The sequence below is a fragment of the Vibrio sp. 5S239 genome (assembly GCF_041439575.1).
GTDB lineage: Bacteria > Pseudomonadota > Gammaproteobacteria > Enterobacterales > Vibrionaceae > Vibrio > Vibrio kanaloae.
Genome location: NZ_JBGOOM010000006.1, coordinates 57,672 through 115,342 on the forward strand (window position 1 = coordinate 57,672; position 57,671 = coordinate 115,342).

Genomic DNA, 57,671 nt, shown 5'->3' on the forward strand with positions numbered 1-57,671 from the left:
TGTTTTCAAGCTGACGAACATTACCAGGCCAATTCAGCTGATTCAGTTTTAAAACCGTCTCAGGATGCAGCGTCTTCACTTCCACCCCGAGCTCTTCTGCGGCTGAAGCTAGGAAGTGATGAGTAAGCTTCTCTATGTCTTGCTTACGTTCGCGCAGTGCAGGGATATGAATTCGAATAACATTGAGTCGGTGGAAAAGGTCTTCACGGAAGCCACCTTCATGCACTAATCGTTCAAGATCTTGGTGGGTTGCCGCCACGATACGAACGTCGACCTTAACCGCAGAGTGGCCACCCACGCGATAAAACTGACCATCAGAAAGCACACGCAGTAAGCGAGTTTGAATGTCGAGTGGCATATCACCAATTTCATCAAGAAATAGCGTGCCACCGTTAGCCTGTTCAAAACGTCCTTGGCGAACACTATTTGCGCCAGTAAAGGCACCTTTCTCATGACCAAATAGCTCCGACTCGATGAGATCTTTGGGGATTGCGGCCATGTTAAGAGCGATAAAGGGGTTCTTTGCTCTAGGGCTGTGGCGGTGTAAGGCATGTGCGACCAGTTCTTTACCGGTACCCGATTCACCATTGATGAGAACAGAAATAGATGAACGCGATAGTCGCCCTATGGCACGGAAAACTTCCTGCATCGCCGGTGCTTCACCGATGATTTCGGGTGCGTTAGTCTCTTCGACCACCTCGCTGGCTTGTTCTCGCTTCTGTTCTTGGCTGTGTGCGATGGCTCGCTCTACCAAAGTAAGCGTTTCATCGATATCAAACGGCTTAGGCAGATACTCAAAAGCGCCTTTCTGATAAGCGTTTACCGCAGCATCAAGGTCGGAGTGTGCGGTCATGATGATCACTGGCAGGTCGGGGGAGCGCTGATGAACTTGATGTAACAGCTCAATCCCGTCAATGCCGGGCATTCGAATATCAGACACCAGAACGTCTGGTGTTTCGCGCTCAAGAGCGAGCAATACGCTCTCTGCATCAGCAAATGTTTCACACTTAATATCCGCAGATGACAGTGTTTTCTCTACGACCCAGCGTATAGAACTGTCGTCATCGACGACCCAAACGTATCCCTTACTCATAATTCAATTCCTTTGCAGCCAAATCTATTGTGATAATCATTGTTGTTTTTATTGTTCGGTATTTGTTGTTGCCGATGAAACGTTGTTTCCAGTGGGAAACAAGATTTCGCCTATATCGGCAAATAAATCGTGAATGTGGTATTACCCGGCCAACTCTCAACATCAATTTTCCCATTGTGCTGATCGATGAGGTTTTGAGATATCGATAACCCAAGCCCTGTGCCACCCTCTCGTCCGCTGACCATGGGGTAAAACAGGGTGTCTTTTAACTCGTCGGGAATGCCTGGGCCGTTATCGCTGATCTCAATGCGAGCAGCGAGCTTATGTCGCTGCCCATGAATGTTTGCTTGATGCACTGTTCTGGTGCGAATGGTGATTTTCCCTGATTCCTGGGCTTTTAAAATCTGTGCGGCATTACTCACGATATTGAGCATAGCTTGCTCAACTTGCGCAGAGTCCATCAAAATATCAGGTAGGCTTGGATCGTAGTCTCGTTCGATAGCGAGCGTTGAACCCGATTCGAGCTCTACCAACTGTCGGACTTTTTCTAGAATCTGGTGAAGGTTCTCTTCTGACTTAGTTCCCGGCTTTTGCGGGCCAAGAAGCCTATCCACTAGGGCTCTCAGGCGGTCTGCTTGCTCAATAATGATCTGCGTATACTCATTCAGAGATTGATCAGGGAGCATCTTTCCAAGCAGCTGCGCGGCTCCTCGCAAACCACCTAAAGGGTTCTTAATTTCATGCGCTAACCCGCGCACCAGTAACTTCGCCGCTTGTTGTTGCGCGTGTTGGTTGAGCTCTTGGCTGAGTCGTCTTTGTTGGTCTATCTTACGCATCTCAACCAATAACAACGTCTCACGCTGCCAAGAAATTGGGCTAACCGTTACCTCAAGCATTAATGGGCGGTTGTCTACGACAAAGGTAACGTCACTGTCGGTAATACTCTGGCCGCTTTGTAGTGGTTGAGTGAGCAGTGCTAAGTCGAGAGAGGCGTGCTGGATAAGTTGGCTCAATGGATGATCAACGATGCGTCGTGCGCTCTGTGAAAAGAGCTGTTCAGCCGCCGGGTTGGCGTATCGGACATACAGTTGCTCATCGAGCATCAATGTCGAGGTCACCATATTGTCGAGAATGGCGCTGGAAAGATGATCTGTATCTATACTGTCGCTTTTGGCTGATCGATTCACTGTTTCGTCCTTGAACTGGTGTTTTATCGCTGCACCAAGTTGGTGCGAAGCTAAGTTCAAGTATGGCGCATATCAATCAGAAGCTAAAGGTAATTCATTAGGGTCGCTGAAAGCTGCTTCGATTCGGTGAAAAGTAGAGGTAATCTCGTCTCTTTTTGCACATTGGCCTACTTGATCGTCGCTCGATGTAAATACACGGTGACTGGACTAGTAGATGCAATAAGCTTGCCGCTTCTATGTGCTTGAATGGCAATGGTGTGTGTGCCTCGTTCTATGTCTTTGAGTTGCCAATTCGCTTGAGTCTGCGGGGCGCCATAGCGGCGTCCATCGAGCATCAATTGCAGCTGCTCTCCAATACCGAGTTTGCGGTTAAGATCTATCTGAACAGGGATTAAGCCTAGGTTGCTACGGATGGTTTGATCATGAACTGGATTTAGCATGGTGAGTGTTAATTGAGTTGGTGCCTCGCGTTCTGTAGTTTTTGGTTGAGTTTGAGCTGGCGTTGCCGTTTTAGTTGCAGATGAAGCTGCAGCGTCAACGGGTGTCGAGTTTTCAAATTTAGGCGCGGGCGCAGAAGCTTGTACGTCAGGTAAGTGAAGGGACTTGGCACTTTGACTGGTAGGAGTATCACTAAAGTGGAGCACACCATCTTCATCTACCCAAGTATATACCGTTTGAGCAGTGCATGAGAGTGCGACGGTTAACCCGATTAAGAACAGTATATTTTTCATATGTTTAGGCTCTTTCCACCGCAGGTGGTTTGATGTTTGGCGTTGATTGTATTGTGTTTGGTAGAAGGCATGTTACGAAGAAGAAGAGGGGGGGAGAATAGAAAAAAGGCCCACCTGCGAGGCGAGCCTAATATTTTTTAGTAGTTCTTACATGTTGCAGTGGATTTCACTGTTAGGGTAAGGGCTGCAGCACTTCCAACTGAGGATTAAACTGAGTAGTACAATTCAAATTCAAGTGGGTGTGTCGCCATGTTCACGCGTTGTACATCGTCAGATTTCAGAGTGATGTATGAATCGATGAAGTCATCAGAGAATACGCCACCAGCGGTTAGGAATTCACGGTCTTCGTTAAGCGCAGCTAGAGCTTCTTGTAGTGATTCTGCAACTGTTGGGATTTCAGCCGCTTCTTCTGCAGGAAGGTCGTATAGATCTTTATCCATCGCTTCGCCTGGGTGAATCTTGTTCTTAATACCGTCAAGGCCAGCCATCAGCATTGCTGAGTAACATAGGTATGGGTTAGCAGCTGGGTCACCAAAACGTAGCTCGATACGGCGAGCTTTAGGGCTTGGTACTACTGGGATACGGATAGAAGCAGAACGGTTACGTGCTGAGTAAGCAAGCATTACCGGAGCTTCAAAACCAGGTACAAGACGCTTGTACGAGTTCGTTGATGGGTTAGCAAATGCGTTGATTGCACGAGCGTGTTTGATTACACCACCGATGTAGTAAAGCGCCATTTCAGATAGGCCGCCGTACTTATCACCCGCAAACAGGTTAACGCCGTCTTTTGCTAGAGATTGGTGAACGTGCATACCAGAACCGTTATCACCAACGAGTGGCTTAGGCATGAATGTCGCTGTTTTACCAAATGCGTGAGCAACGTTGTGCACAACGTACTTGTAGATTTGAGTCTCATCGGCTTTTGTTGTTAGCGTGTTGAAGCGAGTTGCGATTTCGTTTTGGCCCGCAGTTGCTACTTCGTGGTGGTGAGCTTCAACGACTAGGCCCATCTCTTCCATTACTAGACACATTGCTGAACGGATGTCTTGAGATGAATCGACAGGAGCGACTGGGAAGTAACCGCCTTTAACGCCAGGACGGTGACCTTTGTTACCGCCTTCGATGTCAGAACCTGTGTTCCAAGCTGCTTCTACGTCATCAATCTTGAAGAAAGAACCCGACATATCGTTTGAGAACTTAACGTCGTCAAATAGGAAGAATTCTGGCTCTGGACCAACTAGAACTGTGTCTGCGATACCTGTAGAACGTAGGTACTCTTCAGAACGTTTAGCGATAGAGCGTGGGTCACGGTCGTAGCCTTGCATTGTTGCAGGCTCAAGAATGTCACAACGGATGTTTAGTGTTGCGTCTTCTGTGAATGGGTCCAGTACAGCAGAGGCTGCGTCTGGCATCATTACCATGTCAGATTCGTTAATGCCTTTCCAACCAGCTACTGAAGAGCCGTCAAACATTTTGCCTTCTTCGAAGAAGTCTGCATCAACTTGGTGAGAAGGAATAGAGATGTGCTGCTCTTTACCTTTTGTATCAGTAAAACGTAAGTCGATAAATTTAACTTCGTTCTCTTGGATCAGGGATAGTACATTTTCTACTGACATCTTGGATAACCTCCAGTGTTATTAATTCGGTATTAGCTCGATTCGGTTGAAACTAGCATTGATTAATGTCTATAAGTGCATTAATCGATGCTGATTTATCTAAAGCCAAAAACGTGCCAAAAAAATTATTCCATTAATTTCAACGGTTTACTTGTTTATCTGTGTTGTTCATTTTAGTTTTTGCACCAAAATGATCTCTCATTGCACTTTGTTGGTGCAGTTGTTTGCCTGTGCACCAATATATGACATATGAGAGCACCATTCAGCAATGAATTGCTTAAGTTGTCAATCCACTTTTATGGTTTTGCCAGAGATTTAGCTCGCAGCTCACGTGCGATGTTTTTTGAGAGCTCTGCGAATTTAGCTGTGCAGCACCGTACTGGCTCAAAGTTAGCGGATATGAATCGCTAACTAAGAAAAAAGCTTTGGTTCAGATCACATATTTCTAGGTTTTTGTCTAGAATCTGGTATATTATTGACCGTTTTTTAAATCAAGCTAGCGGTTATTATCCAAACTTTTGAGATAACTGACGGCTACTTTTATGAGTGAATCGAGAATCCATGTCTACTCCACAGATTGATAAGTTAAGAAATATCGCGATCATCGCGCACGTTGACCACGGTAAAACGACTTTGGTTGATAAACTGCTACAACAGTCAGGCACTCTTGAGTCTCGTGGTGAAGCTGAAGAGCGTGTCATGGATTCGAATGACATCGAAAAAGAGCGTGGCATTACCATTCTTGCTAAGAACACAGCAATCAACTGGAATGATTACCGCATCAACATCGTAGATACTCCGGGACACGCGGACTTCGGTGGTGAAGTTGAGCGTATCATGTCTATGGTTGACTCTGTTCTGCTTATCGTTGACGCAGTTGATGGCCCAATGCCTCAAACTCGTTTCGTAACGCAAAAAGCATTCGCACACGGTCTTAAGCCAATCGTTGTAATCAACAAGATTGACCGCCCAGGCGCTCGTCCTGATTGGGTTATGGATCAAGTATTCGACCTTTTCGACAACCTAGGTGCTTCTGATGAGCAACTAGACTTCACAGTTGTTTACGCTTCAGCTCTAAACGGTTGGGCAACAATGACTGAAGGCGAAACTGGTACAGACATGGAACCATTGTTCCAAGCTGTTGTTGACACAGTAGACGCGCCTGCAGTTGACCTTGACGGTCCTCTACAAATGCAAATTTCACAACTTGATTACAGCTCTTACGTAGGTGTTATCGGTGTTGCTCGTGTTACACGTGGTTCTGTTAAACCAAATCAACAAGTAACTATCGTTGGTTCTGACGGTAAGAAGCGTAATGGTAAAGTCGGTACAGTTCTTGGTTACCTAGGTCTTGACCGCCACGAAGTTGAACAAGCGAATGCTGGTGACATCATTGCGATTACTGGTCTTGGTGAACTGAAAATTTCAGATACTATCTGTGACCAAAACAATGTTGAAGCAATGACTCCGCTTTCTGTTGATGAACCAACAGTAACAATGACGTTCCAAGTAAACACTTCTCCGTTCGCGGGTAAAGAAGGTAAGTTCGTTACTTCACGTAACATCCTTGAGCGTCTAGAGAAAGAACTAGTACACAACGTTGCACTACGTGTTGAAGAAACTGATAACCCAGATCGCTTCCGTGTTTCAGGTCGTGGTGAGCTTCACCTATCTATCCTGATCGAAAACATGCGTCGTGAAGGCTTCGAGCTAGCTGTATCTCGTCCAGAAGTTATCATCAAGAAAGACGAAGATGGCAACCTAACTGAACCGTTTGAAACTGTGACTATCGACGTGCTTGAAGAGCACCAAGGTGGCATCATGGAAAACATCGGTCTACGTAAAGGTGAGCTAACGGATATGTCTCCAGATGGCAAAGGCCGTGTTCGCATGGATTTCATGATGCCTTCTCGTGGTCTTATCGGTTTCCAAACTGAGTTCCTAACTCTAACGTCTGGTTCTGGTCTTCTTTACCACTCATTTGATCACTACGGTCCTCACAAAGGCGGCGTAATCGGTCAACGTAACAACGGTGTTCTAATCTCGAACGCGACTGGTAAAGCTCTGACTTACGCACTATTCAACTTACAAGAACGTGGTCGTCTATTTGCTGAGCACGCGGATGAAGTATACGAAGGTCAAATCATCGGTATTCACAACCGTTCAAACGACCTAACAGTAAACTGTCTGAAAGGTAAGCAGCTAACGAACGTTCGTGCATCTGGTACTGATGAAGCACAGGTTCTTTCGCCACCTATCCGTCACACTCTAGAGCAAGCTCTTGAGTTCATCGACGAAGACGAACTAGTAGAAGTAACGCCAGTAAGCATTCGTATCCGTAAGAAGCTTCTTACTGAAAACGAACGTAAGCGTGCAGCACGTCCAGCTAAGGCTTAATTGCCAGCTGACTAGCTTCTAGCTAACAAGCAATACGTTTTAGAATAAGTAAGAAAGCCCCGAGTAGCATAGCTGCTCGGGGCTTTTGTTTTTTAGTTTGTTTAGATTCGAGATACGAAGAGCGTGTTCAACATTTACTCATTGAATCATAATTACAGAATCGAGGGGCGAGATATCTGGAATCTAGTTTTTGATTCCTAGGTGACTTTCAACGAACTGCACTCGTTCAGCGACCGACATAAACGGCACTTCAACAACCTCATAACCAAGTTCTTGGTAGACTCTTTCTAACGCGTGGTGAATCTCTAGCGCCTCCTCAAACGGATAAGGTCTCACATCATCTTGCACATAAATTGAAGCTTCAGGGCGACAGAACAAGGCTTGTGAGTGATAGCCTTGGCTTGCTTCTCGGTAGGTCGCATCTATCTCTAGACTAGCCTGAGTTAAGTAACCGCAGATATCTGGAATGGCGCGATCGAGAAAGGCGACTGGATGCTGACTGGCTTGGTCTTTTTGTTCTCTCATGACGGTTAAACATAGGCGAGCAAACCCCGGAAGGTCTAACCAAGGTAATATACCGTTCTCAAGTTGGCTCTGCTGTTCGATTAACTGGCGAGAGGACTCAGCGAAGGTAGGATAACCCGCATCGCCCAAGGCATTGATCAATGTGGTTTTTCCGGCGCCAGGGCCGCCAGTAATAATGATTGGGTTCATACGAGCTTATCTTTATTTGTGCCTACGGGCGTTATTTCTGGTTTAGTTGAGCAAGGAATTTATCCGATTCTGCGATCGCAGCATTCATCTGTTGGATCGCGTAGGCGATGTCTTTTTCTAAGCTCATAAACTCGCCCTGCAGTGAACCGACAGCGCTCGCATTGAGGTTATGTTTTAAGTAAAGCGTGTTGTCGCGAAGGGTATTGAGTACTGGGTCCATTTTCTTCTCAGCGCGTTTCATTGCTGACAGCATCGTTTGGTAAGACGATTTAGTGTCTCGCAGTTTTTGTTCACTTGAGCTGCGCAGTGAGTCGCTGGTGTAGAGGTCTAGTTCGCTCTGCCACTCGGCGAACAGCGCATCGGATACGTCTTCAATGGCAGCGATGCGGTCACTGACATTTTGCGCGGCTTTCTCGCTGTCTTGGTATTTATCGTTGATTTGGTTGTACATATCTTCAAGGTCGCCACCACTGAAGTTAGTCAGGCTGCTGAGTGCCTCTAGCGCGCTGCTAAACTCTTCCTGAGCGTCCTGTTGTGACTCTTTCGCGTCTTCTACTCTATCAACCATAATATCGCGCTTGTGGTAGCCCACTTGCTCCATAGCGGAGTAATAAGCGGATTGGCACCCAGTAAGCGTGAAAATAGAGAGGACTATAACGATTAAATAAGGCATCCTAGTTTCCTATAGTTAAATGACGGAATATTAATTAGGACTATGAACGAGTTACAAGAGGGTTACAAGTTGAAGATAAAAAACGCAATCACTGGAAGCATCCAGTTTTACCGCTATCTTCTCACGCGGATGGCACACGATAGAGTGAACGTAAATGCGGGCTATTTGGCTTACATTACTTTACTCTCGATCGTGCCGATGCTGACGGTTTTGCTCTCTACCTTGTCTTCGTTTTCAGTTTTTTCCGATGTCGGTCTGGTGATTCAAAACTTCATTATTACCAACTTTGTGCCTGCGTCAGGTGATGCGGTGAACAGTGCCTTGCTTGAGTTTGTCGCCAATACGGGCAAGATGACGGCGGTGGGCAGTGTGTTTTTGTTTATCGCAGCCTTGATGCTGATTTCCAATATAGATAAGAACCTGAACTACATTTGGCGTGTGACCGAAAAGCGACGTGCGGTGTTGTCTTTTTCTATGTATTGGATGGTATTAACGCTTGGACCTATTTTGGTAGGAGCGAGCATTGCAGTCACTTCTTATGTCACTTCCTTAAGTTTGTTGCAACATGACATCGTGTCTGACGCATTTAACACTGTCATTCGAAAGCTTCCTTTGATCATTTCCTTCTTAGCTTTCTTCGGTTTGTATCTGCTAGTGCCAAATAAAAAGGTACATTTTTCTCATGCGGCAGTTGGTTCTCTCGTGGCGGCTCTGTTGTTCGAACTCAGCAAGAAAGGCTTTGCGGCTTACATTACTCAGTTTCCGTCTTACCAGTTGATTTACGGTGCGCTAGCGGCGATTCCGATTCTCTTTGTTTGGATTTATTTGTGTTGGCTTATTGTGTTAGTCGGGGCTGAAGTGACCGCTGCGCTCGGTGAGCACGAACAGTGGAGTGGTTCGCAAGAAGTGGTACACTCGTCAGATAAAGACAAAATCACAGAGCAAGGAAACAACAGTGATAGCACTGATCCAGAGAGTAAGTGAAGCTGCCGTCCGTGTTGATGGCGAAGTCGTTGGGGAGATTGAGCAAGGCTTATTGGTGCTGTTAGGCGTAGAAAAAGGTGATGACGAAGCCAAAGCCAAACGTTTGATGGAACGAGTAACGACTTATCGTGTCTTTGGAGATGAAGACGATAAAATGAATCTAAACGTGAAGCAGGTAGAAGGTAAGGTATTGGTGGTGTCTCAATTCACTTTGCCAGCCGATACCAAGAAAGGGACACGAGCGGGTTTCTCTCGTGGTGCTCACCCAGAAGATGCTGAGCGTCTTTACAACTATTTCTCAGACCAATGTGAATCAGTGTTGCCAACGGAACGTGGCCGATTCGCAGCCGACATGAAAGTGTCGTTGGTTAATGATGGTCCAGTGACATTCTGGCTACAGGTTTAAGCTTAAAGGAATAAGCATGTTTAAACTCATAACTCCAACCACCGAAAATCAACTGAATAAGTATTACCATTTTCGATGGCAGATGCTGCGTGAGCCTTGGCGTATGCCCGTTGGCTCAGAGCGTGATGAATACGATCCTATGAGTCATCATCGTGTGATTGTGGATGGTCGAGGTCGTCCAATGGCGATTGGTCGCCTGTATATTACATCAGATTTAGAAGGTCAAATCCGCTATATGGCGGTGAAGAAATCTCGCCAAAGTAAAGGCATGGGCTCACTTATCTTGGTTGCGTTAGAGTCACTGGCTCGTCAAGAAGGGGCCAAGCGTTTGGTGTGTAATGCACGTGAAGATGCGATCTCATTCTATGAGAAGAATGAATTTGAATGTCGCGGTGAGATTAGTGACCAACGTGGCCCCGTTCGTCATCAACAGATGGTTAAGCACCTTGACCCTATGGCTGATGTGCTTCGCAAACCAGAATGGTGTAATGAACTGCAACAGCGTTGGGAGCATCAAATCCCAATCAGTGACAAAATGGGCATCAAGATCAACCAGTATACTGGCTATCAGTTTGAGTGTAGTGCTCAGTTGAACCCCAACCTCAATCCTCACAACACTATGTTTGCAGGTTCGGCCTTTACCTTAGCGACCTTAACGGGCTGGGGAATGACTTGGTTACTGATGAAAGAGCGAGGCCTTAGTGGTGATATTGTGCTGGCAGACAGTAATATTCGCTACCGTCACCCAGTCGAGCAAAATCCGGTTGCGGCGACATCTCTAGATGGGATAAGTGGTGACTTGGATCGCCTCGCTTCAGGCAGGAAGGCTCGTATTATTATTCATGTGACGATTCGCAGTGGCGATGTGGAAGCGGTGGAGTTTACGGGAACCTATATGCTGATCCCTGATTACAAAAAGATACTATCAACAGACACTAACGTGAGCGAGTAGCCCACACTTCGTACTCTGTTGATTTACCAATATATTGATTTAGTCAGATATTGATTGAAAGCGCTACTTCTGCGGAGTGGCGCTTTTTTGTTGGCAGTCATTTATCTCTGAGTATTCGGCTTGGTCGAGCTTTCCTGAGATTTGATGGCATTGGTCAGACAGAGTAATGGATAGCGTATGTCGCTCAGTTTTAAGCAAGTCGAGCTCTCCCTTTACCTCACCATTTAACGTTTGAACCCTTTGCGTACCTTTCTCGGCTGCGGATGCACCAATGATGTGCAATGGTTCGAGTGTGAAACGTCCACGGTCAAAATTCGCATTGAATTCTGGGATTTCAAACACGTTATCAGTCGATGCCTCTGAAAGCGTATCGTTAAAGGTCATCACCCCTTGGCGAACGCTACCGGTGAGTTGGCCAGTGGTTGAGTAGCCAAGCATTAACGAATCACCATATAAACCCGCAGCTTGAAGTTCGAACTCCCCGTAGCCTGTTGCATCGAGTGGTAACTCCAATGGTTGTAACATTAATGATATTGGTAATCCATCAGCCGAGATATCGACACTCCACGGCTTGCTGATTTGACTGAAGTCTAAGGTGGCGTTCGCTTCAATATAACCATGTTTCAATGGCATAAACAGGCGTGTTAACGTCCACTTTCCTTGTTTGCTATTCATCTCAATCACAGGCTGAGCACTGAGAATGTTTTGATAGCTCGCATCGTTGGCGCTTGCCAATAACTCTCCTTGCCACAAGCCTAGCTTTCTATCTTGTAACAGTTGGATTTGATGCCCTTCTACGTGCAGCCCTGATACCTGCCAGTAAGGTTTTTCTGCGAGCTGGATGAGCTGGCTGCGTTCTATGTTAAGCCGGTTAATTTCGACGTTCTGGAGTTGTGTCAGCCAAGGTATTAGGCGTGCGGCTGGTAGGTGGTTATCTTGGCTTTCGGTAAGCCACTTGATGCCTTGCAGGTCGAGCTGTGCTAAGTCAATGGTATCAGGCGTCACCTTGCCATTGAGCTGAACACTGCCTTGAAGGAACTGAGTATAGAAGTCTTCAATCTGAATCCGGTTGGGCTCTAGGTTGAGTTTAAGGCTTGGCTCGATGAATTGGTCATTGTCTAAGGTGACGCCTTCAGCTTGTAGAGAAAAAATGGCGTTCTGTTGTTGCCACAATTCAAAAGGCAGCTGTATGTTTTCTAATGAGGCGTCAAAGGATGCTAGATGTCCGTCTGCCCATTCTAGGTCACTACGCAAAATATCTAAGCTGTTGATGTGATTGATCTGGATACCTGTCATATCCCATTGTTTGTTCAATAGGCTTTGGGTCTGTTTTTGGTTGAGTCGTAAACCATCGATCGTCACATTCACCAAAGACCAGTCATGTTGATATTGTTCTGCTTGACCGGAAACCTTAGCGCCACGCCAGTCAAATGAAGCGCCATAAAGAGTGCTGTCACTCGGCTTTAGTTCGAGGTCAATCAACAGGTTATCGAATGCTTCGCCTTGCCAATACAGTTGCGTGGTTGAGAGTTGGGTTTTGCCATAAGGTAATAATGAGTTGTGCCCGTCCCATATGGGATCGGAGATCTGAAGATCAATGCCTCGCGCATTAAAGTCTGGGGTCGAGAAATCTAGATTATTGATGGCCAACTGGTGAAGCTTGAGGTTTGGCTGCGTAAGTACCGATGTGAGGTTTTTTAAATCATCAACTTCTAACTGCAGACCGCTGATCAACACTGAATCCAAGATCAGTTTGGCTTGAACTATAGAGCTAGGGCTAAACCACATACTGACTTTGTCGATGTACAAAGGCGACTTTTTTTTAGGTCGGTTTTGGGTAATACCCATCAAAGTGATGTGATAAGGCGCCTGATACTCAACATCCTCAATGAGTAGAGGTTGTTCAAGCGTATGTTTTATAAAAAAATTAGCAACATCAGCACGGTATTGAGTCTGCAGGCTTAATAACAACGCAGCGATAACCGCAACGGCGATAGCCAGCACAATACCGAATACCATGAATACCTTTTTCATTCCCTGAAAGCCTTAAATTTCAATAGTCTCAAACAGAGTGGAACAAAAAGGGATAAGCATCAACAAAAAAGCCCCTCAAAAGAGGGGCTTGCTACAAAATATCATTGTAAATGGGCGTTCGTTTTGGACTTAGCCCGAGCAGATAGGTGGGTTAGTCTAATTGTGGACCAGCCGCAACCAGTGACTGACCTTCAGCGTTGTCTGTGTATTTATCAAAGTTGTTGATGAATCGTGTTGCTAGATCCTTCGCTTTGCTCTCCCACTGTAGCGGGTCAGTGTACGTATCACGTGGGTCAAGAATGGTCGAGTCTACATCATGCAAGGCGAGTGGCACTTCTAGGTTAAACATAGGGATAACCTTAGTATCTGCATTGTCGATTGAACCATCTAGGATAGCGTCGATGATGCCGCGAGTATCTTTGATAGAGATACGCTTACCACTGCCATTCCAACCTGTGTTAACTAGATAAGCTTCTGCACCAGCCGCTTCCATGCGCTTCACAAGCACTTCAGCGTACTGAGTTGGGTGGAGCGTTAGGAATGCAGCGCCAAATGCCGCAGAGAACGTTGGCGTTGGCTCTGTAATACCGCGTTCTGTACCCGCGAGCTTCGCTGTAAATCCAGATAGGAAGTGGTATTTAGTCTGTTCAGGAGTCAGTTTCGATACTGGTGGTAGCACACCAAATGCATCCGCAGTCAGGAAGATAACTTTTTTAGCGTGACCTGCTTTTGATACTGGCTTAACAATGTTTTCGATGTGGTGAATCGGGTAAGAAACACGAGTATTTTCTGTTTTTGAACCGTCATCAAAATCGATAGAACCATCACCACGGACCGTTACGTTTTCTAGTAGAGCATCACGACGGATTGCGTTGTAGATTTCAGGTTCCGCTTCTTTCGATAGGCGAATCGTCTTCGCGTAACAACCGCCTTCAAAGTTGAAGATACCGTCGTCATCCCAACCATGCTCATCATCACCGATCAGCTCACGTTTAGGATCCGTCGATAGTGTTGTTTTCCCCGTACCTGATAGGCCGAAGAATACGGCTACATCGCCTTTCTCGCCTACGTTTGCACTACAGTGCATTGAAGCAATGCCTTGCAGAGGAAGCAGGTAGTTCATCATTGCGAACATACCTTTTTTCATCTCACCGCCGTACCAGGTACCACCAATGATTTGAACGCGCTCTGTCAGGTTGAACGCAACGAAGTTTTCAGAGTTTAGGCCCTGCTTCTCCCAGTTCGGGTTGGTTGTTTTAGCACCGTTCATTACCACAAAATCAGGTTCAAACGTTGCAAGCTCTTCGTCAGTTGGACGAATGAACATGTTCTTAACGAAGTGCGCTTGCCACGCTACTTCAGTGATAATACGAACACTTAAGCGCGTATCTGGGTTTGCACCACAGTAACCATCAATCACAAACAGGCGCTTGCCAGATAGCTGAGTTGTCACAAGCTCTTTCAGCTCATTCCATAATTCAGGTGTAATCGGTTTGTTGTCATTTTTGCCTTGATCTGACCACCACATGGTATCGCGGGTCGTGTCATCTTTAACAATGTATTTATCTTTTGGTGAGCGGCCAGTAAAGATACCAGTGTCAACCGCAACAGAGCCTAGTTCCGTTACTACGCCTTTTTCGTAGCCCTCTAAACCTGGCAATGTTTCTTCAACGAATAGCTGCTCGTAGCTAGGGTTACGAAGAACTTCAGTAACGCCTGTCAGTCCGTGCTTAGTTAGATCAATTTGTGCAGCCTTTGTATGTTCCATAACGGTCATAGGTGCTCCTTGTAGGATATTTTGTAGGGATTTTGTATTAATTTTTATGGTTATCTGCTCACCATGCTAGCAACGAGACTCGGGGGAAACAGGGATACAGCTCAAAAAGTATCCATATTAACATTGAGGTTTTAAGTGCCTCGTCACATATTGGCCCAACTAGTCTATCCTGTACGCAAACCTTTGCGCTAGGGGCAGGAACATTATTAATTGATGAAAATTAAGCGGTGATTTTATTACGAGATGTAACGGGCTTTGCGCTATTTTGATCACAAAAAAGGCCAGCTTGCAGCTGACCTTTTTGGGTAAATTACGTGTTTTGGGTACGTTATAAATTAATGAACGGTATTGCTGCCTTTATCGGCTGCTTCAGCGTACAGAGCATCAACGTCGTTCTTGTCGAATGAATAATTTGTGCCACAGTAATCACAATGCAGAGCAACACTACCTTCGGTACTTAGGATGTCGTACATCTCTTCTTGAGCAACCGTAATGATAGCCGCCGCGCTCCGCTCACGTGAACAACCACAGTAGAACTCAATCGGTTGTGGGGTGAACAGCTGTACTTTCTCTTGGTTGTACAAACGGTAAAGCAGTTCGTTCGCTTCTAGGGAGAACAGTTCTTCGTTTTTAACTGTGTCAGTTAGCTGCTCTAGGTGTTCGAAGTCGTCTGGCGTACCTGTGCCGTCTGGCATAACCTGCAGTAACATACCAGCAGCGTGTGCTTTACCTTCATGATCGCCAGTGCGTAACCATAGACGAGTCTTAAGCTGTTCTGAGTTAGCGAAGTAACCTTCAAGCACCTCGGCGAGAGTGTCACCTTCAAGGCCAACGATACCTTGGTAACGCTCACCTTGCTTAGGGTCGATAGTGATCACTAGATGGCCTTTACCCATAAGGTCGTGTAGGCCTGCGTTGTCAGCAATATCCCCGTCAAAGCGAGCAACACCGCGGATCTTCTGGTTGTTATCACCATTGATCACAGCGAGAGACACTGGGCCATCACCTTGAAGCTGCATAGTGATAGAACCTTCAAACTTTAAGGTCGCCGTTAGTAGCGTCGTTGAGACCAATAGCTCGCCCAGCAGTTTCTGTACTGGCGCTGGGTATTCCTTGCTAGAAATAATCTGTTGGTACGCTTCATCCATTTGTACCAATTCACCACGTACTGATAGGTCTTCAAATAGGTAGCGATTTAAAACATTACTTGTAGACATTGGGTCTGCCATTTGGCTATTCCTTCTAGCTTATTGAGTCTTGAACTTGATGATGTCACGACGTTGCTTCTTATCCGGACGACGATCTGGAGCTGGGTTATGAGCATTCAGTTTGCGTTGTTTCGCAAACTCTTCTCTTTTTGCCAAGCTATCGGTGGTTTCTTCATAGAGTGTTTGAGCGATCGGAGCCCCGCCACGATGCGCCGAAATTTTCTCGATAGTCACCGTTTTTTCTTCATTCCCTTGACGCAGTGTAATCACCGCCCCAAGTTCGACAATTTTACTTGGTTTGCTGCGTTGACCATTATAGTGGACTTTGCCACCATCGACCATGTTGCGAGCAATAGAGCGGGTTTTGTAAAAACGAGCTGCCCACAACCATTTATCGAGTCTGACAGCTTCATCAACAGTTTTCATATAGGGTTGTGCCTTTTCAGTGAAAAATGAATGTGGTTTAACTGTAATTAACAGAGCGCAACATGTTCTTGATGATGCTTATCACATTAAGTAGAAGCTTAAAGTGGAGGCGGTTGGCATTTTTTTCAAGTCATATTACAAAATAGCCATCTAATGCCGATTTATGAATTGGCTATGATATAATTCATGATCTTATGCTTAAATGCGCTTGGTATCGAACGAATGAATGAAAAAGTTGGAAGCTTAATGATTTTCAGCGTTTGTCGTCTTGAAAAGGGGCAAGGGAAGTGAACTTTTTAGAGCTCAAAAATCGCATAGGACACTCACCTGTGTTGAGCCGCTTATTAGAGAATAAATTTGTATTTCAGCAGAAACTAAGCCTAGCGACTTGTTGTTTGTTGATTGCTGCTTCAGCATGGATTTTAGGACAGCTTGCATGGTTTCTTGTACCTGCCGAGCAAACGGTTGTGCCTTGGAAAGCGTCTGTTTCATCTTCTTCTTCAGCACTTCAACCGACCCTTGATATCTCTTCTTTGCAACAGAGTAACCTTTTTGGCGTCTATAACCCAACCACGCCCGCTGTCGTTGAACAGCAAGTTATCCAAGATGCGCCAAAGACACGGTTGAACCTGATTTTAGTGGGGGCGGTCGCCAGTTCTAACCCCAAATTAAGCTTAGCTGTGATTGCTAATCGTGGCACACAAGCAACCTACGGAATTAATGAAGTAATAGAAGGCACTCGAGCCAAGCTCAAAGCTGTGTTAGTGGATCGTGTCATTATTGATAACTCAGGGCGAGATGAAACCCTGATGCTTGAAGGTATTGAATACAAACGTTTAGCCGTATCTGAACCTGCGCCACCTCGCGCTTCTTCTTCTTCGGTTCGTGGCAATAACCCAGCTTCTGCAGAAGAGAAGCTTGATGAAATAAAAGCGAAGATAATGGAGGATCCACAACAAATTTTCCAATATGTTCGTTTATCTCAGGTAAAGCGTGACGATCAAGTGATCGGTTATCGTGTGAGCCCTGGCAAAGATTCAGAACTTTTTAACTCTGTTGGGCTCCAAAACGGGGATATTGCTACTCAGTTAAATGGACAAGATCTGACTGACCCTGCCGCTATGGGCAACATATTCCGATCAATCTCAGAGCTAACTGAGCTAAATCTCGTCGTTGAGCGAGATGGTCAACAACATGAAGTATTTATTGAATTTTAGAACTTTGCGTCTAACCAAGGACGAAAGTGTAGGAGAAGTACGTGAAGCATTGGTTTAAGAAAAGTGCGTGGTTATTGGCAGGAAGCTTAATCTGCGCCCCCGCAGCCATCGCTAGTGATTTTAGTGCCAGTTTTAAGGGCACTGACATTCAAGAGTTTATTAATATTGTTGGCCGTAATCTAGAGAAGACGATCATCGTTGACCCATCGGTGCGCGGTAAAATCGATGTCCGTAGCTATGATGTACTCAACGAAGAACAATATTACAGCTTCTTCTTAAACGTCTTAGAAGTGTACGGCTACGCGGTCGTTGAAATGGACTCGGGTGTTCTCAAGGTAATCAAAGCTAAAGACTCAAAAACATCGGCAATCCCCGTTGTCGGTGAGCGTGATTCGATTAAAGGTGACAGCGTGGTTACACGTGTTGTGACCGTTCGCAATGTCTCGGTTCGCGAACTTTCTCCTTTGCTTCGTCAACTGAATGACAATGCTGGCGCGGGTAACGTTGTGCACTACGACCCAGCCAATATCATCCTCATTACCGGCCGAGCGGCGGTCGTAAACCGTTTAGCTGAAATCATCAAACGTGTTGACCAAGCGGGTGATAAAGAGATTGAAGTCGTTGAGCTAAAGAATGCATCAGCGGCAGAGATGGTGCGCATTGTTGATGCTCTAAGCAAAACAACAGATGCAAAGAATACGCCTGCATTCCTTCAGCCTAAACTGGTTGCCGATGAGCGTACCAATGCGATTCTGATTTCAGGTGACCCTAAGGTTCGTAGCCGATTAAGAAAGCTTATCGAGCAGCTTGATGTCGAAATGGCGACCAAAGGTAACAACCAGGTAATCTACCTTAAATACGCAAAAGCCGAAGATCTTGTCGATGTGTTAAAGGGCGTGTCGGACAACCTACAGTCAGAGAAGCAATCATCGACTAAAGGCAGCTCGTCTCAACGCAACCAAGTGATGATCTCAGCGCACAGTGATACCAACTCTCTTGTTATTACCGCTCAGCCGGACATTATGAACGCATTGCAAGACGTGATCGCGCAACTGGATATTCGTCGTGCTCAAGTATTGATTGAGGCCCTGATTGTTGAAATGGCCGAAGGCGATGGCGTTAACCTTGGCGTGCAATGGGGTAACCTAGAAACGGGTGCCATGATTCAGTACAGCAATACTGGTGCATCGATTGGTGGTGTCATGGTCGGTCTAGAAGAAGCTAAAGATACTGAAACGACCACTGCGGTTTATGATGAGAACGGTAAGTTCGTACGAAACGAAACTACTACTGAACAAGGTGACTACTCAAGTTTGGCTTCTGCTCTTTCTGGTGTTAATGGCGCTGCGATGAGTGTGGTAATGGGCGACTGGACAGCATTGATCAGTGCGGTAGCCACCGATTCCAATTCAAACATCCTATCTTCCCCAAGCATCACAGTAATGGATAACGGCGAAGCGTCGTTCATTGTGGGTGAAGAGGTGCCGGTTTTAACCGGTTCGACGGCGGGTTCAAGTAACGACAACCCATTCCAGACGGTTGAGCGTAAAGAAGTGGGTATCAAGCTGAAAGTCGTGCCACAAATCAATGAAGGTGACTCGGTTCAGCTGCAAATCGAACAAGAAGTATCGAACGTATTGGGCGCAAATGGTGCGGTTGACGTGCGTTTTGCTAAGCGACAGCTAAATACGTCAGTGATTGTTCAAGATGGACAAATGCTGGTGTTGGGTGGTTTGATTGATGAACGCGCATTGGAAAGTGAATCTAAAGTGCCGTTCTTGGGTGATATTCCAGTACTTGGACATTTGTTCAAATCAACCAGTACTCAGGTCGAGAAAAAGAATCTAATGGTCTTCATTAAACCAACCATCATTCGTGATGGCATGACGGCAGATGGTATTACTCAGCGTAAATACAACTTCATCCGTGCTGAGCAGCTGTATAAGTCTGAGCAAGGTTTGAAACTAATGGATGACGACAATATCCCAGTATTACCCAAGTTTGGCGAAAGCATGAATCACCCGGCTGAAATCCAAGCGTTCATCGATCAAATGGAACAAGAATAATGGCTGAATTGGTAGGGGCGGCACGTACTTATCAGCGCTTGCCGTTTAGCTTTGCAAATCGCTATAAGATGGTGTTGGAATATCAGCATCCAGAGCGTGCGCCGATACTTTATTATGTTGAACCACTGAAATCAGCGGCGATCATTGAAGTCAGCCGTGTTGTGAAAAGTGGTTTCACACCACAAGCGATTACTGCAGACGAATTTGATAAAAAACTGACCGATGCTTATCAGCGTGACTCATCAGAAGCGCGTCAACTGATGGAAGATATTGGTGCTGACAACGATGATTTCTTCTCTCTGGCAGAAGAGCTTCCTCAAGATGAAGATTTACTCGAATCGGAGGACGATGCGCCTATCATCAAATTAATCAATGCGATGTTGGGTGAAGCGATCAAAGAAGGAGCTTCGGATATTCATATCGAAACCTTTGAAAAGTCACTCTGTATCCGTTTCCGGGTTGATGGTGTACTACGTGATGTTCTCGCGCCGAGTCGTAAACTGGCTCCGTTGTTGGTTTCACGTGTAAAGGTGATGGCTAAGCTGGATATTGCGGAAAAACGCGTGCCACAGGATGGTCGTATTTCTTTGCGTATCGGTGGCCGAGCGGTCGATGTTCGTGTATCAACCATGCCTTCTTCGCACGGCGAGCGTGTAGTAATGCGTCTGTTGGACAAAAACGCCACTCGTCTAGATTTGCACAGTTTAGGCATGACGGCAGAGAACCACGAAAACTTCCGCAAGCTGATTCAGCGCCCACACGGCATTATCTTGGTTACCGGTCCTACGGGGTCTGGTAAATCAACGACCTTGTACGCCGGCCTGCAAGAGCTCAATAGCAACGAGCGAAATATTCTAACCGTTGAAGATCCAATCGAATTTGATATTGATGGTATTGGCCAGACTCAAGTAAACCCTAAGGTTGATATGACCTTTGCGCGTGGTTTACGTGCCATTCTTCGTCAGGATCCCGATGTCGTCATGATTGGTGAGATCCGAGATCTGGAAACGGCAGAAATCGCGGTACAAGCCTCTTTGACAGGTCACTTAGTGATGTCGACCTTGCACACCAATACCGCCATTGGTGCGATTACCCGTCTGCGCGATATGGGGATTGAACCCTTCCTAATCTCTTCTTCACTACTTGGTGTTCTGGCTCAGCGTTTAGTTCGCACCTTGTGCCACCACTGTAAAGAACCTTATGAAGCCGATAAAGAACAGAAGAAACTGTTTGGGTTGAAGAAAAAAGAAAGCCTGACCCTTTATCATGCGAAAGGTTGTGAAGAGTGTGGTCACAAGGGCTACCGAGGCCGTACCGGTATCCATGAACTATTGATGATTGATGAATCGGTGCAAGAGTTGATTCACAGCGAAGCGGGCGAGCAAGCGATTGAGAAAGCAATTCGTGGCACAACACCAAGTATTCGAGAGGATGGCTTGAGCAAAGTTCTGAATGGGGTAACGTCCCTAGAAGAAGTGATGCGCGTGACCAAGGAAGTCTAGTATGGCGGCATTTGAATACAAAGCGCTGGATGCTAAAGGCAAGAGCAAAAAGGGTTCTATCGAAGCTGATAACGCTCGTCAGGCTCGCCAACGCTTGAAAGAACAAGGCTTGATGCCGGTTGAGATGACTGAAGCCAAGGCTAAAACTGCGAAAGGTGGTCAGCCCTCGACCAGCTTTAAGCGTGGCATTAGCACGCCTGATTTGGCTTTGATTACTCGCCAAATATCAACGCTAGTTCAATCGGGTATGCCACTCGAAGAGTGCTTAAAAGCGGTTGCCGAGCAATCGGAAAAGCCACGTATTCGAACTATGCTGTTGGCCGTTCGCTCTAAGGTAACTGAAGGCTACTCACTTGCTGACAGCCTGTCTGATTATCCCCATATTTTCGATGAACTATTCCGGGCTATGGTTGCGGCTGGTGAGAAATCGGGGCACTTAGATGCGGTATTGGAGCGATTAGCCGATTACGCTGAAAATCGCCAAAAGATGCGCTCTAAGCTGCTGCAAGCGATGATCTACCCTGTGGTGCTGGTGGTATTTGCAGTGACGATTGTTTCGTTCCTACTGGCAACCGTGGTCCCTAAGATCGTTGAGCCAATTATCCAAATGGGCCAAGAGCTGCCTCAATCGACACAATTTTTATTAGCATCGAGTGAATTTATTCAGAATTGGGGAATCCAATTACTGTTGTTGACCATTGGTGTGATTGTTTTGGTTAAGACCGCACTGAAAAAGCCAGCTGCTCGCATGAGTTGGGATCGCAAATTATTGAGCATTCCTCTGATCGGCAAAATAGCCAAAGGGATCAATACCTCTCGCTTTGCACGCACACTCTCTATCTGTACTTCGAGTGCGATTCCAATCCTTGAAGGAATGAAGGTCGCGGTTGACGTGATGTCGAATCACCATGTTAAACAACAAGTATTACAGGCATCGGATAGTGTTAGAGAAGGGGCTAGCCTACGTAAAGCGCTCGACCAAACTAAGCTATTCCCTCCTATGATGTTGCATATGATCGCCAGTGGTGAGCAGAGTGGCCAATTGGAACAGATGTTGACCAGAGCAGCAGACACCCAAGATCAAAACTTTGAGTCGACAGTCAATATCGCCTTAGGCATTTTTACCCCGGCTCTTATCGCTTTGATGGCAGGCTTAGTGCTGTTCATTGTGATGGCGACTCTGATGCCGATGCTTGAAATGAATAATTTAATGAGCGGTTAACAACAATCGACTCATAGTACAGAACGTTAGTTTTTGGATGATCGAGATGAAGGCGATCACTCCCTTCAACTCGCTGTCTTTAATTTGGAGAAAATAATGAAAACTAAAATGAAGAAACAGTCAGGCTTTACCTTATTAGAAGTGATGGTTGTTGTGGTTATCCTTGGTATTTTGGCGAGCTTTGTTGTCCCTAACTTACTGGGTAACAAAGAGAAGGCTGACCAACAGAAAGCCATCACGGACATTGTAGCGCTAGAAAACGCGCTGGATATGTACAAACTGGATAACAGCGTTTACCCAACAACGGATCAAGGGCTTGATGCACTGGTTTCTAAGCCAACAAGTAGCCCTGAGCCTCGTAATTACCGCGATGGTGGTTACATCAAACGTCTGCCGAACGACCCATGGGGTAACGAGTACCAATACCTAAGCCCAGGTGATAACGGCACTATCGATATCTTTACTCTAGGTGTTGATGGCCAAGAAGGTGGTGAAGGTATTGCTGCCGATGTTGGTAACTGGAACATACAAGACTTTCAATAAGCTTCGGCTTATTGTTGCTTGATAAGTTCCTGTTGGTTGATAAGTTATTGGGATTGATGCCGTTATTTGATGGTAGGACGCAAACAGATGGAGTCTAAAGGTGAAAACTAAGCAAACACAGCCAGGTTTCACCTTAATTGAGATTCTTTTGGTGTTGGTATTATTATCATTAACGGCGGTTGCGGTGATCGCGACCATTCCTACCAATAGTAAAGATGTCGCCAAAAAATACGCTCAAAGTTTTTATCAGCGAGTTCTATTGCTCAATGAAGAGGCTATCTTGAGTGGATTGGACTTTGGCGTTCGTGTTGATGAAAAGAAATCGACCTATGTACTGATGGCGCTAAAGTCAGAAGGGTGGCAGGAGGTCGAATTCGAAAAGCTCCCCTCTTCAACGGAATTGCCGGAAGAACTCGCATTGTCACTGACTCTAGGCGGTGGCGTATGGGAAGACGATGATCGGTTGTTCAATCCAGGAAGCTTGTTTGATGAAGATATGTTTGCTGATCTTGAAGAGGGAAAGAAACCGAAACCACCACAGATCTACATCTTGTCGAGTGCTGAAATGACGCCATTTGTGTTGTCGTTTTATCCAAATACCGGAGACACCATACAAGATGGTTGGCGTATTCGAGTATTGGACAACGGTGTCATTCGATTGCTAGAACCGGGGGAAGAAGATGAAGAGGAATAACCATTCTCCTTATCGTTCTCGAGGTATGACGCTGCTTGAGGTGTTGGTTGCGCTCGCTATCTTTGCGACCGCGGCGATCAGTGTGATTCGTGCTGTCACTCAGCACATCAATACCCTCAGTTACCTAGAAGAAAAAACCTTTGCTGCTATGGTCGTTGATAATCAAATGGCTTTGGTGATGTTGCACCCTGACAAGCTAAAAAAAGTGCAGGGTACACAAGAGTTGGCTGGAAGAGAGTGGTTCTGGAAAGTGACGCCAATTGATACCAGTGATGATTTATTAAAGGCGTTTGATGTGAGTGTGGCAACCAGTAAACAAGCTTCTCCAGTGGTCACGGTGCGCAGCTATGTGGTCAACTAGGGGCATGTGGTTAACTAGGAGCCTGTGGTTAACTAAAAGCATCGGGTTAACTAAAAGCATCGGGCTAATTAAAAGCGTGTCGTTAACTCACAACCGCTCATCAAGTAATAGCAGCTTGGCAAATAAACCTATGCCACGCCAACAAAGTTTATCTTCAAAAGGGAGAGGCTTTACCTTAATTGAAGTGTTGGTCTCGATCGCTATCTTTGCCACGTTGAGCATGGCGGCTTATCAGGTCGTGAATCAGGTGCAGCGAAGCAACGAACTCTCAATCGAACGCAGTGCTCGTTTGAATCAACTGCAACGTAGCTTAGTCATTTTAGATAATGATTTTCGTCAGATGGCGGTGCGAAAATTTCGTACCAATGGTGAAGAAGCATCATCTAAGCTGATATTAATGAAAGAGTATTTATTGGACTCCGACGGTGTTGGCATCATATTTACTCGCCTGGGTTGGCACAACCCACAGCAGCAGTTTCCTCGTGGAGAAGTCACGAAGGTTGGTTACCGCATCAAAGAAGAAACACTTGAGCGTGTCTGGTGGCGATACCCCGATACCCCAGCAGGCCAAGAGGGTGTGATTACTCCGCTGCTTGATGATGTCGAAGGCTTTGAAATCGAGTTTTATGATGGGAGTCGCTGGGGCAAAGAGTGGCAAACCGATAAATCCTTGCCGAAAGCGGTGAGACTCAAGCTGACGTTGAAAGACTACGATGAGATAGAGCGAGTTTACCTCACGCCAAGTGGTACTTTAGATCAGGTCAATGACGCGAGTGACTCTTCAAATAGTGAGGGGAACAATGGCTAATCGCACCCATGATCTTGCTAAGATACATTCTGCAATGGGACGAAAACAAAATGGTGTAGCACTGATCATCATTCTGATGCTTTTGGCTATCATGGCCACCATTGCGGGCAGCATGTCGGAGCGTTTGTTTACACAATTCAAACGTGTTGGTAATCAGTTAAATTACCAACAGGCCTATTGGTATAGCATTGGTGTGGAAGCACTAGTACAAGACGGGATTAGTCAAAGCTATAAAGACAGTGATACCGTGAATCTAAGTCAGCCATGGGCATTAGAAGAACAGGTATACCCATTGGATTATGGACAAGTATCGGGTCGCATTGTCGATGCCCAAGCGTGTTTTAACCTCAATGCTTTGGCTGGGGTAACGGCGACTTCAAGCAATCAAACACCCTATTTAGTGACGGTTTGGCAAACCTTGTTGGAAAACCAAGATATTGAACCTTATCAGGCTGAGGTGATCGCAAACTCAAGCTGGGAGTTTGTTGATGCAGATACCAGAACCACTTCTACGGTAGGCGTAGAGGACAGTACTTATGAGGCGATGAAGCCATCTTATTTGGCGGCTAATGGCTTAATGGCCGATGAATCCGAGTTACGAGCGGTTTATCAGGTTACTGGTGAGGTGATGAATAAGATTCGTCCCTTTGTTTGCGCTTTACCAACCGATGATTTCCGCTTGAATGTAAACACACTCACGGAAAAGCAAGCGCCTTTATTGGAAGCGATGTTTGCTCCTAGCTTAAGTGAGTCGGATGCAAAGCAACTGCTAGACAAACGTCCATTTGATGGCTGGAATACGGTGGATGCTTTTATGGCAGAGCCTGCCATTGTTGGTGTGAGTGCTGAAGTCAGCAAGAAAGCGAAAGGATATTTAACTGTAGATAGCGCCTATTTTGAGCTAGATGCAGAGGTATTAGTTGAGCAGTCACGTGTACGTATACGAACGCTTTTCTATAGTAGTAATCGAGAAACAGTGACGGTAGTACGCCGTCGTTTTGGAGGAATCAGTGAGCGAGTTTCTGACCGTTCGACTGAGTAGCGAACCACAAAGCCCTGTGCAGTGGTTAGTTTGGTCGACAAGCCAACAAGAAGTGATAGCAAGCGGTGAACTGTCTAGCTGGGAACAGCTTGATGAGTTAACGCCTTACGCTGAAAAGCGCAGCTGTATCGCTTTATTACCGGGAAGCGAATGCTTGATAAAGCGCGTTGAAATCCCGAAAGGTGCAGCTCGCCAGTTCGATTCTATGCTGCCGTTTTTGTTAGAAGACGAAGTGGCGCAAGATATCGAAGATTTACATTTAACCATTCTACATAAAGACGCCACCCATGCCACAGTATGCGGTGTCGAACGCAAATGGTTGAAACAAGCTTTAGATAAGTTTCGCGAAGCCGGTATTGTTTTTCGTAAAGTGCTGCCGGATGCGTTAGCGGTACCTTTGGAAGAGCAGGGCATCAGTGCGTTGCAGATTGATCAATATTGGCTTTTACGCCAAGGTAGCTATCAAGCGGTATCGATCAGCGAAGCCTGGCTCCCGATGTTCTTGCAGAGTGACTGGGTTGTCGTTGATGACGAAGAGCAGCCAGCGACTATCTTTAGTTACACCTCGATGCCGAGCGACGACGTTCAGCAACAAAGTGGTGTGAAGTGGCAAGCGAAGCCTGCGGAATTGGTAATGGCTCTATTGAGCCAACAAGCGATCATGAGCAGTGTGAATTTACTGACTGGCACCTTTAAAACCAAATCTTCCTTCAGTAAATATTGGCGCGTATGGCAAAAAGTAGCGATTGCTGCTTGTTTGCTGGTGGCCGTGATTGTGACTCAACAAGTGTTGAAGGTTCAGCAATACGAAGCGCAAGCACAAGCTTACCGCATGGAGAGTGAGCGTATCTTTAGATCCGTACTACCTGGCAAGCAACGCATTCCGACCGTGAGCTACCTTAAGCGTCAGATGAGCGACGAAGCTAAGAAATATGGTGGCTCAGGTACTAACGATTCCTTGTTAGGGTGGTTAGCTTTATTGCCAGAAACGCTAGGTCAAGTGAAGTCAATCGAAGTTGAAAGCGTTCGCTACGATGGTAACCGTTCTGAAATTCGACTACAGGCTAAAAGTTCGAACTTCCAACATTTTGAGACCGCTAGAATGAAGCTCGACGAGAAGTTTGCTGTGGAACAAGGGCCATTAAATCGTAATGGCGATGCCGTATTTGGCAGCTTTACTCTTAAACCACGACAGTAACCGCGCAAGGAGATCAGTGATGAGAAATATGATTGAACCACTCCAAGCGTGGTGGACCTCAATAAGTCAAAGAGAGCAACGGCTGGTCATTGGTTGTTCAATTTTATTGGTGGTGGGTGTCGTTTATTGGGGATTAATACAGCCACTTAGTCAGCGAGCTGAATTGGCGCAAAGTCGTATTCAAAGTGAGAAACAACTCTTAGCTTGGGTAACCAATAAAGCCAATGAAGTTGTTGAGTTACGAGGCAGTGCAGGCATTAGTGCTAGTCAGCCTTTGAACCAATCTGTGCCCGCTTCTATGCGTCGTTTTAAGATTGAGTTGATTCGAGTGCAACCGCGTGGCGAGATGCTGCAAGTGTGGGTAAAACCAGTGCCTTTTAATAAGTTCGTTGACTGGCTGACATACCTGAAAGAAAAACAGGGTGTTGAGGTTGAGTTTATGGATATTGATCGCTCTGATAACCCTGGGGTTATTGACGTCAACCGACTACAGTTTAAACGAGGTTAATGTGAAACGCGGTTTATCTCTTAAATATGGCCTGCTATTCAGTGGCACCTTTATTGTCTTTTTCTCTGTCAGCTTGTTGCTGCACTTACCGGCATCTTTTGCTCTTAAGCATGCACCTGCTGTACGCGGTCTGAGCATCGAAGGTGTTGAAGGTACAGTTTGGCAGGGTCGCGCCAACAATATTGTGTGGCAGCGAGTCAATTACGGAGCAGTTCAGTGGGATTTCCAGTTCTCTAAATTATTCCAAGCTAAAGCGGAGCTAGCCGTTCGTTTTGGCCGTAACAGCGACATGAACTTGTCAGGTAAAGGGCATATTGGGTATAGCATGAGTGGTGCATATGCGGAAAACTTAGTGGCTTCAATGCCTGCTATGAACGTGATGAAATATGCCCCAACCATCCCAGTGCCTGTTTCGATTGGTGGACAAGTTGAATTGACGATCAAGCACGCGGCTCATGCTCTGCCTTGGTGTCAATCGGGCGAAGGCACAGTAGCGTGGTCTGGTGCGGCAGTGGATTCCCCTGTTGGTTCGTTAGACCTAGGCCCTGTGATAGCGGATATTACCTGTCAAGATAGCGCTATTTCAGCCAAGGGACTACAGAGTAGCCCACAAGTGGACAGCGAGTTTTCAGCGAGCGTAACGCCGAATCAAAGCTACACCTCATCGGCATGGTTTAAACCGGGAGCTGAGTTCCCGCCTACGATGCAGAGCCAGCTTAAATGGTTAGGTAACCCTGATAACCAAGGGAAATACCAATTTACCTACCAAGGTCGTTTTTAGCCCGGTATCTACTTCTGAACTAGCATCCGTTGGTTATCAAACAATGAGATATAAAAAATGGGCACCTCACTGAGGTGCCCATTTTATTTGAATATCAGATGGTCATGACACGACGCGATTTAGTCTTTACCTTGTAAGATCTCGGGCCATGGTAAGTCTGCATCACCAAGCACGATGAAGTTCGGGTTCTCAAGTGTCTCTCTTTCATTGTAAGAAAGCGGCTCTAACTGTGTACTCAAAATACGACCGCCAGCCTCTTCAACAATGCATTGTGTCCCTGCGGTATCCCACTCGCCCGTTGGTCCAAGTCTGAGATAACAGTCCACCGCCCCTTCAGCGACTAAGCAGGCTTTAAGCGCGGCTGAACCTAGCGGAACCAAATCATAATTCCAAGCAGAGTTCATACGGCTAGTGATGCGATTGATATCTTGGCGGCGACTGATTGCCATTGCGATGGATTGGTTTGGCAGTTCATGACGATGTGTCTTGATTTTAACGCTGTCGTTAAGGTCTGGGATCTTCCAAGCCCCTTTGCCACTGTAAGCGTAATAACTCACACCGGAAACAGGAGCATATACGACCCCCATGACGGGTTTATTATGCTCAATTAGGGCGATGATTGTCGCGAAATCGCCACTTCTTGCGATGAATTCCTGAGTTCCATCTAGTGGATCAACCAACCAGTAGCGATCCCATTGAGAACGTTGCTCTAGGCTGATGTCTGCAGCTTCTTCAGATAACACGGGAATATCAGGGGTGAGTTCACTGAGTTTTTTCGAGATCAGTTTATGCGCTGCAAGGTCGGCACTGGTGACCGGTGTGTCATCGCTTTTGGTGAACTCTTCGTAATTTTTCTTCTCGTATATCTCTAAGATGAGCTGTCCAGCAGAACGAGCAATCTCAATGACAGAGGGAAGGAGGTGAGAAAAATCTTTTGTTATTGGCATAAATGTTCTCTTACTCTTCGATCGAGCTTGTTTGGTCTTCGAGTGCGATCGTTTGTTCTAATTGTTATTTAAGACTCGAAGGGCTAATAGTAGGGCAGTAATAGATCGAGCCTCGCAGAAGTCGAGGTGTGTTAGCAGCTCTTCGGCTTGCGAGAGCGGCCATCGCACGACATCTAGTGGCTCTGGTTCATCCCCTTCGAGTTTCTCTGGGTATAGTTCTTCTGCAATGAATAGTGTCATTTTGCTAGAGAAATAAGAGGGCGCGAGGATAACCTCTTTGAGTGGAGTGAGTCTGTTGGCACCATAGCCGATCTCTTCTTTCAGCTCTCGAACAGCAGCGTCAGCAGGTTGTTCACCAGCATCAATGAGTCCTTTAGGGAAGCCAAGTTCATAGCGTTCGGTCCCTGCTGCGTATTCACGCACTAACAGAATATCGCCGTGTTCAGTAATTGGAACCATCATTACTGCATTGCGGCCACTGGGCTTCATGCGTTCGTACGTACGCTCTTCACCGTTTGAAAAGCGTAAATCGAGCGACTCTATAGAGAACAGTTTTGACTGAGCGACAGTTTGCTGAGCCAATATTTCCGGCTTGGTCCTTTTTGTCATGCGCCCACTCCTTAACTCATTGGATTTTTCTTAGAAAGTCATTCTAATATAGGGGAAATGACGCTGAGTTCCTAGAGGCGAGTTTTCATATCCTAGAATTATTGAACAGGAACCGATTGCGATCACTGCTATTGTTTAAATCAAAGTGGAATCGGGCTTCTACGGCTCAGTGAGTTGATTGGAAAGTGGTATTTTGAATGGCAACAGACAGGCGTTCTCTACCTTTAAAAAACAAAAAAGGTTGATGCTAGTGCATCAACCTTTTTATTCGTTACTAACGCTAATCAGTGATTAGTAGTAAGAGTGCTCACCACGATCGTGTTCTGTTGCGTCACGAACCGCCGTTAGTTCACCTTCAAATTGTTGAAGAAGTTCTTTCTCGATGCCTTCTTTTAGGGTTACATCAACCATAGAACAACCGTTACAACCGCCACCGAATGCAACAATAGCCGCACCGTCTTCAGTGATTTCTACCAAGCTAACGTGACCACCGTGACCAGCCAGTTGCGGGTTAACTTGTGTTTGAATTGCGTATTCAACACGCTCGGTAAGAGACGCATCATCTGATACTTTACGCATTTTCGCGTTTGGCGCTTTAAGCGTTAGTTGAGAGCCCATTTTGTCTGTTACGAAGTCAATCTCAGCTTCGTCTAGGAATGGTAGGCTTAGCTCATCTACGTACGCAGAGAAAGCGTCGAAAGACAGTTTAGTGTCAGACGCTTCGATAGCATCTGTTGGGCAGTAAGAAACACCACACTCAGCGTTTTGTGTGCCTGGGTTTACCACGAACACACGAATGTTTGTACCTTCAGGCTGCTGTGACAGCAGATTGGCAAAGTGAGTTTGAGCTGTTTCTGTAATAGTAATATTTGACACGACGAATACCTGAGTAGATTTGTAGGTTATTAGCGCCATTCTACCCCTGTCAGATTTGTAATTCAGCCCTTTTTTGTTGGATTGCTGTACAAGTAGCGATCCACAGCTTTTATCCAGAGGGCTCAGGAGTGCGGCAGATGCAGTAAATATCAATCCTTTTAACGCCCACTTCAAGTAGTAATTGGCATAATTGATACACAGTACTGCCTGTGGTTACAACATCATCAATTATCGCGATGTGAGAATAATTGTTCGTTGAAAAATTCATATTGCGCAGCGTGAAAGCGTTTTTTAGATTGATCTGCCTTGCGGATTTGGTTAGTCCTTGCTGCGAAACCGTCGAACGAGATCGACGAAATAAAACTGCACTTTTAACGTTCAGTTTCTGGGCTGTGTAATGGGCTAATAACTGGCTCTGATTAAAGCCCCTATGAATATACCGCCCCCAATGTAGAGGCACACTAGTGATCAATGGCGCTGGGTGCTGAATACGTGGCGCTAACAATTTTGATAGATCGCGAGCGAACCAGAACTTATCGGCGTATTTCATCTGTTGGATATAGTGTGCTGTTGGAAAGACGTAGTCACCCACACAATAGAGACGATGCCAAGGTGGTGGATTCGATAGACATTGACCACATTGCTCGACGCTAGTTAAGGTTTTCAAGCCACATTGCTGGCAGCGTGGCTGTTGGCAAAAGAGATCGAGGCAAGTTTGGCACCATCGAGGATGAGTATCGCTGAGGAGCTTTTCTAGCTTGCACAAATGGCATTGTGATGTGACCAGATGCGGTGTGTGTTTTTGTAGCCAATCGGATAACATAGCTTGTGATGCTTTTGGGTTATGGTGTTCCTTTTACTCACCATAGTGAAAAGTGCAGGTTATTGCTGATGGAAAAAGTAGGGAATATTGAGAATGAGTGACGCGTTGTATTGGCATGTATCCGGGCAAGGAACGGATTTGGTCTTGGTTCACGGTTGGGGAATGAATGGGGCGGTATGGCAGCAAACCGTAGATGCTTTAGAGGCTAATTTCCGAGTTCACGTTGTGGATCTGCCAGGGTATGGACACAGCGCGCATTGCCATGCTCAAAACCTTGAAGAAATTGCTCACCAATTGATGGTCGACGCACCGAAACAAGCGATTTGGGTTGGTTGGTCGCTCGGTGGTTTGGTCGCGACACATATGGCTTTGCATCACTCTGATTACGTAAGCAAACTAGTGACGGTTGCGAGTTCTCCTAAATTTGCTGCTGCAAAAGAACCAGTACTATGGCGAGGTATTCAACCCAACGTATTAACGGCGTTTACCGAGCAGTTAGTTGAAGACTTTCAAACTACTATCGAACGCTTTATGGCATTGCAAGCCATGGGGAGCCCTTCTGCAAGGCAAGATGTAAAACAGCTCAAGCAAGCGGTGTTGTCCCGTCCACTACCTAACCCTAAGTCGTTGTTAGCTGGTTTGAAAATGTTGTCGGATGTGGATCTCCGTGACCAGTTACCTGAGATTTCAGTGCCTATGTTGCGCTTATACGGTCGATTAGATGGATTGGTGCCAATCAAGGTCGCCAAAGACCTGGGCACAGCCTTGCCTCATACCGAGCAATACATCTTTACTCAGTCTTCGCATGCACCATTTATGACAGAAGCGGATGCCTTTTGTAGTGAACTGGTCAGCTTCGCTCAAAAATAACTGCTAAATTAATAAATAACTTGGTCGATATATAGACTACCCCTAGAGTAGTTCATATGAATTAGGCCAATGTGGTTGTATTCGCGGTATGGATTTGAACTAGAGGGGCTATGTTTGTGAGCGTTGAGTTGTTGAAGATGATGCTCGCGGCAAACTAGCAATAGCGATGGGCGATTCTTGAGGAGAGTTCGCGATGATTGTGTCACCTGCAACTGCAGTGAGTGTGCCACTAATTGCCCCATCCGTTAATGTGCAAACAGAGCAAGTTGCGCGTGATAATAGAGTTCGAGTACCCGTCGCTCCCGCAGTAGCATTGGCCAAAACCAATGCAGAACGAAAGGTAAAACCGGACGATAAGCGAAGGCAGCAGTCGGCTTGGGATCCTTCAGACCATCCAGGTTATGACATGGAAAACGAGTCAGAGGCCAATTCGATTAGCCATGAAGAACCTCAAGATCCTTTTGAGCGGTTATTCAGCCTATTGGCACTGAGAACATACAGTGCAGACCAAGGCAAAGGCTATACCATGCGTTTCCGCCTGCCAAAGCATGTTTTAGGTGCGGCGATTCAGGAGGGACAGATGGAGAAACGACGTAAGGTCATAAAATATCATTATGGTCATGCTGTTGCGCCTCATGCTCCATCGGAAGTGTTGGTTGTATTGTGATTATACTCTTCATACTTGTTGCCTCGCAGCAACTCCAATTATTTTGAGTATAAAATACGTAGAATACAGTTCAGCTTTGATGTCTTTTTTGAACACATAATAAAAAACCTGCATACCCTTAGGGGTGCAGGTTTTCTGTTTTAGCACGTCAGTTTTGTTGAAGATGAAAACTGACTTGTTAGTCGCTGGCTATTCGCTTTAGCGCAACTTATTTCTTCGCTTTAGCAAAGGCAGCAGCGAAAGCACCGCCCATCGCAGCGTTTTGTTGCGGTTCCTCACGACGACGCTGTCCACCTTGTGAATTTTGATTCGGGCGGTTTTGCGTGCGAGGTGTACTTGAACGTTGAGCTCTATTGTCTTGGCCTGGTTCATCTTTCATACGCATGCTTAGCGCAATACGCTTACGCTGAACATCCACTTCCATCACCTTCACCTTGACGATGTCACCGGCTTTAACCACTTCTCGTGGGTCAGAGACAAAGCGATCGGTGAGCGCAGATATATGCACTAAGCCATCTTGGTGAACGCCAATATCAACGAAGGCACCAAAGTTGGCCACGTTTGAAACCACACCTTCTAGAATCATGCCTGGCTCTAGATCTGAAACACTATTTACGCCATCAGCGAAGGTTGCTGTTTTGAACTCAGGGCGAGGGTCGCGTCCCGGTTTATCCAACTCTTTAATGATGTCGGTTACGGTTGGTACACCAAAGCTTTCGTTGGTGTAATCAATCGCATGTAAACCTCGTAGGAAATCTGTATTGCCCACCAGAGACTTGATGTCTTTGTGGTTTTTCTCAGCGATTGTTTTCACCACTGGATAAGCTTCTGGGTGAACCGATGAAGCATCCAGCGGGTTCTTGCCATCCATGATACGTAAGAAGCCGGCACACTGTTCAAAGGCTTTAGGACCTAAACGAGCCACTTTCTTCAATGTAGTGCGCGCTTCAAAACGACCATTCTCATCACGGAAGTCCACGATGTTCTGTGCGATGGTGTTAGAAAGGCCGGCAACGCGAGTCAGCAGCGCAGCAGACGCGGTATTCACATCAACACCTACGGCGTTTACACAGTCTTCGACAATCGCATCTAGGCGTTTAGCGAGCATGGTTTGGCTAACGTCATGCTGGTATTGGCCCACACCGATCGATTTAGGGTCAATCTTCACCAGCTCTGCCAGTGGATCTTGTAGACGACGAGCAATAGACACCGCGCCACGAATCGATACATCCATGTTCGGGAATTCTTTTGCTGCTAACTCAGACGCTGAGTACACCGATGCACCCGCTTCGCTAACAATGATTTTTTGCGCTTTTAGGTTGCCGCGTTTAATCACATCAGCCACAAAACTGTCGGTTTCGCGTGAAGCGGTACCATTACCAATCGCAACTAGGTCAACATTGAATTGACGAATCATCTGCTCAACAACGTGTGCGGATTTGTCGTATTGCTTTTGTGGCGGGTGAGGGTAAATGGTTTCTGTCGCCAGAACTTTACCAGTTGAATCCACCACCGCGATTTTCGAACCAGTACGTAAACCCGGATCTAAGCCTAAAGTTGCACGAGGGCCAGCCGGCGCTGCCATCAGCAAGTCTTTAAGGTTAGTTGCGAACACTTCAATCGCTTCGATCTCTGCACGCTCTTTCATCGCGCCCATCAATTCAGTTTCCATGTGCATAGACACCTTGATGCGCCATGCCCAGCTGATCACTTGCTTACGCCATGCATCCGCAGGTGCGCTGCTTAGGGTAATGCCGTAGTGATCAGAAATGATGTTCTCGCAGTATGAACCACGAACACCTTCTTCTTGCTCTGGGTCTGCATTCATCGCCAGCGTTAGGAAGCCTTCATTGCGGCCACGTAACATCGCAAGCGCACGGTGAGATGGCACTTTGCTGAGCTTTTCGTTGTGTTCGAAGTAGTCTTTGAACTTCTCGCCTTCTTGTTCTTTGCCTGCCACAACACGCGCCACTAGCTCCGAGTTGCGTGTGAGGTGTTGGCGAATCTTCTCAAGTAGGTTGGCGTCTTCAGCAATGCGCTCCATGATGATCGCACGTGCGCCATCGAGTGCCGCTTTGGTATCGGCAATACCTTTATCGCTGCTGATGAAGTTAGCAGCTTCCGTTTCAGGATCGTGTTGTGGTTCATTCCAAAGTGTATCGGCAAGAGGCTCTAAGCCTGCTTCGATTGCGATCTGGCCTTTGGTGCGGCGCTTTGGTTTGTACGGTAGGTACAGATCTTCTAGGCGCGTCTTGCTGTCGGCTTGAGTGATATCACGCTCTAACTCTGGCGTGAGTTTACCTTGGTCTTGAATCGACTTAAGAATCGTTTGGCGACGATCATCAAGTTCACGAAGGTATGAAAGGCGACTATCAAGGTTACGTAGTTGGGTATCGTCTAAGCCTCCCGTCACTTCTTTACGGTAGCGGGCAATAAAGGGAACGGTGTTACCGTCGTCAATTAGGTTTACTGCGGCAGTGACTTGCTCAGAACGGACATTCAGTTCTTCAGCGATCAGTCGACAGATAGCTTGGCTCATCCGATGAATCTCTAGTTTGATGTTGATGGCCCTATTCTACGGAGTAAAGTAGCGCAAGCAAGCGGTGATATGTCAATGATGTGTAAGCATGAAGCGATATGTGAAGCGGAAAAAATCCGCCTCTCTCGGCCTGTTAAAAATTGGGTTTCAATGGGTGGCTAGCGGCAATCGGTAAGGCTTAAAACCTATCCGCCCGATACGGAGCAACATCAAACTCAGGCTCTGTTTTACGCAACAAGCTAATCACCAACTCCGCGCTAATAGCGGCTTGAGTCAATCCTAAGTGGTGATGGCCAAAAGCAAATAATAATTGTGGATGATGTGGGTGTCGATCTATCACCGGCAGTGAATCGGCAATCGTGGGCCTATGTCCCATCCATTCACTCTCTGGCAACGCCGAATTGTTCAATAACGGCAGCAGTTGCCTGCTGTGATGACGTAGCACATTAAACCTGTGAGTAAACGCTGGTAAACGCAAGCCTCCTATTTCTGTTATCCCCACGACCCTTAACCCCGACGCCAATGGGCTCATAACAAATTTACGCTCTGCTGAGCCAATCGGATGTTTGAGTGGCTTAGATTTCAAATCCGTTGTATCTATCGTCAAGTGATACCCACGCTCAGCTTCGAGTGGAACGGAAATGCCCACTTGTTTTAGTAATGGTTTCCCCCACGCTCCCGTGCAAAGTATCGCATGCTCAAACACGTGCAAATCCGTGGTGACCACTCTAACGGAATTACCTTGTGGGTGAATTTTGTCTACTTCAGCTTGTTCAAAGCATCCCCCGCGGGCCTGAAAAACCGCAAATAAATGTTTTGACAAGAGGTAAGGGTCTTTAACTCGGCAAGCATTGGGAAAAAATAGAGCATGACTGACCGTCTCAGCCAGCCCCGGTTCTTTTTCCCTCAGTTGTGCTCCTTGCAATAAGACACTTTCTACTTCCCACTGTGCAAGGTAAGCAGCATGCGCTTTTGCCTCTTCTAATTTGCTTGCTGATTCCCATACCAATAAATAACCTGACGGTACGAGATGTTCTTGGGCTCCAATATCGGCTAAGCAGCGTTGCCAAGCGGGAACGGCGGCTTGATTGAGTTGATAGAGCGCTTTTCGGCTTGCCTCAACTTTTGAAGAAGAGGCTGATCGCACAAAGCGTGCTAACCAAGGGATCGCCTTGGGTAGATACTGCCACGGTAGTGCCAGCGGACCTTTTGGGTCTATCCACATTTTTGGCGCAGAAGACAATGTCTTTTTCGTTGCTAAAGGATCCATCAATTCTGTGGCTAAGTAACCCGCATTGCCAAACGAAGCCCCTTTACCCGGCAGTCCCTTATCAAACAGTGTGACTTGATAGCCATGGCGCTGCGCTTCTAGGGCTGTACAAAGGCCAACGACTCCAGCACCAATTACTGCAACAGTGGACTGAACGTCATTCGGTGTGTGTATAGCGGATTGTGTCATGTTTTACCTACTGGCTTAGCGAAAGAATCGTGTGTTATATGGATTAGTGGGGGCTGCCACTGGTGGCTGAAACCACCTCATTATTGGTAGCTTCGTCTTTCTCGGTGCGCTTTGAGAACCACCCTGTTTGAGCGTAAATAATGCCGATAGTGGGTGACAACCAACAAGCAAATGCTAATGGTGCGTATAGCAAGGCACTGTAATCACCTGGAGTGACAACCAGCCCTAATGTTCCCATCACAAATGCGCCACCCGCATTCCAAGGGATCAAGGGCGAGACTAATGTGCCTCCTTCTTCAATCGCTCTGGATAGATTTAGTCTGCTATAACCGAGTTTGTCGTATTGCGGTCCAAACATACGGCCAGGTAACGCGATAGAGAGATACACATCACCCGATACGGCGTTGGTCGCTACCGAAGTGAGGATGGCATTGGTTTGTAACCCTCTGAAACCTCGGGTGGACTTCATTATTGCATTGACGACAGACTCCAAACATCCGGTACGCTCCAGCGCGCCACCAAATGCCAGCGCAAACATCATTAAGGTAATCACCCAGGTCATGGATGTGACGCCACCACGATTCAGCAAATTATCCAGCGCTGCAGACCCTGTCTCTATTTTGTATCCACTGTGGGCAAATGTCAGAATGTCATTCAGGTTGTAATCATAATTATGCACTGCCACACCGGCGCCGAAAACAAAACCTGTAAACAGGGCAGGGATCGGCGCTATTTTGTAAAAAGCGAGCACCATCACCACCAAAAGTGGCAGCACAGGAAGAAAACCAAGAGAGAAATGACTCTCCAAACCCGATTGAATAGCGGTGATTTCTTGTAGCTGCTGAGCGCCTGATGTCGTATCGCTCATCACCACACCACCAAGAATGGAGTACAGCGTTAAAGCGATTAGCATGGCTGGAACGGTGGTCGGCATCATGTTGCGAATATGAGCGAACACATTCGTTTCAGTCACAGCGGCAGCAAGGTTGGTCGTATCAGACAACGGTGAGATTTTATCGCCAAAAAAAGCACCAGATACAACGGCTCCCGCCGTCCAGTAGGCTGGGATACCAAAAGCAAAACCAATACCCACTAAGGCAAGACCCACCGTACCGACAGTGGTCCAACTCGAACCAATAGAAAGGGAAACGACAGAGCACAATAACATTGTGGCAGCAAGAAACCATTCAGGTTCGATTAACACTAAACCGTAATAGATCAGCGTCGGTACCGTACCACTGGCAATCCAAGTGCTGACTAGCATACCCACAACAATAAGGGTTGCAATTGAAGGCATCGCCACGTGTAAAACACGAAATGCACCGGACTCTATGTCTTGCCAACGAAGCCCTTGATACCAACCAACCAGCGCGGTAATGGCGAAGCCAATGGCCAGCGCAATATGTGGGGTGAAGTCGTCATAATAAAAAATTTGTGTCGCTAACAGCGCAATGGTGAGAATAATCGGTACGATCGCCAAGCCTAGTGGTGGTGGCGCCGTATAATCTGAATTCTTTTTAGTCATAGGTATTTTTCCAAATAAAGTCACGAGAATCACACCAAGCAAGGTGCGCCGCGTATGGAAATCCTGCTAGTGTATAAACAGGCCGACAGCAAAATAAAAGGCCAAGTACACGTCGGCCTTATTACTATTTAAACGCTCTGTACTGACTGGTAAGCCAGAATCGCGCCAGCAAGATCTTCACGAGAATCACCGACCGATTTGAAAAGAGTGATTGCGGCTTCAGGATCGTCAAGGCCTGCACGCCCTGCATGTTGACCGCTACACAAGGTTGAGAAATCGGCTAAGATACTCTCTTCGGTAATCGCGCCATCACGGATAGGCATGATTAACTCACCCGTCTCAACCAGTGCTGCTGCTTTCACATCCACAAAAACATTGGCTCGTTTTAGCGCTTCATTGTTGGTTTCACGCATCGTAGGGGTAAAGCTTCCTACTAAGTCTAAATGCGCACCGGGTTTAAGCCACTCACCTTTAATGATTGGGGCCGTTGAAAGCGTTGCACAACTAATCAGATCTGCGTCTCTTGCTACCGCTTCCAGTTGATCATTTGGGCAGGCAACAGCGTCCACTCCCTCATCGCGTAACTCTGTTGCTAATTGCTCAGCAGCGGACTGGTTAATATCCCACACATGAACGGTCTTGATTGGACGTACACTCATATGGGCTGGGACTAAGCGTCGTGCCACTCTTCCAGCTCCAACCATCAGCATTTTGCTCGCCGTTTCACGTGATAGATAATGAGAAGCTAATGCTGAAGCGGCCGCGGTTCTGCGTGCCGTTAGTTCGTTCCCATCAATCTGAGCTAACATTTTTCCAGTTTTACCACAGCTAAGTAGATAATGGCTGCTGAGCCCTGGTTGATTACGAGCAGAGTTGCCCGGAAATACATTGACCTGTTTCACTCCCAAATACTCACCTTCAATCCATGCCGGCATTAATAGCAAAGTCGCGCTAGGATCTTGCGGTACATTCATGGTGTGGTGATGACGAATCGGTGCCGTTACATCGCGAGTGAAAATATCCTTTAGCGCGTCGACTAAAGGTAGCCACGGTAGTGCGTTGTGAACCTGTTGTTGGTTAAGTTGCATGTCATTCTTCCTTCCCTGTTAATATATTGTTATGTTATCTGTTAAAAGAGATGAACATTTGCCTGAGACTCTGTGGTATTTAACTCAGACTCCGAAAGTGAAAGATTTTGGGGAAGGAAGTACTACAGTGGGAAAACTAAGCACGCAGATAAACGTAGGAAAGACACGGTGAATCAAACTCAGATCAGACGAAATGTTATTGCTAGACGCCAGGGTCAGCACCTACACAGCTATGCTCAAGTTCTGCTAGGTTGGCGAGGTACTATGGCGTGTGAGTTTGAACGTGAAAGTGGGCAAATAGGTCACGGTACGGTGGCGGTCATCCCCAATAATGCACCGCATTTTTATAATGGCCTAAGTGAAGACAGCGAGTTATTGGTCATTGACTTAGCGCCTGCCGACCCTTACATCCAAGCTCTAGAGCAAGCGTGTAATTTATCATTACAGGAATCGATATTTCAGCAGCCTTACTTTTTAGATTTAGGAGCCGAAAGCCAGATATTATTGGACTTTGCCGCTCAGAAAGTTCGGCAAGATACGATGTCACCACAGATAAACTGCCAGTTAGTGTCGTTGTTTTTAACGCAATTAGGCCAAATGTCGGCATCATCTACCACGCCTTCACCTCACCGACGTTTAGAAACGAGTCACTTAAATGCTTACATCGACCAACACATTGCGACTGCGTTAACGAATGCTCAGCTTGCTCATGCAATGCATTTGAGTGAGAGCCACTTTTACTGTTTATGCCAAAAACAGTTTGGGGTAACACCACAAAAATATGTTATGCAGCGACGCATGCAAAAAGCACAGCTTTTACTTCGCAACAGCAACATGCCAATGACCGAACTCGCGGCCGAGGTTGGCTTTTCGCAGCTATCGAGCTTTTCTCGTGCCTACAAACGCAGCTTTCAACATTCGCCTAGCGACACACGCCGAAAGCCACGCTAATAATAAATCGATAGGTCACGCTTATTCGGTTTATTAATAGTGAATCGAGTTAATGAACCACTCTTTGTCGCCTTCCGGTGTGGTTACCGTAAACTCATCATCCACTTCTTTCTTGAGCAGAGCTCTCGCCATTGGCGAGTCGATAGAGATATAACCTTTAGCATCGCCGTAGATCTCTTCGGGACCGACAATACGAAACTTCTTAATGTCCCCATCTTCATTCTCAATTTCGACCCAAGCACCGAAAAATACCTTACCTTCTTGCTGCGGAGAGTAATCCACGATAGTGACATCAGGTAGGAATTTGCGTAAGAAACGCACTCGACGATCAATCTGACGAAGCAAACGCTTATTGAACGTGTAATCTGCGTTTTCCGATCGATCTCCAAGGCTTGCAGCCCAAGTGACTATTTTTGTGATTTCTGGACGTTTTTCGTGCCATAAATGGTCATGTTCTGCTTTGAGCTTGTTATAACCTTCTCGGGTGATAAGTTTGGTTTTCATAAATCGGACTTAATGAAATGATGTTCTAAGATAGAATATATAGAAAGGCAACATACGTTAACAATTCTTTAGGCGACTTTTTCTCCAAGAATGTTACATTTTTAATGTCTTATACAATTTACCAAAAATGCTTAACCTACGGTTTGAGCTTTAATAGGTGGAACCATTACATGCAAGAAAACTACAAAATTTTAGTGGTCGATGACGATGCTCGCTTACGTGCATTGTTGGAACGCTATCTGTCTGAGCAGGGCTTTCAAGTGCGTAGCGTGGCAAACAGTGAGCAGATGGACCGCCTGTTAACCCGTGAAAATTTTCACTTGATGGTATTGGATTTAATGATGCCGGGCGAAGATGGCCTCTCGATCTGTCGTCGTCTACGCAACGCAAATAACTCACTGCCTATTTTAATGCTGACAGCAAAGGGTGATGAGGTCGATCGTATTGTGGGTTTGGAAGTGGGGGCCGATGACTACCTGCCGAAACCATTTAACCCGCGTGAGCTTTTGGCTCGCATTAAAGCGGTAATGCGCCGTCAAGTGATTGAAGCGCCGGGCGCACCAAGCTCGGAAGAGTCTGTGGTTGAATTTGGTGAGTTCCGCCTGAACCTAGGTACGCGTGAAATGTTCCGCGGTGATGAGCCAATGCCACTGACTTCTGGTGAGTTTGCAGTGTTGAAGTCACTGGTGACCAACGCTCGTGAGCCAATGTCTCGCGATAAGCTAATGAACATGGCACGTGGCCGTGAATATGCCGCGATGGAACGTTCTATTGATGTTCAGATTTCACGTTTGCGCCGCCTTGTTGAAGAAGACCCAAGTAAACCCCGTTATATCCAAACCGTGTGGGGCCTAGGTTATGTCTTCGTTCCAGAGGGTAAAGCGGTGTAATCTCGCTGTATAAGATCAAAAGCGGCTTTACCGGTTCTGTGATTCAGAGTTTATTATTTACGGGCCACCTCATTGATATGTGGTGGCCCGTTTTCTATTCAGCACAATGAGAGATACCAATCGTAGTAAATAACTGCTCACCCTAGCTTGTTAAAACGCTCGATAACTTCGTTAGAAATTTTGATTGTAGAATAACTACTTATCAAAAATTGCTGCCTTGTTCTCAAGCCTTTTTCCGGCGCTATTTATGATCATTTACTTACTGTGATTGGTATTACAGCTATAGTTCCCACTATATCCCTTTATCACCTCTAACTTTAGGCCTTCTATGCGTATACGTAGCTCCTTTACTCAGTCGATAGTGCTCTTGTTAACTTTGCTGGTTGCCAGCCAAGTTTTTTCTTACTACGCCGTATTTAACTATGCTTTGATGCCGAGTTTGCAGCAGTTTAATAAGATCTTGGCTCATGAGTTAAACCTAGTGTTGGATCAAGACAGTGACATGGATATCGAGATTGATGCACCGCTACGTCAGCGTGTGCTTGAACAGCTAGGAGTCACCGTTCATGCCAAGGACAGCGGAGCGGCGGATGAGTATTACCATGCGGTGGCGATTGATCTGATGAGCGAGGAGATGACCAAAGAACTCGGCTCTGAGACGGAAGTGCGGCTGATGTTAGGCAAAGAGAGTTACGTGTTGTGGATGGACATTGCGCAGCTACCTAATTCTTTGATTCGTATTCCGCTATCGGAGTTGCAAGAGGAAGACTTTGCCCCTCTTTTTCGTAATAGCTTGATCATGGCTATGTTAATTGTCGCGGGTGGTTGGTTGTTTATTCGATTACAAAACCGACCATTAATTACCTTGGAGAAAGCGGCGCAAGGTGTCGGGCGAGGTGAGATTCCCCCACCATTGCCAGTTCAAGGTGCACAAGAGATTCGTTCCGTCACTCGAGCCTTTAATCAAATGTCGAAAGGTATTCAAGAGTTGGAAGAAGATCGAGCGCTGCTGATGGCAGGTATCAGCCATGACTTACGTACTCCATTAACGCGAATCCGATTAGCGACTGAGATGATGTCGCCAGAAGATGGCTATTTAGCGGAAGGGATCATCAGTGATACCGAAGAGTGTAATGAGATCATCAGCCAGTTTATGGATTACCTAAAGCCTGTTGATCGAGATTCATTCCAAGCGGTGTTTGTCGATGATATTGCTCGAGAAGTTTCTAGCTCTGAGGGTGGGTACGAGGTACAGATTGAAACTGATATTTCAGAATCAATGAAACCCGCCTTAGGGAACCCGATTGAAATGAAGCGTGCGGTGAGCAACTTGGTGGTCAACGCGCTGCGTTATGGTAATGGTTGGGTCAAAGTATCAACGGGAATGACAGCCGACAATAAGCTTGCTTGGGTAACGGTGGAGGATAATGGTCCGGGTATTCCGCAAGACCAAGTCGGTAAGCTGTTTGAACCGTTCACGCGCGGTGATACGGCGCGTGGTAGTGAAGGTACAGGCTTAGGCTTGGCTATTGTCAAACGTATTGTCAGCCAGCACCAAGGCGCAGTGGTGGTTAACAATCGTAGTGAAGGTGGTTTGAAAGCGCAGATCAGTTTCCCTGTAAAACCTTAGAGTTGAACGGACTAGTACGAAAAAGGCTTCCTTGAGGGAAGCCTTTTGACGTTTTGGATTAAAGTTGCTTTGTTCATTAAGCCTTAGAATACACATCACGCTCGCCCAACCAACGGTTGATGATCGCCTTGGCATTCTCCGGGTAGCTATCGTGAATATGACGCGCAATACGCTGCACTTCAGGAATCAGTCGCTGGTCTCGTACCAAGTCAGCAATCTTGAAGTCGGCTAAGCCCGTCTGTTTGGTACCAAGCAGTTCACCGGGGCCTCGAATCTCTAAGTCACGCTGCGCAATCACAAAACCATCGTTACTTTCACGAAGCACACCTAAGCGCTTCTGAGCAGTTTTAGACAGTGGTGAGTGGTACAGCAATACACAGTGGCTCGCGACCGAACCTCGGCCGACACGGCCACGAAGCTGGTGGAGTTGTGCTAGGCCAAGACGCTCTGGGTTCTCGATGATCATTAAGCTCGAATTTGGCACATCTACACCCACTTCAATCACGGTTGTCGCAACCAATAGGTGCAGTTTGTTCTCTTTGAACTCCTGCATCACTGCTTGCTTCTCGGCTGGCTTCATCCGTCCATGCACCAAACCAATTTTTACGTCTGGCAGTTTGCGTTGCAGCTCTTCTGCAGTATCAGCCGCGGCTTGCGCTTCTAGGACTTCCGATTCATCAATCAGCGTACACACCCAATAGGCCTGCTTGCCCTCATTGAGACACGCATGACGTACGCGTTCGACAATATCATCCCGTTTGGTGTCAGGAATCGCCACGGTTTGAATCGGTGTTCGACCCGGTGGCAATTCATCAATAATCGAAGTTTCGAGATCGGCATACGCTGTCATGGCTAACGTTCTTGGAATCGGGGTGGCGGTCATCACCAATTGATGTGGGTAATAACCTTGTTTTGCGCCTTTCTCACGCAGTTCTAATCGCTGGTGGACACCAAATCGGTGTTGCTCATCAATGATCACCAAGCCAAGGTTTTTGAACTCGACATGCTCTTGGAATAGCGCATGAGTACCAACCACCATTTGCGCTTCGCCACTGGCAATGCGCGCTAGCTCGGTTTCACGGGCTTTGCCTTTTAGTTTGCCAGCCAGCCAGCCGACTTGAATGCCCATCGCTTCAAACCAGTTGGCGAAGTTGATCGCGTGCTGTTCTGCCAAGAGTTCGGTGGGTGCCATCAGCGCCACTTGTTGGCCATGCTCTAATGCTCGAACCGCAGCCAGTGCAGCAACCAAGGTTTTACCTGAGCCAACATCACCCTGTACTAAGCGCATCATAGGGTGCGGTTTTTCAAGGTCAGCTTCGATCTCTTTGGTGACTCGTGCTTGAGCATTGGTTGGCGAAAACGGTAGCTGAGCTAATAGCTTGTCTTTGAGTGTATGTACTGGAGGAAAGGGCATCGCTTTGTCTTGCTGCCCTTTACTGCGAACCGATAGCATCGATAGGTTTTGAGCCAGTAGCTCTTCCATAATTAGGCGCAGCTGAGCAGGGTGCTTACCTTCATCAAACTGCTCTAGGTCAATCCCTGGAGGTGGTCTGTGAATGGTGTGCAGTGCTTGGGCGAGGGTAATTTGGTGATCGTATAAACCGGAAGGCAAAAGTTCATTCACCGCGGCCTTGTCGATCAGCTCTAACGCTTGGTCAGTCAGATTGCGCAGTGTGACTTGTCTCAGTCCTTCGGTGGTTGGGTATACCGGAGTTAAGTTAGCTTCAACGTCAGGTTGCTGCCTTGGGGCAAAGAATTTGTAATCCGGGTGGACTATCTCCAGTCCCATATTGCCGCGCTTGATCTCACCATAAGCATGCACTTGTTTTCCTTCGGCAAAGTTATTTTTCATACCGGCAGTGAAGTTAAAAAAGCGCAGAGTAATCGTACCGTTGCCATCGCTGATCTTTACCGTCAGCATCTTACGTTTACCGAAAATAGTATCAACGTGCATCACCTTGCCTTGAACTGCCGCCCAAAGGCCAGCGTGCAGTTTTACGATGGGATAGATACGTGTTCTATCTTCATAGCGTAAAGGGAGGTGAAACAGCAGATCTTGTACGTTGTTAAGCCCAACCTTTTCCAGTTTCTCTGCGACTTTAGAGCCGACTCCAGATAAAGAGTTGAGAGGGATAGCAGATAAAAGCTGTGACATAACAAGGCTCATATACGTAAGAGAGATGATCTATTCAAGCATTTTACTGGATTTTTGTACAGGATAAAGCTTAGAAGCAGATACGGGATGCGAGTAAACGAGATTCGAGGGAATAAGAGCAGATACGGGGTGCGAGTTAATGGGATGCGAAGGGATTAAAACAGATGTGGAGCCAAGATGGTGAGTCACGAAGTTTTTTGCTCTTCGCATCTCGCCATCTCGAATCCCTCATCTTTATTTTGATCAGTTCTTACGACGTCTTACCTTCAGCGCGTGTGGCATCACACGTAGCTTCTTCATAATACTTGCCAGATGAACACGATCTTTAGTGGTCAGCAAGATTGTCACAGTGTACAAGCGTCCATCACGTTCTTCAGTTGAAATCGCGTGAATGTTAGATCCTGTTTTTGAGACAACATTCGTTAACTCAGCCAGCGCACCTTGGTGGTTCTGTAGATCAACCTTAAGTTCAGCGATGAACTCTTGATCATAATCATCAGACCATTCAACCGCCATGTATTTATCTGGTTCTTTCTGGTAACCACGAACGTTTGGACACGTTTCACGATGGACCACAAGACCACGGCCTGGAGAGACATGGGCGATGATGTGATCATCTGGAATCGGGTGACAACATTTAGCGAATGTCAGCAATAGACCTTCAGCCCCACGGATAGGTAATTTCTTCCTAGGTTTGTTGCTGTTGTTTTCCATTTCAGTCAGTTCGTCAGCATCACCGAGTAGACGGCGAGCAATCACGATACTCATCAACTCACCGAGACCAATTGATGTCAGTAAGTCTTCAATGTTGGTTAGACGAAGATCAGACAATACATGGTCAATATTCTCTTGGCCGATATCGGCAATAGAACGCTCGCCAAGTGCGTGATTAAGTAAACGACGACCTAGCGTAATCGACTCTTCGCGGCGCATCGTTTTTAGAACCTGACGGATCTTAGTACGAGCGCGTGAGGTCACTACGTAGTTGAGCCATGCTGCATTTGGGCGAGCGCCCGGAGCACTGATGATCTCAATCGTTTGACCATTCTTCAGCGACTTGCTGAGTGGATAAGGGTTCATGTCTACACGAGCCCCCACGCACATGTTGCCGACATCGGTATGGACCGCGTAAGCAAAATCGACCGCGGTTGCACCTGCAGGAAGTTCGACAATGCGACCTTTCGGCGTGAACACGAAGATCTCATCTGGGAACAGATCAGATTTAACGTTTTCAATAAACTCGAATGAGTTACCTGCGCTTTGTTGAAGCTCAAGTAAGCTCTGCATCCAACGTTGTGCTTTAACCTGTGCGGTTGTCCCGTTGCTGCTGCGCGAACCATTACCTTTGTAAGACCAGTGTGCAGCGACACCTTTGTCTGCCATTTGATCCATATCTTCAGTACGGATTTGAACTTCAACGGGCACCCCATGAGGGCCGATCATTGATGTATGCAGAGATTGGTAGCCGTTGGCTTTTGGTACCGCAATGTAATCTTTCATGCGGCCAGGGCGTGGTTTGTATAGGCTGTGAGCCTGACCAAGTGCGCGATAACAAGTATCTGGGGTATCAACTACGACGCGAAAAGCGTAAATATCCATAATGGTGTGGAAGCGCTGTTCTTTGGTTTTCATCTTGTTGTAGATAGAGAACAGATTTTTTTCGCGACCAAGTACACGCGCTGGTAAACCGACTTCTTCAAGACGGCCTTCAATTTCGTTATGGATACGTTGGATCATTTCCTTACGGTTACCACGTGCAGCTTTCACTACGTTTTTAAGTACACGATAACGGTTAGGGTAGAGGGCTTCGAAGCCCAACTCTTCCAGTTCGGTCTTGATGTTATGAATACCAAGACGATGAGCTAGCGGAGAATAGATCTCTAGGGTTTCACGGGCAATACGACGCTTTTTGTCAGGACGAAGAGCCCCAAGCGTGCGCATGTTGTGCGTGCGGTCAGCTAATTTGATCAAGATAACGCGGATGTCTTGCACCATAGCGAGAACCATCTTGCGAAAGTTCTCTGCTTGCGCTTCTTTGCGATCACGAAATTTAAGCTTATCCAGCTTAGATACACCATCAACCAATTCAGCAACGGTATTGCCGAATTGAGCTTCTAGCTCCTCTTTTGTAACTTCAGTATCTTCAATTACATCATGGAGTAGGGCGGCTTGCAGAGTTTCGATATCCAGACGCATTTCTGCCAGAATTCTTGAAACCGCTACAGGGTGGATAATGTATGGTTCACCCGTTGAACGGGTTTGCCCTTCATGGGCGTTTCTCGCTACCACATAAGATTGACGCAGAGCCTCAACTTGAGGCTCTGTTAGGTATTCTTGGGCAACGTCTTTGAGGCTATCGAATAGATACAAATTAAAGGCCCGGAAGGTTAATTAGTTCGAATGACGCTTTTAGCGGCTGTGAGCTAACGACTGCGAGCTAACGAGTGTGAGCGATGCTGCTTACTGCTGCAAGTTCAGCCGCTTCTTGCTCTTGTTGCTCTTGACGCTCACGAGCATCTAGTACGTCTTTAGTGATAAGGCTTTCTTCGATTTCGCGAAGGGCGATAACCGTTGGCTTATCGTTTTCTTCAGGCACTAGTGAATCTTTGCCGCCAGTTTGCATTTGACGTGCGCGGCGAGCCGCAATAAGAACTAGGTCGAAACGGTTGCCAACTTTTTCAACAGCGTCTTGAACAGTTACGCGTGCCATGAGGACTCCAAATAGTAATTAACTAATAAATTTTTAATGACGAGAAAGTATACAAGTTTAACTAGATACTTACTAGCTTACCGTATACTTATCTCAGTGGAAAATCTAGTTCTAGATTATTCCGCCAGTAGTGCTGTAAGCATGCCGCTGTATTTTGCTGCTTGCTTATCTTGTTTTAAACGTTCCGCACGAATGATAGCTCTGAAGTCCATTAGGGCTGCATCAAAGTCATCATTCACGATCACATAATCGTATTCTGCATAGTGAGAAATTTCTGATTTTGCTTCGCTCATGCGTTTCGCAATAACGTCGTTGCTGTCTTGACCGCGAACATTCAAACGACGCTCAAGTTCACCATTTGATGGTGGAAGAATGAAAACACTCTTTGCTTGAGGCATTTGTTTACGGATCTGACGAGCACCTTGCCAGTCGATATCTAGAAATACATCGATACCGCGGTCTAGGTTTTCTTCAATCCAAACGCGTGAAGTACCGTAGTAGTTGCCGAACACTTCAGCGTACTCTAGGAACTCACCTTTACCGATAAGGTCTTCGAAGTGATGTTTTTCTACAAAGTGGTAGTGAACACCATTCTCTTCACCAGGGCGCATACCGCGAGTGGTGTGTGAAACAGATACCTTCATTGCGTAGGTTGGATTGGTTTCTAGCATTGCTGAGATCAAGCTCGACTTACCTGCGCCACTAGGTGCAGATACGATGTAAAGAGTACCTTTGCCCATCTGTATATTTCCACTGTTGGTTGGATTAAGTGCAGGCGATAAACCGACACTATAAAAGATAGCACTGACCTTAATTGTTGTACCGATGATTGCATCTATAAAGGAATAGCGAGTGAAACCAATAGAGGCAACTGGTGAAAATTAGGTCAGAAAAATGGAGGCGAAGAGTAGCATATTTAGATGATTGAGAACAACTGGCTTGATCGTTATTTATTAGTGAATGATCCTTTGACTGAGTTTGGTATAAATGTAATGACCCTCGACGCTCATTTTTTTATGTGATCTAGGCAAAAAATGTTGATGTTTTAATCTCAATCCTTACAATCCGCGCAAACGATTAAATGCTGTATATGTCTAGTGATATGGACTAGATGTTTCTACTACCGAGCCTATCTTGGTGACTACAGTTTTTAGTGTAGAGACCTCTCTATTCTCACAGCATTTGAATCACCAAATTCTTAATTTATTGCAAAGGTTTTGTTGTGAGTACCGATTCCACCCTGAAAGCCCAGAACACCTCTGGCTCGCTTGATTCGATGTTTAAAATCACTGAAAGAAAAACCACGATTGGCACTGAACTGTACGCGGGTTTTATTACTTTCTTGGCGATGAGCTACATTCTTGCGGTTAACCCGGCCATTTTGGGGGGGATCCCAGGTATGGACAAAGGGGCGGTATTTACTGCAACGGCATTGGCTGCGGCTATCGCAACGCTCATCATGGGCATTTGGGGCAACTACCCAGTCATGCTTGCACCGGGTATGAGCATGAACGGCTTCTTCAAAGGTTTGCTATTAAGTGGTTCAGTTGCAGTGCTTTGGAATGAGGCGCTGTTCGGCATTTTCCTGTCAGGTATCTTGTACCTCGCGTTTTCGTTAACCAATATTCGTAAGTCGATGATTGAGTCGATTCCTGAAGACTTGAAGCTGGCGATTACTGTGTCTCTCGGCTTATTCATTGCATTCTTAGGCCTTAAGAATGCAGGCATCATCGTTTCTAACCCGTTCGTACTGGTTGGCTTAGGCGACATTTCCGATCCAAAAGTGGTCATCGCTTACGTGAGCATCTTCATCGCACTAGGATGTATGGTTCGTGACATTAAGCTAGCGACGTTCATCTCGTTCGTTTCTGCTATCGTATTGACCATTCTTGCTGACTTCTTCATGGGCACTTCAAACGCACCCATTCCAGATCAGTTTGTTGCTATGCCGCCAAGCATGGCGGGCAGCTTCGGTGCTATTTTTGATTTCTCTGCTTTCACGCCTGAGAAAATGTTCGATCTCTTGTTCATCGTCCTTATCTTCCTGATTGTCGATTTCTTTGATGGCTTGAGCACAATTGTGGGCGTTGGCCGTGATGCGGGTATCATCGACAAAGATGGCAAGGTGCCAAACGCGAAGTCAGCGTTGGTTGCTGATGCCGGCGGTACGGTGATTGGTTCGATTCTTGGTACGACATCAATTACCGCTTTCTCTGAGTCTGGCATTGCTTCTTCTCAAGGTGCAAAAACGGGATTAGCGGCAGTGATGGTGGCTGGCCTGTTCTTAATCTCGCTCTTCCTATACCCAATCTTCTCTATCTTCTCGGCAGCAATGGTTGCGCCAGCGATGGTCGTGGTCGGTATTTATATGGTGGGCCGTCTTGGCCAGATTAATTGGGAAAAGAAAGAGTCACGCATTGCAGCCTTCTTCACCATCATGTTCACAGTGCTAAGCTTCTCACCTGCGAACGGTATGGCGATGGGCTTCATCAGCTACGCATTCACTATGGTTGTCGCGGGTAAGCGTAAAGAAGTACACCCGCTTATCTACGGACTGTGTGTGGTGTTCTTAACTTACCTAATCCTGCTATAAGCTTAATAGCGAAGTAACGTTTGTTAAGTAACAGTCGTTAAGTAAAAAACCAATAGATGGCTCTGCAGTGAATGTGGGACCATTTTTGTATTCGTCGCTTCTCTAGAGTGCATGCTAATGTAGAGGTTGGATTAATTATTTTTTGAAGAGTGACTATGTCTTCTCATTTACCTAAATCTTTTAGTAAACCGTTTTTAAAAGTGTTCCACATTATGGAAGCGGTCTTGCTGGTGGCGATCACACTGGCGACCTTGTTTGCGATGGTTGAAGAGTTCATGCACGTTTTTTCTGAGCGGCGAGTGCAACTGACCGATATTCTTCTGATGTTTATTTACTTGGAAGTGTTGGCGATGGTTCAGCAGTTTGTGATGAACGGTAAGATCCCAGTCCGATACCCAATCTACATTGCGATGATGGCGATTGCTCGTTACATCACCTTAGGTATGAAGGAGCTCGATGCAGTATTGATCGTTTGGTTGTCTTTAGCGGCCTTTACCCTGGCAGCTGCCACATTACTGATTCGAGTCGGACATCACTATTGGCCCTATGTAGACCTTCGAACTAAGCAACTTGATGAGTAGGGGTTGGTTTTCTTTCGACTCAGCGCGTAGCACAAGAACCCCAGTTCGCTGGGGCTCAATAGATGCAAATTGAACGAAAAATAAATTTTATTGAAATAACGCTTTACAACTCAGCTCAGATAACTAATAATCACCTCGCTCTGTTTTCAGAGTTATTAAATGAAACATCCAGTTGTAAAGAAAAACCCTCAGTATTGCTTCGTTGTTATCCTCAGTGTTTCCCTTAGCTTCATAGATACATTAAATAATTCAAGCTTTCAGCGCATCGCACTTTTGGCGATTAATTTTTTATTTTTATATAAGGGACACAACATGTCTAACAAAACAAACGGCGTAGTAAAATGGTTTAACGAAGAGAAAGGTTTCGGTTTCCTAACTCAAGACAACGGCGGCGCTGACGTATTCGTTCACTTCCGTGCTATCGCTTCTGAAGGTTTCAAGACTCTTAAAGAAGGCCAACAAGTGTCTTTCGAAGTAGAGCAAGGCCAAAAAGGTCTTCAAGCTGCAAACGTTGTAGCTGTATAAGATTTTAAGTCGACGCAGGTTGTATACAACCTGCGTCACTTTCCTGCTTTACCTTCTGCTTTAATTTCTATCTCCTGCTTCAAGTCTTCATCTCTCTCTGAAATATCTTTAATACCTTTTTACTTTCATTACCCCCATTACTTCTTTACACCCTTATCGTAATCCACAATCTATACTTCGTTCTAAGCTAATTTTCCGGCTCACTTTCTGATCTTCGATTTTTCTTGCTGTGCATCATTGTATTTATAAAAAAAAGCCCCTAAATTTAGGAGCTTATCTTTAAGTTAATCAACACTGATTCAGCTTGTTCTTACAAACTGTTATTCAATATTCTGGATCTGCTCACGCATCTGTTCGATAAGAACTTTAAGCTCTACGCCTGATGCTGTGATGTCTGTGCTGATAGACTTAGATGCTAGCGTGTTTGACTCACGGTTGAACTCTTGCATCATGAAGTCCAGTTTACGGCCACAAGCGCCACCTTTCTTCAGTACTGCGTTTGCTTCTTTGACATGAGAATCTAGACGGTCTAGCTCTTCGGCTACGTCTGACTTCTGCGCTAGCAGGATAAGCTCTTGCTCAACACGAGAACCTTCAAGCTCAATTTTCGCTTCTTCAAACTTGTTAAGTAGACGCTCACGTTGCCATTCTAAAATCTCAGGCATACGTGCACGAACTTTCACGACTTCTTCAGTGATTGCATCTAAGCGCTGTACGATGAGCGCCTTCATGTTCTCACCTTCGCGAGCACGAGCATCAATGAACTCTGCGATTGCTTCGTTGAATGCTTCTAGCAGGTCTTTGTTGATGGCATCCATGTCTTGCTCAGGTGTTTCCATCACGCCAGGCCAGTTCATCACTTGGAATGGGTTCAAACGGCTGTCTTCGCCAGTCATCGTCATTACTTGGTTCGCAGCATTGATTACTTGCTGAGCCAAACCTTCGTTAATGCTTAGCTCGCCCTTTGCTGCAGGGTTTGCCTCAAAGCGTAGGTTACATTCAACCTTACCGCGTGCAAGACGCTTACGGAAACGCTCACGCAAGATTGGCTCTAAACCACGGAACTGTTCAGGCATACGGAAGTAAGTTTCTAGGTAGCGTTGGTTTACACTACGGATTTCCCATACTGCGCTGCCCCAATCGCCTTTTACTTCTTTGCGTGCGTACGCGGTCATACTATAAATCATCGAATTTTCCTGTCTTTTATCATTCTGAAAATAACGCGCACGCATAGTATCACGATACGGGTTGCACCCGAAGCCGGAGCTTTTCACGTAGTTATCCTTTCAGTCTCATTCTTTCTTTCATGTTCGTTTCCTTTTCGCAGTAGTTCCCCTTTCACGGTAAACCTCCTGTTACGAAAAATAGCTTTCGATGATAAATCGCTTTGAACGGTAAATAGATTTGAAAGGTAAACTGCTATATAATCTTGCCCCAATCAAAACTGTCTCACCCCTTTCTCAGGTGATGCACTCTTTCGATAGTAAATCACTTCAGACTGTTAATAAGGTAGATACCAATGCGTCCAAATGACCGCGCTGCAGATCAAATTCGTCCAATTAAAATTACTCGTAACTACACAGCTTATGCTGAGGGTTCTGTATTAGTTGAGTTCGGCAACACTAAAGTTCTATGTAATGCAACGGTAGAAGAAAACGTGCCGCGTTGGTTAAAAGGCCAAGGAAAGGGTTGGGTAACCGCTGAATACGGTATGCTGCCACGTGCAACACACACTCGTAACCGTCGTGAAGCGGCGAGCGGTAAGCAAGGTGGTCGTACGATGGAAATCCAACGTCTGATCGCTCGTAGCCTGCGTGCAGTTGTTGATCTAAAAGCAATGGGTGAAATCATGATCACTGTCGATTGTGATGTTATCCAAGCCGATGGTGGCACACGTACTGCGTCTATCTCTGGTGCAAGCGTAGCGATGGCTGACGCAATCAAGAGCCTATTAGACAGCGGCAAACTGAAAAAGAACCCAATGAAAGGCCACGTAGCGGCAGTTTCAGTGGGCATCGTTGGTGCACAAGCACTGTGTGACCTTGAGTACGTTGAAGACTCAGCAGCTGATACCGACATGAACGTTGTAATGACCGAAGACGGTAAGATGATTGAGATTCAAGGCACAGCAGAAGGCGAACCGTTCAGCCACGAAGAGCTGATGCAGCTTTTAGCCCTGGCGAATAAGGGCATTGCTGACATTGTTGAAGCGCAAAAAGCTGCGTTGGCCGACTAATCATTTTTAATAGCTCCCAAATGGGGGCTATTTTTTTATTTTCATCATAGATAACTCTACACCTGTGTTAGCTACAATTTTTCACCCTAATCACATAGGTTCCCTATGCTCATAGGGCTGAAAAATCTTGCTGCCTTGTTGTAGAGCTATCTATTTAGAAAATACATCATCGTTAGCTTTCGAAGTGATCGGAAGTTAGGAATTGGAAAGTAAATTAATTTAGAGGATGAGCATGAAAGCATATCAACGTGAATTTATTGAATTTGCACTAGAGAAAGAAGTACTTAAGTTTGGTGAGTTTACTTTAAAGTCTGGCCGTAAGAGCCCTTACTTCTTCAATGCTGGATTGTTTAATACAGGCCGTGACCTAGCACGCTTAGGTCGCTTCTACGCAGCGGCATTGGCTGATTCTGGCATTGAATTCGATGTGCTATTTGGCCCTGCATACAAGGGTATTCCAATTGCAACGACAACAGCGGTTGCATTGGCAGATCACCACGATGTAGACACGCCTTACTGCTTTAACCGTAAAGAAGCGAAAAACCACGGCGAAGGTGGCAATCTAGTAGGTAGCGCACTTGAAGGTCGCATCATGCTAGTGGACGACGTGATCACTGCAGGTACTGCGATTCGTGAGTCGATGGAAATCATCCAAGCAAACGGCGCTGATTTAGCGGGCGTGCTTGTTGCTATCGACCGTCAAGAGAAGGGCAAAGGCGAGCTGTCTGCGATTCAAGAAGTTGAGCGTGACTTCGGTTGTGCAATCATCTCAATCGTTAGCCTGACTGACTTGGTGACTTTCCTTGAAGAGAAAGGCACAGACGCCGCACACCTAGAGTCAGTAAAAGCGTACCGCGCTCAATACGGCATCTAATACTACTCGTAATTAGACTATAGAATGCACAAGGGGCTGATGATTCATCAGCCCCTTTTCTTTTGGTTCAGTATTAATTATTTATAACGAATACCGCGCTCCACTTCTGGATCTTCCATTGTTTTGAAGCGCTTGTGTAGCCACATCCATTGCTCTGGAGCACGTAAGATAATCTTCTCAAGGTAGCGGTTCATGTAAGCTGCCGCTGCTTTCTCATCTTTCTGTGGGTAGTTATCTTCGATTGATTCATCGGCCATGATTTCATACTTGCCATCGGCATTTCTAAAACCTGAACCCGGAACAATTGCGCATCGGCTGGTGTAAGCCAGAATGCTAGTCCCTGTGGTAGTACACGCATCTTCTACCGCGAAGAAAGGCACAAACACAGCTTTGTTACGGCCGTAATCATGATCTGGCAGATAGAAAAGGATCTCACCCTGACGCAGAATTCGAATCATACGTTTCACATCTTTACGGTGAATCAAGCGATTGCCGTTCTGAGTACGACCTCGGTATTGAATGAACTCATAAGCTGGATTGTTGTGCGGGCGGTAAACACCTAAACCAGAAATGCCAAGTACCGCCATTGCTCGCGCAGTGATCTCTAGATTTAAGGCATGAACGCAGCATAGAAGAACCCCTTTACCGTTGGCTTTGTGAGTACGCAGCATTTGGGTGTCTTTGTCCACTAGGATGCGCTTGAAACGCCATGTTGGCCAAAACCACGTAATACCGGTTTCGATTAGCGCCATACCAGTATTCTTAAAGTTCTCACTGACCATTGTCGCGACTTCATCAGCTGGCTTGTCTGGGAAGGCGAGTTCCAAGTTACGGGTTGCTACCGCGACGCGCTTCTTGCCAAAACGAGCACCAAGAGAACCCAATAAACGACCTAGAAGTAATAACATACGGTAAGGGAGAACATTAACGATAAGCGCTAATAGCCCAAAACCGAACCAAACGCCCCAGTATTTAGGGTGGAGTAACGCCAGAGTAAAAGGTGGCTTAGTAATAACGTGTTGTGCAGTGCTGTTTGTCGGAGAAGTTTTCGTCGTCATAACCATCACTTAAGATTTGATTGCTACTTAATTTAATTGCTACTTAATTTGAGCGCTTAGCAGAGCCCAATAAGCATCAAAGTTTTCTGTCGGTTGATATTTGAAATCTGAGCGAACAAATCGATTCAAGCTACCTTCAACTTGACCTAGCAGCTGAGCGGCTAAGATTTTCTCATCAACCGGGAATGATTTCCCTTCACGAAGCTTTCTTTCACGCAGGATCTGGCGAAGTTGCGTCTCAATGCGTTCGAAAAGTTGGTTGATGCGATCACGCAGGCGTTCATTTTCAAACATTAGAGCATGGCCAGACAAAATTCGAGTCAGGCCTGGGTTACGTTCTGAGAAAGCTAAAATAAGTTGTAGCACCAGGCGTATGCGCTCTAGCGTGTCTTTCTCTTCATCCAGAATGCGGTTGATTCGAGACATCAACGCTTCTTCAATGAACTCGATCAGGCCTTCAAACATGCGGGCTTTGCTTGGGAAGTGGCGGTATAACGCAGCTTCAGAAACACCCACTTGCTTGGCCAACTTTACCGTTGTGATACGAGAAGCACCTTCGGTCGATTCCAACATTTGTGCGAGAGCTTGTAGGATTTCTTCACGACGGTTTGATTTTCGAGCACCAGCCATCTATTTACTTCCTTCCTAAAGATGAGGATTGAGTGAAGAAGGATTATAAACACCATTCAATTCTGTTTCCTAGTTTTGTGAGCCCTAGGTCAACAGAATCGAGAGGTGTCAGCAGATTGTCAGAGCAAATTTGTGCGTTTATGCATCAATAAGCTGTTGGATCTGATCGAGGATCTGGAAACCAAGTGTGTCTTTGCTTTCCAGTGGCAGAGATTTATCGCCGCCTTTCCAATAAAGGTGCAGCTCATTGCTACTGCTATTAAAGCCTTGCCCTTCGACTGAGACGTCGTTGGCGCAGATCATGTCGAGATTCTTTCTTTCCAGTTTACCGCGCGCGTATTTCTCAACATCTTGAGTTTCAGCTGCGAAGCCTACGGTAAAGGGGCGACCTTCGGTCATTGAAGCGACAGAAGCAACGATATCTGGGTTCTTCACCATTTGAATGGTCATGTCGTCTTTACCGTCGACCTTTTTAAGCTTTTGGTCTGCAATGGTCTCAGGGCGGTAATCGGCAACCGCTGCGCAGCTGATGAAAATATCGTGTTGAGAAGCTGTTGCTGTAACCGCATCAAACATCTGTTGAGCGCTGTCGACATCAATACGAGTCACTTGGCTTGGTGTCGCGAGTGATACAGGGCCGCTGACTAGAGTGACTGTTGCGCCTTGTTTAACGGCTGCTTCAGCCAGTGCATAGCCCATCTTGCCTGAGCTGTGGTTGGTAATGTAACGCACAGGGTCAATCGCTTCACGAGTCGGACCTGCAGTAATAAGCACAGAACGGCCAGTAAGCG

53 protein-coding genes and 1 riboswitch (2 of these 54 cut by a window edge) are annotated in these 57,671 nt (G+C 46.3%); of the genes, 26 read left to right on the forward strand and 27 right to left on the reverse strand.

Annotated elements, in window-relative coordinates; all coding sequences use genetic code 11:
- The 4 genes from glnG to glnA form a co-directional block, all read right to left on the reverse strand.
- Positions 1 to 1,093, reverse strand: partial view of a nitrogen regulation protein NR(I) gene (glnG, locus tag ACED48_RS06840; RefSeq protein ID WP_017055589.1) — the 5' portion only. It extends 311 nt beyond the left edge of the window; 1,093 of the gene's 1,404 nt are visible here — the first part of the coding sequence; its start codon is at positions 1,091 to 1,093; the stop codon falls past the left edge of the window.
- Positions 1,094 to 1,203: 110 nt separating this feature from the next.
- The gene (gene glnL, locus ACED48_RS06845; protein ID WP_029626872.1) at positions 1,204 to 2,280 is read right to left on the reverse strand and encodes a nitrogen regulation protein NR(II); all 1,077 of its coding nucleotides are present in this window, start codon (positions 2,278 to 2,280) and stop codon (positions 1,204 to 1,206) included.
- 167 nt (positions 2,281 to 2,447) lie between these two features.
- Positions 2,448 to 3,011, reverse strand: coding sequence for a DUF4124 domain-containing protein (locus ACED48_RS06850; protein ID WP_017055591.1), 564 nt, complete (start codon positions 3,009 to 3,011; stop codon positions 2,448 to 2,450).
- A 206-nt stretch (positions 3,012 to 3,217) separates the two neighbouring features.
- Positions 3,218 to 4,627: a glutamate--ammonia ligase gene (gene glnA / locus ACED48_RS06855; protein WP_017055592.1), complete on the reverse strand. Its 1,410-nt coding sequence runs from the start codon at positions 4,625 to 4,627 to the stop codon at positions 3,218 to 3,220.
- 561 nt (positions 4,628 to 5,188) lie between these two features.
- Here glnA and typA point away from each other — a divergent pair.
- A complete protein-coding gene (gene typA / locus ACED48_RS06860; RefSeq protein WP_017055594.1) occupies positions 5,189 to 7,024 on the forward strand; it encodes a translational GTPase TypA in 1,836 nt (611 codons plus the stop codon).
- A gap of 183 nt (positions 7,025 to 7,207) precedes the next feature.
- On the opposite strand, the gene ACED48_RS06865 is transcribed toward typA, so the two are convergent.
- Entirely contained in the window at positions 7,208 to 7,738 is a 531-nt protein-coding gene (locus tag ACED48_RS06865) for an AAA family ATPase (protein WP_017055595.1), read from the reverse strand.
- Between the two features lie 31 nt (positions 7,739 to 7,769).
- Positions 7,770 to 8,411: a DUF2959 domain-containing protein gene (locus ACED48_RS06870; RefSeq protein ID WP_029626874.1), complete on the reverse strand. Its 642-nt coding sequence runs from the start codon at positions 8,409 to 8,411 to the stop codon at positions 7,770 to 7,772.
- Between the two features lie 42 nt (positions 8,412 to 8,453).
- Between ACED48_RS06870 and ACED48_RS06875 the strand changes: the two genes are divergently transcribed.
- The 3 genes from ACED48_RS06875 to ACED48_RS06885 are packed head-to-tail and all read left to right on the forward strand — an operon-like array spanning position 8,454 to position 10,753.
- Entirely contained in the window at positions 8,454 to 9,395 is a 942-nt protein-coding gene (locus ACED48_RS06875) for a virulence factor BrkB family protein (RefSeq protein ID WP_017055597.1), read from the forward strand.
- The gene (gene dtd, locus ACED48_RS06880) at positions 9,367 to 9,801 is read left to right on the forward strand and encodes a D-aminoacyl-tRNA deacylase (RefSeq protein WP_004735590.1); all 435 of its coding nucleotides are present in this window, start codon (positions 9,367 to 9,369) and stop codon (positions 9,799 to 9,801) included. The genes ACED48_RS06875 and dtd overlap by 29 nt, the downstream gene beginning before the upstream one ends.
- A gap of 16 nt (positions 9,802 to 9,817) precedes the next feature.
- On the forward strand, positions 9,818 to 10,753 hold the full coding sequence (locus ACED48_RS06885) for a bifunctional GNAT family N-acetyltransferase/hotdog fold thioesterase (protein ID WP_017055598.1): 936 nt from the start codon (positions 9,818 to 9,820) through the stop codon (positions 10,751 to 10,753).
- A 63-nt stretch (positions 10,754 to 10,816) separates the two neighbouring features.
- Here the strand turns inward: ACED48_RS06885 and ACED48_RS06890 are convergent, their stop codons facing one another.
- From ACED48_RS06890 to hslR, 4 genes are all read right to left on the reverse strand, one after another.
- Positions 10,817 to 12,787 (reverse strand): AsmA family protein, encoded by a 1,971-nt coding sequence (locus tag ACED48_RS06890; protein WP_017055599.1) that lies wholly within the window; start codon positions 12,785 to 12,787, stop codon positions 10,817 to 10,819.
- A gap of 151 nt (positions 12,788 to 12,938) precedes the next feature.
- A complete protein-coding gene (gene pckA, locus ACED48_RS06895; protein ID WP_017055600.1) occupies positions 12,939 to 14,564 on the reverse strand; it encodes a phosphoenolpyruvate carboxykinase (ATP) in 1,626 nt (541 codons plus the stop codon).
- A 335-nt stretch (positions 14,565 to 14,899) separates the two neighbouring features.
- The gene (hslO, locus tag ACED48_RS06900; protein ID WP_017055601.1) at positions 14,900 to 15,793 is read right to left on the reverse strand and encodes an Hsp33 family molecular chaperone HslO; all 894 of its coding nucleotides are present in this window, start codon (positions 15,791 to 15,793) and stop codon (positions 14,900 to 14,902) included.
- Between the two features lie 18 nt (positions 15,794 to 15,811).
- Positions 15,812 to 16,198 carry a ribosome-associated heat shock protein Hsp15 gene (gene hslR / locus ACED48_RS06905; RefSeq protein WP_017055602.1) on the reverse strand — a complete coding sequence of 129 codons (387 nt, stop codon included), beginning with the start codon at positions 16,196 to 16,198 and terminating at the stop codon, positions 15,812 to 15,814.
- Between the two features lie 287 nt (positions 16,199 to 16,485).
- Between hslR and gspC the strand changes: the two genes are divergently transcribed.
- The 12 genes from gspC to ACED48_RS06965 all read left to right on the forward strand — a co-directional run bounded on the left by gspC (position 16,486) and on the right by ACED48_RS06965 (position 28,140).
- Positions 16,486 to 17,415: a type II secretion system protein GspC gene (gspC, locus tag ACED48_RS06910; RefSeq protein ID WP_050546267.1), complete on the forward strand. Its 930-nt coding sequence runs from the start codon at positions 16,486 to 16,488 to the stop codon at positions 17,413 to 17,415.
- Between the two features lie 41 nt (positions 17,416 to 17,456).
- The gene (gene gspD / locus ACED48_RS06915) at positions 17,457 to 19,481 is read left to right on the forward strand and encodes a type II secretion system secretin GspD (protein ID WP_017055604.1); all 2,025 of its coding nucleotides are present in this window, start codon (positions 17,457 to 17,459) and stop codon (positions 19,479 to 19,481) included.
- Positions 19,481 to 20,983, forward strand: a complete 1,503-nt coding sequence (gene gspE, locus ACED48_RS06920) for a type II secretion system ATPase GspE (RefSeq protein ID WP_017055605.1) — start codon at positions 19,481 to 19,483, stop codon at positions 20,981 to 20,983. Before gspD ends, gspE begins: the two co-directional genes overlap by 1 nt.
- A gap of 1 nt (position 20,984) precedes the next feature.
- On the forward strand, positions 20,985 to 22,205 hold the full coding sequence (gene gspF, locus ACED48_RS06925) for a type II secretion system inner membrane protein GspF (RefSeq protein WP_017055606.1): 1,221 nt from the start codon (positions 20,985 to 20,987) through the stop codon (positions 22,203 to 22,205).
- Between the two features lie 96 nt (positions 22,206 to 22,301).
- Entirely contained in the window at positions 22,302 to 22,748 is a 447-nt protein-coding gene (gene gspG, locus ACED48_RS06930) for a type II secretion system major pseudopilin GspG (protein WP_017055607.1), read from the forward strand.
- 100 nt (positions 22,749 to 22,848) lie between these two features.
- The gene (locus ACED48_RS06935) at positions 22,849 to 23,442 is read left to right on the forward strand and encodes a prepilin-type N-terminal cleavage/methylation domain-containing protein (RefSeq protein WP_017055608.1); all 594 of its coding nucleotides are present in this window, start codon (positions 22,849 to 22,851) and stop codon (positions 23,440 to 23,442) included.
- Positions 23,429 to 23,803, forward strand: a complete 375-nt coding sequence (gene gspI / locus ACED48_RS06940) for a type II secretion system minor pseudopilin GspI (protein ID WP_029626879.1) — start codon at positions 23,429 to 23,431, stop codon at positions 23,801 to 23,803. The genes ACED48_RS06935 and gspI overlap by 14 nt, the downstream gene beginning before the upstream one ends.
- A gap of 4 nt (positions 23,804 to 23,807) precedes the next feature.
- The gene (gene gspJ, locus ACED48_RS06945; protein WP_029626880.1) at positions 23,808 to 24,611 is read left to right on the forward strand and encodes a type II secretion system minor pseudopilin GspJ; all 804 of its coding nucleotides are present in this window, start codon (positions 23,808 to 23,810) and stop codon (positions 24,609 to 24,611) included.
- Complete coding sequence (gene gspK, locus ACED48_RS06950) at positions 24,604 to 25,653, forward strand: type II secretion system minor pseudopilin GspK (RefSeq protein WP_017055611.1); 1,050 nt, start codon at positions 24,604 to 24,606, stop codon at positions 25,651 to 25,653. Before gspJ ends, gspK begins: the two co-directional genes overlap by 8 nt.
- Entirely contained in the window at positions 25,622 to 26,851 is a 1,230-nt protein-coding gene (gspL, locus tag ACED48_RS06955; protein ID WP_017055612.1) for a type II secretion system protein GspL, read from the forward strand. Before gspK ends, gspL begins: the two co-directional genes overlap by 32 nt.
- Positions 26,852 to 26,870: 19 nt before the next feature.
- Complete coding sequence (locus tag ACED48_RS06960) at positions 26,871 to 27,359, forward strand: type II secretion system protein M (RefSeq protein ID WP_017055613.1); 489 nt, start codon at positions 26,871 to 26,873, stop codon at positions 27,357 to 27,359.
- A 1-nt stretch (position 27,360) separates the two neighbouring features.
- A complete protein-coding gene (locus tag ACED48_RS06965) occupies positions 27,361 to 28,140 on the forward strand; it encodes a type II secretion system protein N (RefSeq protein WP_017055614.1) in 780 nt (259 codons plus the stop codon).
- 119 nt (positions 28,141 to 28,259) lie between these two features.
- On the opposite strand, the gene cysQ is transcribed toward ACED48_RS06965, so the two are convergent.
- The 4 genes from cysQ to ACED48_RS06985 all read right to left on the reverse strand — a co-directional run bounded on the left by cysQ (position 28,260) and on the right by ACED48_RS06985 (position 31,395).
- Entirely contained in the window at positions 28,260 to 29,087 is an 828-nt protein-coding gene (gene cysQ / locus ACED48_RS06970) for a 3'(2'),5'-bisphosphate nucleotidase CysQ (protein ID WP_017055615.1), read from the reverse strand.
- Positions 29,088 to 29,144: 57 nt separating this feature from the next.
- Positions 29,145 to 29,696, reverse strand: a complete 552-nt coding sequence (gene nudE / locus ACED48_RS06975) for an ADP compounds hydrolase NudE (protein WP_017055616.1) — start codon at positions 29,694 to 29,696, stop codon at positions 29,145 to 29,147.
- Positions 29,697 to 29,987: 291 nt separating this feature from the next.
- Entirely contained in the window at positions 29,988 to 30,572 is a 585-nt protein-coding gene (nfuA, locus tag ACED48_RS06980; RefSeq protein WP_029626881.1) for a Fe-S biogenesis protein NfuA, read from the reverse strand.
- 109 nt (positions 30,573 to 30,681) lie between these two features.
- Complete coding sequence (locus tag ACED48_RS06985; RefSeq protein WP_198928346.1) at positions 30,682 to 31,395, reverse strand: ComF family protein; 714 nt, start codon at positions 31,393 to 31,395, stop codon at positions 30,682 to 30,684.
- 93 nt (positions 31,396 to 31,488) lie between these two features.
- On the opposite strand from ACED48_RS06985, the gene bioH reads away from it, so the two are divergent.
- Together bioH and ACED48_RS06995 are read left to right on the forward strand one after the other, a co-directional pair.
- On the forward strand, positions 31,489 to 32,265 hold the full coding sequence (gene bioH, locus ACED48_RS06990; RefSeq protein WP_017055618.1) for a pimeloyl-ACP methyl ester esterase BioH: 777 nt from the start codon (positions 31,489 to 31,491) through the stop codon (positions 32,263 to 32,265).
- A gap of 193 nt (positions 32,266 to 32,458) precedes the next feature.
- Complete coding sequence (locus ACED48_RS06995) at positions 32,459 to 32,932, forward strand: hypothetical protein (RefSeq protein ID WP_017055619.1); 474 nt, start codon at positions 32,459 to 32,461, stop codon at positions 32,930 to 32,932.
- Between the two features lie 208 nt (positions 32,933 to 33,140).
- Here the strand turns inward: ACED48_RS06995 and ACED48_RS07000 are convergent, their stop codons facing one another.
- The 4 genes from ACED48_RS07000 to ACED48_RS07015 form a co-directional block, all read right to left on the reverse strand.
- Positions 33,141 to 35,471: a Tex family protein gene (locus tag ACED48_RS07000; RefSeq protein ID WP_017055620.1), complete on the reverse strand. Its 2,331-nt coding sequence runs from the start codon at positions 35,469 to 35,471 to the stop codon at positions 33,141 to 33,143.
- Positions 35,472 to 35,649: 178 nt separating this feature from the next.
- Entirely contained in the window at positions 35,650 to 36,930 is a 1,281-nt protein-coding gene (locus ACED48_RS07005; RefSeq protein WP_017055621.1) for an FAD-binding oxidoreductase, read from the reverse strand.
- A 43-nt stretch (positions 36,931 to 36,973) separates the two neighbouring features.
- Positions 36,974 to 38,455 (reverse strand): Na+/H+ antiporter NhaC, encoded by a 1,482-nt coding sequence (gene nhaC, locus ACED48_RS07010; RefSeq protein WP_017055622.1) that lies wholly within the window; start codon positions 38,453 to 38,455, stop codon positions 36,974 to 36,976.
- Between the two features lie 128 nt (positions 38,456 to 38,583).
- On the reverse strand, positions 38,584 to 39,543 hold the full coding sequence (locus ACED48_RS07015) for an ornithine cyclodeaminase family protein (RefSeq protein ID WP_017055623.1): 960 nt from the start codon (positions 39,541 to 39,543) through the stop codon (positions 38,584 to 38,586).
- 168 nt (positions 39,544 to 39,711) lie between these two features.
- On the opposite strand from ACED48_RS07015, the gene ACED48_RS07020 reads away from it, so the two are divergent.
- Positions 39,712 to 40,494: an AraC family transcriptional regulator gene (locus tag ACED48_RS07020; protein WP_017055624.1), complete on the forward strand. Its 783-nt coding sequence runs from the start codon at positions 39,712 to 39,714 to the stop codon at positions 40,492 to 40,494.
- Between the two features lie 33 nt (positions 40,495 to 40,527).
- On the opposite strand, the gene greB is transcribed toward ACED48_RS07020, so the two are convergent.
- On the reverse strand, positions 40,528 to 40,998 hold the full coding sequence (gene greB, locus ACED48_RS07025; RefSeq protein WP_017055625.1) for a transcription elongation factor GreB: 471 nt from the start codon (positions 40,996 to 40,998) through the stop codon (positions 40,528 to 40,530).
- A gap of 170 nt (positions 40,999 to 41,168) precedes the next feature.
- Between greB and ompR the strand changes: the two genes are divergently transcribed.
- Positions 41,169 to 41,888 carry a two-component system response regulator OmpR gene (gene ompR, locus ACED48_RS07030; RefSeq protein WP_017055626.1) on the forward strand — a complete coding sequence of 240 codons (720 nt, stop codon included), beginning with the start codon at positions 41,169 to 41,171 and terminating at the stop codon, positions 41,886 to 41,888.
- Positions 41,889 to 42,216: 328 nt separating this feature from the next.
- Positions 42,217 to 43,518, forward strand: coding sequence for a two-component system sensor histidine kinase EnvZ (gene envZ, locus ACED48_RS07035; protein WP_017055627.1), 1,302 nt, complete (start codon positions 42,217 to 42,219; stop codon positions 43,516 to 43,518).
- 76 nt (positions 43,519 to 43,594) lie between these two features.
- Here envZ and recG read toward each other — a convergent pair whose 3' ends face one another.
- The 4 genes from recG to gmk all read right to left on the reverse strand — a co-directional run bounded on the left by recG (position 43,595) and on the right by gmk (position 49,123).
- Positions 43,595 to 45,673: an ATP-dependent DNA helicase RecG gene (gene recG, locus ACED48_RS07040; RefSeq protein WP_017055628.1), complete on the reverse strand. Its 2,079-nt coding sequence runs from the start codon at positions 45,671 to 45,673 to the stop codon at positions 43,595 to 43,597.
- A gap of 243 nt (positions 45,674 to 45,916) precedes the next feature.
- The gene (gene spoT / locus ACED48_RS07045; RefSeq protein WP_017055629.1) at positions 45,917 to 48,043 is read right to left on the reverse strand and encodes a bifunctional GTP diphosphokinase/guanosine-3',5'-bis pyrophosphate 3'-pyrophosphohydrolase; all 2,127 of its coding nucleotides are present in this window, start codon (positions 48,041 to 48,043) and stop codon (positions 45,917 to 45,919) included.
- 67 nt (positions 48,044 to 48,110) lie between these two features.
- Positions 48,111 to 48,383 carry a DNA-directed RNA polymerase subunit omega gene (gene rpoZ, locus ACED48_RS07050; protein WP_017055630.1) on the reverse strand — a complete coding sequence of 91 codons (273 nt, stop codon included), beginning with the start codon at positions 48,381 to 48,383 and terminating at the stop codon, positions 48,111 to 48,113.
- Positions 48,384 to 48,499: 116 nt separating this feature from the next.
- Positions 48,500 to 49,123 (reverse strand): guanylate kinase, encoded by a 624-nt coding sequence (gmk, locus tag ACED48_RS07055; RefSeq protein WP_017055631.1) that lies wholly within the window; start codon positions 49,121 to 49,123, stop codon positions 48,500 to 48,502.
- A 324-nt stretch (positions 49,124 to 49,447) separates the two neighbouring features.
- Positions 49,448 to 49,547: riboswitch (purine riboswitch) on the forward strand.
- A gap of 58 nt (positions 49,548 to 49,605) precedes the next feature.
- Here gmk and ACED48_RS07060 point away from each other — a divergent pair.
- The 3 genes from ACED48_RS07060 to ACED48_RS07070 all read left to right on the forward strand — a co-directional run bounded on the left by ACED48_RS07060 (position 49,606) and on the right by ACED48_RS07070 (position 52,082).
- Complete coding sequence (locus ACED48_RS07060) at positions 49,606 to 50,976, forward strand: NCS2 family permease (RefSeq protein WP_017055632.1); 1,371 nt, start codon at positions 49,606 to 49,608, stop codon at positions 50,974 to 50,976.
- A 155-nt stretch (positions 50,977 to 51,131) separates the two neighbouring features.
- Positions 51,132 to 51,557: a phosphate-starvation-inducible protein PsiE gene (locus ACED48_RS07065; protein WP_029626884.1), complete on the forward strand. Its 426-nt coding sequence runs from the start codon at positions 51,132 to 51,134 to the stop codon at positions 51,555 to 51,557.
- A gap of 312 nt (positions 51,558 to 51,869) precedes the next feature.
- A complete protein-coding gene (locus ACED48_RS07070; protein ID WP_017055634.1) occupies positions 51,870 to 52,082 on the forward strand; it encodes a cold-shock protein in 213 nt (70 codons plus the stop codon).
- Between the two features lie 320 nt (positions 52,083 to 52,402).
- On the opposite strand, the gene ACED48_RS07075 is transcribed toward ACED48_RS07070, so the two are convergent.
- On the reverse strand, positions 52,403 to 53,269 hold the full coding sequence (locus ACED48_RS07075; protein ID WP_017055635.1) for a YicC/YloC family endoribonuclease: 867 nt from the start codon (positions 53,267 to 53,269) through the stop codon (positions 52,403 to 52,405).
- A 332-nt stretch (positions 53,270 to 53,601) separates the two neighbouring features.
- On the opposite strand from ACED48_RS07075, the gene rph reads away from it, so the two are divergent.
- Positions 53,602 to 54,318, forward strand: a complete 717-nt coding sequence (gene rph / locus ACED48_RS07080; protein ID WP_017055636.1) for a ribonuclease PH — start codon at positions 53,602 to 53,604, stop codon at positions 54,316 to 54,318.
- Positions 54,319 to 54,550: 232 nt separating this feature from the next.
- A complete protein-coding gene (gene pyrE, locus ACED48_RS07085) occupies positions 54,551 to 55,192 on the forward strand; it encodes an orotate phosphoribosyltransferase (protein WP_017059267.1) in 642 nt (213 codons plus the stop codon).
- A 77-nt stretch (positions 55,193 to 55,269) separates the two neighbouring features.
- Here pyrE and lpxL read toward each other — a convergent pair whose 3' ends face one another.
- From lpxL to coaBC, 3 genes are all read right to left on the reverse strand, one after another.
- The gene (gene lpxL / locus ACED48_RS07090; protein WP_017055638.1) at positions 55,270 to 56,250 is read right to left on the reverse strand and encodes an LpxL/LpxP family Kdo(2)-lipid IV(A) lauroyl/palmitoleoyl acyltransferase; all 981 of its coding nucleotides are present in this window, start codon (positions 56,248 to 56,250) and stop codon (positions 55,270 to 55,272) included.
- A 39-nt stretch (positions 56,251 to 56,289) separates the two neighbouring features.
- Positions 56,290 to 56,880: a nucleoid occlusion factor SlmA gene (slmA, locus tag ACED48_RS07095; RefSeq protein ID WP_017055639.1), complete on the reverse strand. Its 591-nt coding sequence runs from the start codon at positions 56,878 to 56,880 to the stop codon at positions 56,290 to 56,292.
- A 138-nt stretch (positions 56,881 to 57,018) separates the two neighbouring features.
- A protein-coding gene (gene coaBC, locus ACED48_RS07100) for a bifunctional phosphopantothenoylcysteine decarboxylase/phosphopantothenate--cysteine ligase CoaBC (RefSeq protein WP_017055640.1) crosses the window boundary here: on the reverse strand, positions 57,019 to 57,671 show its 3' portion. Its footprint extends 589 nt past the window's final position; the window shows 653 of its 1,242 coding nt (coding positions 590-1,242); its start codon lies off the right edge, out of view; it ends in the stop codon at positions 57,019 to 57,021.

Excerpts from the sequence above, each read along its gene's own strand:
- ACED48_RS06850 (WP_017055591.1), bottom strand. The coding sequence starts at position 3,011 with ATGAAAAATATACTGTTCTTAATCGGGTTAACCGTCGCACTCTCATGC.
- glnA (WP_017055592.1), bottom strand. The coding sequence starts at position 4,627 with ATGTCAGTAGAAAATGTACTATCCCTGATCCAAGAGAACGAAGTTAAA.
- typA (WP_017055594.1), top strand. The coding sequence starts at position 5,189 with ATGTCTACTCCACAGATTGATAAGTTAAGAAATATCGCGATCATCGCG.
- ACED48_RS06865 (WP_017055595.1), bottom strand. The coding sequence starts at position 7,738 with ATGAACCCAATCATTATTACTGGCGGCCCTGGCGCCGGAAAAACCACA.
- ACED48_RS06870 (WP_029626874.1), bottom strand. The coding sequence starts at position 8,411 with ATGCCTTATTTAATCGTTATAGTCCTCTCTATTTTCACGCTTACTGGG.
- ACED48_RS06875 (WP_017055597.1), top strand. The coding sequence starts at position 8,454 with ATGAACGAGTTACAAGAGGGTTACAAGTTGAAGATAAAAAACGCAATC.
- ACED48_RS06885 (WP_017055598.1), top strand. The coding sequence starts at position 9,818 with ATGTTTAAACTCATAACTCCAACCACCGAAAATCAACTGAATAAGTAT.
- ACED48_RS06890 (WP_017055599.1), bottom strand. The coding sequence starts at position 12,787 with ATGAAAAAGGTATTCATGGTATTCGGTATTGTGCTGGCTATCGCCGTT.
- pckA (WP_017055600.1), bottom strand. The coding sequence starts at position 14,564 with ATGACCGTTATGGAACATACAAAGGCTGCACAAATTGATCTAACTAAG.
- hslO (WP_017055601.1), bottom strand. The coding sequence starts at position 15,793 with ATGGCAGACCCAATGTCTACAAGTAATGTTTTAAATCGCTACCTATTT.
- hslR (WP_017055602.1), bottom strand. The coding sequence starts at position 16,198 with ATGAAAACTGTTGATGAAGCTGTCAGACTCGATAAATGGTTGTGGGCA.
- gspE (WP_017055605.1), top strand. The coding sequence starts at position 19,481 with ATGGCTGAATTGGTAGGGGCGGCACGTACTTATCAGCGCTTGCCGTTT.
- gspF (WP_017055606.1), top strand. The coding sequence starts at position 20,985 with ATGGCGGCATTTGAATACAAAGCGCTGGATGCTAAAGGCAAGAGCAAA.
- gspG (WP_017055607.1), top strand. The coding sequence starts at position 22,302 with ATGAAAACTAAAATGAAGAAACAGTCAGGCTTTACCTTATTAGAAGTG.
- gspI (WP_029626879.1), top strand. The coding sequence starts at position 23,429 with ATGAAGAGGAATAACCATTCTCCTTATCGTTCTCGAGGTATGACGCTG.
- gspJ (WP_029626880.1), top strand. The coding sequence starts at position 23,808 with ATGTGGTTAACTAGGAGCCTGTGGTTAACTAAAAGCATCGGGTTAACT.
- gspK (WP_017055611.1), top strand. The coding sequence starts at position 24,604 with ATGGCTAATCGCACCCATGATCTTGCTAAGATACATTCTGCAATGGGA.
- ACED48_RS06960 (WP_017055613.1), top strand. The coding sequence starts at position 26,871 with ATGAGAAATATGATTGAACCACTCCAAGCGTGGTGGACCTCAATAAGT.
- cysQ (WP_017055615.1), bottom strand. The coding sequence starts at position 29,087 with ATGCCAATAACAAAAGATTTTTCTCACCTCCTTCCCTCTGTCATTGAG.
- nudE (WP_017055616.1), bottom strand. The coding sequence starts at position 29,696 with ATGACAAAAAGGACCAAGCCGGAAATATTGGCTCAGCAAACTGTCGCT.
- ACED48_RS06985 (WP_198928346.1), bottom strand. The coding sequence starts at position 31,395 with ATGTTATCCGATTGGCTACAAAAACACACACCGCATCTGGTCACATCA.
- bioH (WP_017055618.1), top strand. The coding sequence starts at position 31,489 with ATGAGTGACGCGTTGTATTGGCATGTATCCGGGCAAGGAACGGATTTG.
- ACED48_RS06995 (WP_017055619.1), top strand. The coding sequence starts at position 32,459 with ATGATTGTGTCACCTGCAACTGCAGTGAGTGTGCCACTAATTGCCCCA.
- ACED48_RS07000 (WP_017055620.1), bottom strand. The coding sequence starts at position 35,471 with ATGAGCCAAGCTATCTGTCGACTGATCGCTGAAGAACTGAATGTCCGT.
- ACED48_RS07005 (WP_017055621.1), bottom strand. The coding sequence starts at position 36,930 with ATGACACAATCCGCTATACACACACCGAATGACGTTCAGTCCACTGTT.
- nhaC (WP_017055622.1), bottom strand. The coding sequence starts at position 38,455 with ATGACTAAAAAGAATTCAGATTATACGGCGCCACCACCACTAGGCTTG.
- ACED48_RS07015 (WP_017055623.1), bottom strand. The coding sequence starts at position 39,543 with ATGCAACTTAACCAACAACAGGTTCACAACGCACTACCGTGGCTACCT.
- greB (WP_017055625.1), bottom strand. The coding sequence starts at position 40,998 with ATGAAAACCAAACTTATCACCCGAGAAGGTTATAACAAGCTCAAAGCA.
- ompR (WP_017055626.1), top strand. The coding sequence starts at position 41,169 with ATGCAAGAAAACTACAAAATTTTAGTGGTCGATGACGATGCTCGCTTA.
- envZ (WP_017055627.1), top strand. The coding sequence starts at position 42,217 with ATGCGTATACGTAGCTCCTTTACTCAGTCGATAGTGCTCTTGTTAACT.
- recG (WP_017055628.1), bottom strand. The coding sequence starts at position 45,673 with ATGTCACAGCTTTTATCTGCTATCCCTCTCAACTCTTTATCTGGAGTC.
- rpoZ (WP_017055630.1), bottom strand. The coding sequence starts at position 48,383 with ATGGCACGCGTAACTGTTCAAGACGCTGTTGAAAAAGTTGGCAACCGT.
- gmk (WP_017055631.1), bottom strand. The coding sequence starts at position 49,123 with ATGGGCAAAGGTACTCTTTACATCGTATCTGCACCTAGTGGCGCAGGT.
- ACED48_RS07065 (WP_029626884.1), top strand. The coding sequence starts at position 51,132 with ATGTCTTCTCATTTACCTAAATCTTTTAGTAAACCGTTTTTAAAAGTG.
- ACED48_RS07070 (WP_017055634.1), top strand. The coding sequence starts at position 51,870 with ATGTCTAACAAAACAAACGGCGTAGTAAAATGGTTTAACGAAGAGAAA.
- ACED48_RS07075 (WP_017055635.1), bottom strand. The coding sequence starts at position 53,269 with ATGATTTATAGTATGACCGCGTACGCACGCAAAGAAGTAAAAGGCGAT.
- rph (WP_017055636.1), top strand. The coding sequence starts at position 53,602 with ATGCGTCCAAATGACCGCGCTGCAGATCAAATTCGTCCAATTAAAATT.
- pyrE (WP_017059267.1), top strand. The coding sequence starts at position 54,551 with ATGAAAGCATATCAACGTGAATTTATTGAATTTGCACTAGAGAAAGAA.
- lpxL (WP_017055638.1), bottom strand. The coding sequence starts at position 56,250 with ATGACGACGAAAACTTCTCCGACAAACAGCACTGCACAACACGTTATT.
- slmA (WP_017055639.1), bottom strand. The coding sequence starts at position 56,880 with ATGGCTGGTGCTCGAAAATCAAACCGTCGTGAAGAAATCCTACAAGCT.